We start from the raw sequence: 57,671 nt of genomic DNA, 5'->3' as shown, positions 1-57,671 counted from the left end.
GCAGTCCGGCCGTGAACGCCTGTGAATGCCCCACATCCCCCAGCAGGTCGCCCAGCGTGCGCGGTTGCTCCGCACGGCCCCAGTCGTACCAGACTTCGAGACCGGAGCCCGGCGGCGAGTAGTGCCCGAAGAGTTCGAAGAGCTGGTCACGCCCGCGCGTCTGTGTCGGGTCCCAGAAGGGACGCGCGTTGGGCCGTCCGACGTTCCGGAAGACGTCGAAGAGCCGTCCCAGCACGTCAGGGCGCTCCTCGATGGCGCCGATGACCATCCGTGCCGTGCCGATCGTGAGCCCCGGCGCGCGGCGCGGCTGGAGCGTGACGATCGCCGCACCGATGGCGCGCGCCGGCGACGTCGGCTTGCCGTCCTCGAAGAACCGTGAGGTCGTGAGCGTCCCGACGAGATAGCGGGCGTCCACCGCGCCGATGCGTGTCTGCAGCGGCTGGCGCGTGCGCACGAACGCATGCCCGAACCCCGCAGCGTTGTTGCTCAGCAACAGGGCATTCTGCAATCCCGGGCCCCACCACTCCTGCTCATTGGCCAGGCCCGCCTCCACCTTGTCCCACGACAGCCAGGCAGCGGATGTGCCCAGGTCGGTGGCCGCGACGCTGCCGGGCCCGAAACGGCGCGGCATGTCCATTGATCGCGAGTACCAGTGGTACGGCGATCCGTACGGATTGCGTGGCGCCGGGATGGGCGGGACGATTTCCGGGTCCGTGGGTCGCGCATAGTCGGTGTTCGTTGCCCGCCAGAACGTCGGCGCCACGATCACGCGCAGTCGCTGCCAGGTCAGCGCCACGCCACCGCTCACCTGGACGGTGGTGCCGCGGCCGGCCCACATCGCACCGTCGTTCAGGGTCCAGGGGAAATCGGAGTTGTAGGTCAGCTGCGCATCCGGCAGCACCGCCGCGATGCGCAGGCGCCCGGCACTGTCCAGCACCAGTCGCGTGCGCGTGGTGGCCGACTGCATCAGGCGGCGCACCGGCGCCTGTGAATCGCGCTGGATGGACAGCCGGCGGTCGCGCTGGTCTTCCGGCGACCCGAGCCTGTACAACGAGACGGCCGCCTGGCCGGTGAGCACCGGCGCACACACCAGCTGCGAGGCCACGCACAGCAATCGGGCGTGCGGCACCATCAGGCCGCGAATGGCTGTGCGAATGCGTCGCAAGGGCTCGGTGTGGAGATGAAGTGGCACCGGGTGGTGCCGGCGCGATGGACACGCGGCCGCCCGCACGTCGAACTTCGTGGCTTGCGAAAGCCGACGCAAGCAGCGCATGCGTGCGCACCGCGGGTCGAACGGCCGCGTGCCACCGCCCGGCACGACGGGCTAGATTGCCCGCGATGACGGTCACCCGATTGACGACTGCCGCCATGCGGCTGGCGCTGCTGGCCTGCCCCTGGACCACCGCCGCGGCCCAGTGGCAGGCCGACGCGGGACCGCGGTCGGCAGCGCTCGGTGCACCGGTGGGCGGGTCCATCGAACGCTACCTGCGCGCGGCGGCCGTGGCCGGCCGCATGCACCCACTGCCAACAGCGGCGCGCGGCCTCCTCCCTGCCGAGTTGCGGGCCGCGATGCTCGCGGACTCCACGCCGCATCCCTGGCGGGCGGCACTGCTGCAGGCCACACGAGACCGGCGGGCCGCCGGCGCACAACTCTTCGTCAGCGCGAACTCCTCCATGCCCTGGGGCGCGAACGACGGCGCCATGTGGCAGGGCCGCGGCCTGAATGCCGCGCTCGGCGCCGGCGCCGTGTTCGAGACGCGACACCTGACTGCGCTCGCGGCGCCCGCGCTGGCCTTCAGCCAGAACGCCGGCTTCCCGCTCATGCCGCAGTTCTTTCCCGAGCGGCTGTCCGACCTCGTCGACCCGCAATACACCGAGGTGGTGGACCTGCCGCAGCGCCGCGGTATCCGCCCGGAGACGCGCCTCCTCCCGGGCGAGAGCTCGCTCCGCGTCTCGGCCTTCGGCCTCACGGCCGGCATCAGCTCTGCCAGCGAGGGGTGGGGACCGGGCGAGACCTTTCCCGCGATCCTCGGCGCGAATGCCGGCGGATTCTCGCGGATCTTCGCCGGCACCAACGCGGCCGGCGTGCGGCTGGGACCATTCGGCACCCTGTCCGCACGGTACGTCCTCGGTGTGCTCGAGCAGAGCAACTGGTCGATCGTCACCGCGACGGACACCTTCGCCTCGATCACCGCCTCGGGGCGGCGGCGCATGGCCACGGGGCTGAGTGCCAGCTTCACACCGGCGGCACTCCAGGCGCTCGAGATCGGCGCGACGCGCTTCTATCACCTGCCCTGGCGCGGCAGCGGACGCCAGTGGACGGGATGGGCCAAGCCGTTCTCCGGGCTGTTCAGCGGAGACGAGGTGCTCGGCCCCGCCGCCGCCGACAGCATCTCGAACCAACTCGGCTCGCTCTTCATCCGCGTGCGGGTGCCGAAGGCGCGGCTCGAGACGACCGTCGAGCTGCTGCGTGACGACTACAACTACAGCGGACGCGACCTCGTGCAGGAGCCGGAGAACAATGGCGCCCTGCTGAGCAGCGTGCGCATCGCCACCAGCAGCAGCGCGAGCGCGATCAGCCTCCTGACCATCGAGCTGTTCGATGGCGACATCCGCCCGATCGCACAGCAGCGTCCGCAGGGTGCGCTGTACACGAACGGGTCGCTGCTGCAGGGCCACACGAGTGATGGCCAGCTCCTCGGTGCGCCGATCGGTGCCGGCGTGGTGAGCGGGCAGCGCGTGGCCTGGGAGCGTTTCACGGCAACCGGTTCCCGTCGCATCGCGCTCCAGCGCTGGCGCCCGCGCTCCGTCGTCATCACCGATGTCGAGGGCCTGTACCGCCCACCCCCGGTCATCATCCCGAAGGCGTACGACTGGCTCTACGACCTCTCGGCGGCCACCCTCGACCAGCGCGGCGCCGCCAGCCGGAGCCTCGAGGTCGGGGCGCTGTACGCCGGCGTCTGGCAACTCCGTCGCACGGCGTGGAACGTCTACGCACGCGCCTCGACGACCATCTTCTGATCGCCTCGCCGTCCAACACCGGTCACGGTCCACGCAGTCCCTCCCGGACACCTCACATGGCACACGAACGCATCTATCTCTCCGTTCCGCACATGGGCCCCGAAGAACTCACGTTCGTGCAGGAGGCCTTCGCCTCGAACTGGCTGTCGTCGGTCGGGCCGAACCTCGATGCGTTCGAGCAGGAGATGGCGGCGTACCTCGGCGGCACGCGGCACGCGCTCGCCGTCACCTCCGGCACCGCGGCGCTGCACCTGATCCTGCGCGCGATCGGTGTCGGTGCGGGTGATCGCGTCGCCGTGTCGACGCTCACCTTCGCCGGCTCCGTCTTCCCGATCACCTACCTTGGCGCGCAGCCGGTCTTCATCGACAGTGAGCGCATCTCCGGCAACATCGACGCCAGCCTGGTGGAGGAGTACCTGCGCGCCGCCGCGGTGTCGGGCACCCTCCCGAAGGCGCTCGTCGCGGTGCACCTCTACGGCCAGCACTGTGACATCGACCGGATCGCCGCCGCCTGCACGGCATTCGGCGTGGTGCTGGTGGAGGACGCCGCCGAGTCGCTCGGCGCACGCTATCGGGGGCGCCCGACCGGCACCACGGCGTCGTACGCACTCCTCAGCTTCAACGGCAACAAGATCATCACCACCACCGGTGGTGGCATGATCCTCTGCGACGACCCGGCGCAGGTCGCCCGCATGAAGAAGTGGGCCAACCAGTCCCGCGAACCGGCGATCGAGTACGTGCACGCAGAGCTCGGGTACAACTACCGGATGAGCAACGTCCTCGCCGGCATCGGCCGCGGCCAGCTGCGCGTGCTCGACGATCGCGTCGCGAGCCGGCGCGCGGTGTTCGACCGCTACGTGGCCTCGCTCGGCGATGCGCCGGGCGTGACGTTCCAGCCCGAGGCGGGATGGGGCACACACACGCGCTGGCTCTCGGTCTGCTACCTGGACGCGGCCGCCGGGGCGCGCACCACGCCGGCCGCGCTCGTGACCAGCCTGGCGGCGGAGAACATCGAGGCGCGTCCGGTCTGGCGACCGATGCACACGCAGCCACTGTATGCGGGCGCGGAATGCGTCGGCGGTGCGGTCGCGGAGGACCTGTACCGCACGGGAATCTGCCTGCCGTCGTCCTCGAGTCTCCTGACGGCGCAGCAGGATCGCGTGATCGAGCGGTGCCGGAGCCTGCTCGTCGGCTGAAACCGGCGGAGTGCTGGCAGGCCCGGCCGTCGGCGCGGTATGTTGTCGCAGTCCCGGGTGCGCGGCCACTCCCCCGCCCCCGGCACCCACCACTGTCCTGCCTCGCGTCATGACCTCGATTCCGTTCAACAAGCCATACCTGCACGGGCGCGAGCTCGTCTACATCGCGGAAGCGGTGGCGTCCGGCAAGATCTCCGGCGACGGGGTGTTCACGAAGCGGTGCCATGCCTTCTTCGAGCAGCGCTACGGCCTGCCCAAGGCGCTGCTCACCACCTCGTGCACGGACGCGCTCGAGATGTGTGCGCTGCTGCTCGACATCGCCCCGGGCGACGAGGTGATCGTCCCCTCGTACACCTTCGTGTCCAGCGCCAATGCCTTCGTCCTGCGCGGCGCGACGATCCGCTTCGCGGACAGCCTTCCCGATTCACCCAACGTGGATCCGGAGGCGATCCGGGCGCTGATCACCGACCGCACGCGGGCGATCGTCGTGGTGCACTACGCCGGCATCGCAGTGGACATGGATCCCGTCATGGCGATGGCGTCGGCCCGCGGGATCGCGGTGGTGGAGGATGCGGCGCAGGCCATCGAGTCCACGTACCGCGGACGGCAGCTCGGCACCATCGGTCAGCTCGGTGCCTTTTCCTTCCATGAGACGAAGAACATCATCGCCGGCGAGGGCGGCCTGCTGGCGGTGAACGATCCGGTGCATGGGGCACGCGCCGAGATCATCCGGGAGAAGGGCACCAACCGGTCGGCGTTCTTCCGCGGCGAGATCGACAAGTACGGCTGGGTGGACGTGGGGAGCTCGTTCCTGCCCTCGGACATCATCGCAGCGTACCTCTACGCGCAGCTCGAGAGCATCGAGGCGATCCAGGCGCGCCGCATCGCCATCTGGGAACAGTACGCCGCCGCGTTCCGGCCGCTGTCCGCGCATGGCTTCGTGAGTCCGGTGCTGCCAGCGTGGGCCACCAACAACGGGCACATGTTCTACCTCGTGGCGCCGGACCTCGGGCAGCGGTCCGAGCTCATCCGGCGCCTCAAGGCGGACGGCATCCTGGCCGTGTTCCACTACGTGTCGCTGCACAGCAGTCCGTACTTCCATCGCCTGCATGACGGGCGTCCGCTCCCGAATTGCGACCGGTTCGCGGATGGACTGCTCCGGCTCCCGCTGTATTACGAGCTGACCGACGCCCAGCTGGCCCGGATCATCGACCGGACCGGCACCCACGTGCACGCGATCGCGGCCGCCGGCACGTGACAGCCGGCGGTGACGGGTCGGGAATGATCTTCGTCGCCAACGTGCTCACGATGAACGGGGGCACGACGTTCCTGATGCGCACCAGCCGGGAACTCGCGCGCCGGGGCCTGCGGGCGACGATCCTCCTCCTCTCACCCCGCGTGGACGAGGCGCTGCACCGCGAGCTGGGCTCGGTGGCCACGATCATCGACGTGTCCGCGTTCTCCACGCTGCCGGTGCGCGGACTGCTCAGCGTGTTCGCGCCGATCGACTGGGCGCGACTGCGCCGCGCACTGCCGCCGGCGGGCGTCCCCGTGCATGCCATGGGGATCTTCGGCCTCTGGTTCGCGCACCGGCTCTGCGCCGCCGATCCGGGACGGCGGCTGTCGGTGGGCGTGTACCACCAGAACGAGTTCATGTACCGCGTCGCGCCAGGTCGCTTCACCGATGGCGCCCAGGCGCTCTTCCGCGCGGTGCCGGATGCGAACCTGCTGTTCTTCAACGATGCGACGCGCGATCACTACGCCGCGTTCTTCGGCCGCAGCTATGCGTCCGCCCCCGTCCTCCCGATCGGCATCGACATCCCGCCCGCGCCGGCCAGCTACGACGGACCCGCGGCACCCGTGATCGTGTCGGTGGGCAACCTCGTCGACTTCAAGACCTACAATCGGCACGTCATCGCCGCGCTGCCGGCGCTGCGCGCGGCGTGTCCCGGTATCCGCTACCGCATCGTCGGCCGCGGCCCTGAAGAGCCGGTCCTGCGCCGCCTCGCCACCGACCTCGGTGTCGCTGATGTGGTGGAGTTCGTCGGCCAGCTCCCCTACGGCGCGATCGCCGCGGAAGTGACGGCAGCCACGGTGTTCGTCGGCAGCGGCACCGCGCTCCTCGAGGCCGCGGCCGTCGGCGTGCCGGCACTCATCGGCATCGAGTCACTTGACGTCGCGGAGAGCTACGGCTTCCTCTCCGACATCCCCGACCTGTCGTACAACGAGCACGTCGAGGGAAGAGCGCGCATCGACATGACGGCGGCGCTGCTCGCGGTGCTCCGTGACCGCGAGGTGCGCGCGCGGATCGGCGAGGCCTGCCGGCGGAAGGCCGAGGAGTTCGGCGTCGCGGCCACGGTGACCGGCCTGCTGGCGCAGGTGCCCCGTCTCGAGCCCGTTGCTGCTCCGCGCGACCTGCCGTCACCACTCACGGCGGCAGTCTCCTGCCTGATGCTCGGCGTCCGCGACCGTGTCTCGCCGGCGACGGCGTTCGCCGCGCGACGGAACCAGTCGTTCACGGCCCCCCGGTCGACGTGATGAGCACGCGGGTGCGGGCCCTGCTGCTGATGGCATGCGCCTTCCTGCCCTACCTGCCGGGCGGCCTCCGCACCGAGCACCTGCTGTTCACGGCACTCGCACTCTGGGGGGCCATCGCCTTCGGGCTGGGGCGCTGCAGGCTCCCCGCGATCGTGCTCGCCGCCGCGCTGGCGCTCTTCGTGAGCCTCGTGGCCCTCGCCATGAGCAGCACGGTGTCGCCGGATGCCGGTGCCGATGCAAGCGTCGTGAGCAGCTTCATCAGGCTGATGCTCCCGCCGGTGATCTGCCTCGCGGCGGCGACGGTGTTCGCCCACGAACCCGCGGCCACCGTCGTGGTCTCGCGCGCGATCCTCGGCGTCGCCATCCCTGTCGGCGCCGTCGCCGCACTCAGTGCCGTCACGGACATCGGCGGGCTGCTCGGGCCGTGGGTGCGCTCCGGCGAGACGAGCGTGTGGGCCCAGGCACTCGCCATCGGGCGCTTCACCGGGATCTTCAACCAGCCGCTGGAAGCCGGCACGTTCTACAGCGTCGCGCTCTTCGCCGCGATCTACCTCCGCGCACGGCGCCAGGCCGGCCCCCTGTTCCTCGGGCTCGGCATGCTCTGCGTCCTCGCGGGCGGGATGCTCTCGCTCTCGAAGAACTTCGTGGTGCTCGGCCTCGGGCTCGGAGTGCTGCTCGCGATCGCCCTGCGCGTCATCCGGCTCACCACCGCCATCCTCGTGTCGGTGGCCGGGCTGGCCGCCATCGGCATCGGCGTGTGGCGCTTCAACGAGACCTACGCCACCTCGCTCCTCGACCTGCTCGACAGCGGCGGCGTGGTGCTCGCCCTCACGGCCGGTCGCTTCGGTGGATCGGAGACCGACGTCGGGCAGCTCTTCACCGCGCTGTACACGCAATCCAACTGGGTCGCGGGCTTCGGGCTCGGCGCGCACCTGCCGCTCGACAACGGCTACCTGGAGTACTTCTACCAGGGCGGCGTGCTGGCGATCACCGGCTACGCCTGCTGGCTGCTGTTGCTGCTGCTCGCCGCGGTGCAGGCACCGCGCAGCGCCGAGGGGCGCCTGCTCGCGACACTCACGCTCTTCGTCGCGGTGGCCTCGCTCGGCGGACCGGTGATCACCGCCAACCGCGCCAACGTGGCCCTGCTCTGCCTCATGACGGTTGCCGCCCACAGTGCGGTGCGGCAGGCCGCGCAGGAATCCCCCTCGCGCGGGCGCACCGTCCCGGTCACGACGAGCGCCGCAGCCGGCTGACCTCCTCGGTGAACGCCACGCTGTCGACGGACGACGAGCGCGCGCTGCTGCGGACCGACTCGCGCACGATGGCATACGCGAGCGCGAGGAGTGAGCCCAGCATCAGCCCGACCAGCCCGAAGATCACCGTGAAGCGGGAATCCGGCAACGCGGGGAGCCTGGCGCTCTCCACCACGGTGATCACCGGCGTGTCACGCACCTCACGCAGACGCGACTCCTCATGCGCCTGTGCGAGGGACACGACGAGCTGCTGGCGCGTGGCGACCTCTCGCTCGAGGCGTGACTGCTGGAAGACGAGGTCGGGTGCGCCCTGGTACGACCGGTTCGTCTGCATGAAGCGTTGCAGCTGGTCCTCGCCCTCCCGCAGCGAGATGCGCGCCTCGGCCAGTCGCGCCTCGGCGAACTTCCGCTCCGCACCGGCCTGGCTCTGCCGGGTGCGGAGATTGTAGCGGTTGAGCTCCTCGAGCAGCCGCTGCGCCAGGGAGAGGGACAGCTCCGGCGAGGTGGTCGTGACCTTCACCGACACGATGCCGGTCTTGGCCGACACCCCGACCTCGAGCACCTTCTCGCGCATCCGCTGGCTCGCCCGTTCCTCGCGCAGCGCCGCCGTCTCGCCGCCGACGTCGAGCAGTTCCGGGATGGCCCGGCGACCGGCCGCGCCTGCGCGGCCGGGGAACGAGTCGCGCACGATGGGCACCAGCACGTCGCGCGTCTTCAGCAGCTCGGCGTAGAACTGCGGCGAGAGTGCCGCGCCGGAGAGCCCACCGAGCGACACGCCGAGCGACCCGGCCATGCCGGCCAGTCCGGCCAGGCCGCCGCGCCCCTGGTCAGTGGAGGTCTGCGGGGTGAACGAGGCGCTCACGGAGTAGCGCGGACTCCGCAGCCGGGCGGCGGCGACACCGAGCACGAGGCCGGTGAGGGCGCAGACGAGCAGAACGCGCCGGCTGCGGAGCAGGAAGACCATCAGGCCGGCGAAGGTCAGCTCGCCCGGCGCCGCCGACGCCTCAGCGCTCACGACGCCTTCCCCGCCAGCGCGGCCGCCGGACTCGATGCGGAACTGTCATGGGTGGACGCGGTGGTCAGGAGGGAGAACACACGCTCGAACGCCGTCACGCCGGCATCGAGGCTCAGGTGCGCAGCGTAATACTCGCGACCGGCGCGGCCAAGCGCATCACGACCGGCCGGACCCAGCGCCGCCAGCGCGGCCACCGCATCCACCAGGGCCGCGGCGTCGTCGGGCGGCACCACCATCCCGGCACCGGCGGCGGCGACCATGGCAGCCGCGTCACCGCGCACCGCCATCAGGATCGGACGGCCCGCGGCCAGGTACGCCTGCGTCTTCGATGGGATCGTGATGCGGAAGAGCGGCTCGTCGCGCAGGTGCACCAGCAGCACGTCGGCCGCCGCGAGCAGCGGCGGCATCTCCGCCATGCTGCGCCGCGGCAGGAACCGCACGTTCGGCAACCCGGCGGCTGCGGCCTCGAGTGTCGCCCGGTCCGTCCCGCCGCCGATGAACACGAACAGGGCGGCGGGCACGCGCGTGTGCGCCTCGCGGGCTGCATCGAGCACCACCTGCAGGTGCTGTGACACCCCCATCGTGCCCGCGAAGAGCACCACCAGCCGGTCGCCGAACCCCAGCGCCGCGCGCTCCGCCGCCGCATCCGGCTCGCCGGACGACGTCGCCTCGGGGCTCCAGTTCGGGATCACCGTCACGCGCTCCGACGGCAGGCCGCGCGCGACCAGTTCCGTCCTGAAGCCCGGCGACAGCACCACCACGTGGGCAGCGCTGCGGTACACATAGGCGCAGAACCGCTGCAGGATGCCGAGGAGTGCCGGACGCGACATCATCCCCGATGCCGCCACGGTGTCCGGCCAGAGATCCTGCACGTCGAGCACGAACGGCACCCGCCAGCGACGGCCCAGCACGACGGCCGGAATGCCGATCGTGATCGGTGGGTGGTAGGCGTAGATCACGTCCGGCCGCGGAAGTCCCCGGAATCCGGAGACGGCCGCCGAGAGCGCGAAGCTGACGTAGTTCGCCACCCGCTTGAGCGCGCCGCGATCGTGGCTCGGGTACAGCCACACCCGCCGCACGCGGATCCCGTCGACCATTTGGTCATCCACCGCCCGCAGCCTGAACCCCGGGTAGACCACGCCGTCGGGATAGTTCGGGAAGCCCGTGAGCACCGTCACCTCGTGCCCGCGGGCACGCAGGGCCTGTGCGAACGCCATGCCCTTGATCGCGGGCTCCGGGTCGAACCACTGCGACAGCAGCAGGATGCGCATCAGCGCGACACCGCGGTCAGCCGGCGCCCGGGGTCGCGGCCGGCGGTGCGTCGACCGGGGCCTCGCGCCAGACCACGCGACGCACGTAGTCGGTGTACGACAGGATGATGCGCAGCACCTTGTCGGAGACGTTCGGCATCTGGTAGTCGGCCACCGGGCGCAGCAGGCGCGTGTCGCCGCGCGGCTGGGCTGCGAGCACGCTCAGGGCACGCTCGACATTCTCGAGGTTCAGCCCCGTGAGCATGACACTGCCCTCCTCGATCGCCTCCGGGCGCTCGAAGGCATCGCGCAGGTTCACGGCCGGGAAGTTCAGGATCGACGATTCCTCATTGATCGTGCCGCTGTCGGACAGCACCGCCGCCGCATGCAGCTGCAGGTGCACGTAGTCGTGGAAGCCCAGCGGCTTGAGGAGCTCGACCCGCTCGTGGAGCACGATGCCCGCGGCCTCGATCCGCTTGCGCGTCCGCGGGTGCGTGGAGACGATCACGCGCCGGCCGTGGGTGGCGGCGATCCCGTTGAGGAGGCGCGCGAACTCGGTGAACTGCGCCGGCGCATCCACGTTCTCCTCACGGTGCACGCTGACCACGAAGTACTCTCCCGTGGTGAGCCCGAGCCGGCTGCGGACGTCGGAGGCCTCGATGCGCGGACGGAAGTGCGTGAGCACCTCGAACATCGGGCTGCCGGTCTTGATGATCCGGTCCGGCGGCAGCCCCTCGCGCAGCAGGTACTCGCGCGAGATGTCGCTGTACGGGAGGTTGATGTCGCTGATGTGGTCGACGATCCGCCGGTTGATCTCCTCCGGCACCCGCTGGTCGAAGCACCGGTTGCCCGCCTCCATGTGGAACACGGGCACGCGGCGCCGCTTGGCCGCCAGTGCCGCCAGGCAGCTGTTCGTGTCCCCCAGCACCAGCAGCGCCTCGGGACGGTGCTCCACCAGCGCGCGGTCCGTCCGCGCGATCACCTGCCCGATCGTCTCGGCGGGCGTGTCGCCGGCCGCACCGAGGAACACGTCGGGCGCGCGCAGGTCGAGGTCGCGGAAGAAGATCTCGTTCAGCTCGTAGTCGTAGTTCTGGCCGGTGTGCACCAGCACGTGCTCGGTGTGGCGATCGAGCAGCGGCAGCACCCTCGAGAGCCGGATGATCTCCGGCCGCGTTCCCACCACCGTCATCACTCGCAGCTTACGCACGGAGCACGTCCTCGAATCGGGTATCCGGCCGCGCGGGATCGAAGATCTCGCTGGCCCAGAACAGGCAGACCATGTCCGTCGTGCCGGTGTTCTCGATGGAATGGGTGTATCCCGGCGGAATGTCCACCACGCGGAACCGGTCACCGCGCACCGCGTACGAGAGCACCTCGGCCGAGTCCACCTTGCGGAAGCGGATCACCGCCTCGCCCTCGACCACGAGGAACTTCTCCACCTTGGTGTGGTGCCAGTGGTTCCCGCGCGTGATGCCGGGTTTGGTGCGCGACACGAAGATCTGCCCGAAGCCGTCACCCTTGAGCACCTCGGCCAGCGTGCCGCGCGGATCGGTGAACAGCTTCAGGTCGTAGGCGAAGCCGTCCCCGGGCAGGTACGAGAGGTAGGTCGCATAGAGGGCCTGCACGAAACGCGTCGAGAAGTCGGGCAGCCGCAGCGTCTCCCGGCTGGCCCGGAACGACTCGATCAGCGCCGTCAGGGCCCCGAGTGACACCGGCGTGACCGGTCCCGCCTCGCGACGCTCGACGGTGCCCACCGGCAGCCGCTCGTCGAGTGACGCCAGGACGGCCTGGACGACGTCGTCGACATGGACCAGCGGCACGATCGCCGCCGGGTCGCGCACCGTGTACGGCGCCCCCGTGGCGACGGCATGACAGAACGTCGCCACGGCCGAGTTGTAGTTGGGGCGGCACCACTTGCCGAACACGTTCGACAACCGCAGCACCACGGCGCTCCCCGCACCGCCCGCCGCCCACGCCGCGACCGCCTCCTCGGCGGCCAGCTTGCTCCGCCCGTACGGATTGTCGGCGGCGGCCTGGATCGACGACGACAGCACGATCAGCGGCGCGCGCCCGCCGCGCTGCGCCACCGCGCAGATGCGCTGCGTCAGGCCGGCGTTACCGGTCATGAAATCCGCCGGGTCCTCCGGCCGGTTCACGCCCGCAAGGTGCACGACCACGTCGGCGGCGCACACCGCGGCGTCCAGTGCGTCAGCCGGTGTGCCGCGGTCCACACCGGTCACCGTCACCCCCTCACGTGCCTGCAGCGCCAGCATCACGTGCCGGCCGATGAACCCCTGCGCGCCGGTGACGAGGACCTGCGTCACGAGGGCGTGGCGCTGCGCTGCGCCCGGTATGCCGCCAGCTCGTCCCGCACCAGCCCGAGCGTCAGGAGCAGCGACGCCATCTCGTCCACGTCGAGCCGGCGCGTGTTGTGCGAGTGATAGTCCTCGACCTCGGCCCACGCCGGCTCACCCTCGGTGAAGTACTTCGCATAGTTCAGGTCGCGCGTGTCGGGCGGCACGCGGTAGTACTCGCCATGGTCCACCGCCCGCGCCATCTCCTCGCGCGTCAGCAGCGTCTCGTAGAGCTTCTCGCCGTGCCGAGTGCCGATGCTCCGCAGCGGGCCGTCGGAGCCGAAGATCGAGAGCACCGCCTTCGCCAGCGTCTCGGTGGTCGCCGCCGGCGCCTTCTGCACGAAGAGGTCCCCCGGCTGGGCGTGCGTGAAGGCGTAGAGCACGAGGTCCACCGCATCGTCGATCGACATCATGAACCGCGTCATCCGCGGGTCCGTGATCGTCAGCGGCTCGCCGGCTCGCACCTGCTCGATGAAGAGCGGGATCACCGAACCGCGCGACGCCATCACGTTGCCGTACCGCGTGCCGCAGAGGATCGTCCCGCGGGCCGCCGCCACCTGCGCCTTCGCCATCATCAGCTTCTCCATCAGCCCCTTGGAGAGGCCCATGGCGTTGATGGGATACGCCGCCTTGTCCGTGCTCAGCACCACCACCCGGCTCACGCCGCTGGCCACCGCCGCGTTGAGCAGGTTCTCGGTGCCGATGGCGTTGGTCTGGATCGCCTCCATCGGGTAGAACTCACACGACGGCACCTGCTTCAGCGCCGCCGCGTGGAAGACGATGTCGACCTGCGCCGTCGCATCCCGCAGGCTCTCCGGCGACCGGACATCCCCGATGTAGTACTTGATCCGCGGGTCGCGATACTCGCGCCGCATGTCGTCCTGCTTCTTCTCGTCCCGGCTGAAGATCCGGATCTCGCGCAGGTCGAGGCCCAGGAAGCGGCGCAGGACGGCATTGCCGAACGTCCCGGTTCCACCGGTGATCAGTAGCGTCTTGTCGCGAAAGACGGACGTGTCGAGTGCCAATCGTTCTCCGTGAGCTCCGGTCGCATCCCGTCACCCGGGACAGGAACATCCATGTAAGATACTCCCGCCCCGCCTCCCGCGTCAGCATCACCGCGGCGCAGCGCCCCGCGCGCGCCAGGGCTGCACCACGCCGGCCGTATTATGCTCCAGCGCTTCTTCGTCCCTTCGATCCACCATGGCCGCTGCCCTCACCCTCCGAACCTCCGACAGCACCGCCCTCGAGTTCCGTGAGGCGCCGTGGGACCAGCGCACCCTCGGCTTCCCCTGTCTCGAGATCACCGCGCTCCGCGGCGAGGACCCTGCCGAGCTGGCGGCGCTGCTCGCGGCGTTCGACGCCGAGGCGGCACGCCGGGACGCCGGCTTCGCCTACACCCGCGTGGCGGCCGACGCCCGGGCCCTCCGGCGCGCACTGACGGAAGCGGGCTTCTACCACGCCGAGTGCAGCTTCCGGGTGGCGCATACCCAGGTCCAGAAATCCGGCGAGATGGACCGCTGGATCCGGCGCGGCGCCGTGCTTCGCCCGGCCGGACCGGAGGACCACGAGGCCATGGAGTCGATCCTCGAATCGGCCTTCGAGCACGGGCGGTTTCACGAGGACCTGTACATCTCGCGGGAACTCGCCGGGTTGCGGTACCGCCGCTGGCTCGCCGACCTCGTCGCACAGGGCAGCGAGGTCTACGCCTACTGCGCCGGCGATGACGTGATCGGCCTCCATGTCCAGCAACGGCACGGCGACGTGGCGGACCTGATCCTCACCGGCGTGAAGACCTCGCACGCACTCATGGGCGTGCCTCTCTGGGCCGAGGTGATGCGCCTGGTCCGCACGCAGGAGGTGCGCGAGGCCCGCACGCTCATCTCCGCCGCCAACGTGCCGATCGTGAACCTCTACAGCCGCTTCAATTTCACGTTCCAGGCGCTGCTCAGCGGCTACCACAAGCGCTATTCCCGATGACCCGCCCGCCGCGGCGTTCCGGCGATGTCGTCACGGCGTCACTGGCAGCTGCCATCGCGCACGGCCTCCGCATGGTGGCCAACCTCGTGGTCGTGAAGATGATCGCGCTCTACGTCGGTCCGGGTGGCTTCGGCCTCCTCGGCAACTTCATGAGCCTGATCACCATGACCACGGTCTTCGCCGGCGGCGGCATCGCGACCGGGATCACCAAGTACGTCGCCGAGTTCAGCCACCGGCCCCGTCGCCTCCTGCGCTTCCTCGGCGCGACGGTCGTGTACGGTGGCGTGTTCTCGCTGCTCGTGGCCGCCGCAACACTCCTGTTCGCCGCCGCGATCTCCACGGCACTCTTCTCCACGGCCGAGTACGCCTGGCTGATCCGGTGGCTCGGGCCCGCCCATCTCCTCGCGTTCATCGGCAGCGCCGTGATCGCGGCGGGCAACGGACTCCGGCAGCCGAAGGAATACGCCCGGATCACCATCCTCGGGCACCTGATCGCCCTTCCCGTCGCATGGCTCCTGATCCGCACGCTTGGCATTGCCGGATCGGGGCTGGCGCTGCTCTTCGTGATGAGTTGCACCGGAGTGCCGGCGATCTGGGTGGCGCTCCGCTCGCCGCTCACGCGCCGGATCGTGCCCGGCATCGACCGGACGGACTTCCTCGGCCTGCTCCGCTTCTCCACGATGGCCGTCACCTCAGCCGTGGCTTTTCCAACGGCAGAGATCGCCATTCGCAAACTCCTCACGGCACAGCTCGGCAATGAAGCCACCGGACTCTGGCAGGCAACGAGCCGCCTCTCCGGCGCATACCTCGGCTTCTTCACCGTCTTCCTCGCGACGTACTACATGCCGCGCCTCGCCTCGCTCGCCAGCGGGCGCGACCAGGTCCGCGTCGTGTGGCGCTACGTCGCGGTCATCGCGCCCTCGTTCGCGCTGTTCGCCGTCGGCATCCATCTCGCCCGCCACCTCGTCATCCGCCTGCTCTTCTCGGAGGCGTTCGCCGGCATGGCGCCGCTCATGGGATGGCAGTTGCTCGGCGACACCCTGCGCGTCTCCGCGTATACCATCGGTTTTCTCGGTATCGCACGTGGCTCGGTGTGGCTCTACGTGGGCGCAGAAGTGTTGCAGGCCGGCATGCTCACGCTCTTCGTCACGCGGGCCGTGCACGCCGCGCCGTCGCTGCTCAGCGTGCAGCATGCGTACGTCCTCAGCTATGGCCTCTACCTTGCCGTTGCCGTGGCCGCACTCGTGTGGTTTCACCAGCGCCAGCCGGTCACGGAGACGTCGCGAACCCTGACCGGATGAGCGAACAGCCGAGCTTGCTCGGCAATGTCGCGGCATCCGCCGACACTTCCCGTCGGGCGGGGTCGCATTTCCCGGGACGCGTTGGATCGTCGTAAGATTCGACGGCACAGTGATTTGACTGCCGGAGCGCCCCTGACGTTCACGGGCTTCCTGCGCGATATTTGCCCATTGCTCCTGACGCTGCTTTCCACGATGGACACCAGTGTGACCCGATGCAGCTCTCCCCGGTACCTCGCCGCTAGTGACGCATGCGCCGTCACCGGATGGTGACGGTGTCTTCTTTCCACGGATTTCCATGACGGGTGTAGTCACCCCCCAATCGCTGTCCCGCGTGTCCACGACGCGGACACGGGTGCTTGGGTCCGCCGACCTGATCGTGAGCCTCGCGGCGACCCTGCTGGCGGCGCTCGCACGTTTCGAACGCTGGCCGCTGCCGGCGCCCTACGATGAGCTGCTGCCGAAGTACGCGTTCGCGGTGTGTGTCATCCGCTTCGTGATCTTCTACGCCACCGGGGCCTACTCCCAGGCGTGGCGCTACGCCAGCGTTCGCGAGGCCGTCCTGCTCTTCTACACAGGCGTCTTCACCACCGCGCTCACCGTCATCGGTGGCCGCGCGGTTGCCGCGTTCACCGGCACGCCGGTGCCATGGTCGGTGCTGCTCCTCGATTCCCTGATCTTCATGGGAGGCGCGGTCTGCATCCGGCTCGTGGCGCGGGCACGGCGGCAGCGCGCGTTCGGCCGTGCACGACCGGCGCGCGAGGGCCGGATGACCCTCATCGTGGGTGCCGGCTCTGCGGGCCAGCTGGTGGCGCGCGAGATGATCAAGAGCGACCGGACCGGCATGGTGGCCTTCGGCTTCCTCGACGACGACTACTCGCTGCACGGCAAGCGGATCCTCGGCCTGCCCGTGCTCGGGCACACCAGCGACATGGTGGAGATCGCCAAGGCCGCGAAGCTCGACCTGGTGGTGATCGCCACGCCGTCGGCGCCGGGGTCGTTCATCCGCCGCATCGTCCACCTCGCCCGTGAAGCCGGGGTCGAGGCGCGCACGGTGCCGGGACTCGACGACCTGCTCAGCGGCCGCGTCTCCATCGCCGCCCTGCGACAGGTGCAGATCGGTGACCTGCTCCGCCGGGAGTCGGTCGAGGTGGACCTGCAGGGCCTGCAGTCGATGGCCGCGGGCCGCACCATCCTGATCACGGGTGCCGGTGGCTCGATCGGCAGCGAACTCTGCCGGCAGATCGCCACGCTCGACCCGGGCCACATCATCCTGCTGGGCCACGGCGAGAACTCGATCTTCGAGATCCACGCCGAGCTCCGTGAGCGCTTCCCCGATGTGCGCACGGTGCCGATCATCGCGGACGTGAAGGACGCCGAGCGGATCCACCGCGTCTTCCAGGACTGGCGGCCGTTTGCCGTCTTCCATGCGGCGGCGCACAAGCACGTGCCGCTGATGGAGGACAACGTCATCGAGGCGGTGCTGAACAACGTCGTCGGCACCCGCAACGTGGTGACCAGCGCGCTCGACTCCGGGGTGCAGCACTTCGTGCTGATCTCGACCGACAAGGCGGTGCGCCCGGCCAACATCATGGGTGCCACCAAGCGGGTCGCCGAGATGATCGTCTCCCATGCCGCGCACACGCACCAGGTGCACTTCATGGCGGTGCGCTTCGGCAACGTGCTCGGGAGCCGCGGCAGCGTGGTGCCCACCTTCATGCGCCAGATCCGCAACGGCGGGCCGATCACGCTCACGCACCCGGAGATGCGCCGGTTCTTCATGACGATACCCGAGGCCACGCGGCTGGTGCTGCAAGCCGGCGCGATCGGCACCGGTGGCGAGGTCTTCTGCCTCGACATGGGTGAGCCCGTGCGCATCTACGACCTCGCACTCGACCTGATCCGGCTCTCCGGCCTGACCGAGGGCGAGGACATCGAGATCGTCTTCAACGGGGTGCGCCCGGGCGAGAAGCTCTACGAGGAGCTGTTCTTCTCCGGCGACGAGGTGCTCAAGACCACGCACCCGAAGATCATGAAGGCGCGCTACCAGGCACCCGACCTGCGCGTCTACATGCAGATCGTCCAGCTCATCGAGTCCGCCATGCGCAACGCCAGCGACTCGTACCTGCGCCGCAGCCTCGAGGAGATCGTGCCGGACTTCGACTCCCCGGGTCGTGCGGTCCGCGCAGCGCCGGCGGGAGAGGCGATGGAACGCCCCACGCTGGCCATGGGCGCCGCGCGGGGCTGAGTGCCCGCGCCGGCGTGGCACGATCCCGCGGCCGGTGCGGCCGCGGGATCGACGGCCGCGTCAGACCTTGTAGTAGTCGCGATACCAGCGCACGAAGCGCTCCACGCCGGTCTCGATCGGCGTGGCCGGCGTGAACCCCGTGTCCCGCGTCAGGTCCTGCACGTCGGCGTAGGTCGCGGGCACGTCGCCCATCTGCATCGGCATCATGTTCCGGATGGCCGGCCTCCCCAGCGCCTTCTCGAGCGTCTCGATCAGGTACAGCAGCTCGCAGGGATTGTGGTTGCCGATGTTGTACAGCCGGTAGGGGGCCGCGCTGGTGCCCGGGTCGGGCGCCGCGCCATCCCAGGCCTCGTTCACCGGGGCGGTCCGGTCGTTCGTCCGCACCACGCCCTCGGCAATGTCGTCGATGTACGTGAAGTCACGGCGCATCTGGCCGTGGTTGTACACGTCGATCGGCCGGCCCGACAGGATCGCCTTCGCGAACAGGAACATCGCCATGTCGGGGCGGCCCCACGGGCCGTACACGGTGAAGAAGCGCAGCCCGGTGGTCGGCAGGCGGTACAGGTGGCTGTAGGTGTGCGCCATCAGCTCGTTCGCCTTCTTCGTGGCCGCGTACAGTGACAGCGGATGGTCCACGTTCTGGTGCACGCTGAACGGCATCGCGGTGTTCGCGCCATACACGCTCGACGACGACGCGTACGTCAGGTGCTGCACGCCGTTGTGCCGGCACCCCTCGAGGACGTTCGTGAAGCCGACGATGTTGCTGTCGATGTACGCATGCGGGTTCTCGAGCGAGTACCGCACGCCGGCCTGCGCCGCGAGGTGGATCACCTTGTCGAACCGCCCCTCGCGGAACAGCGCCTCCATCCCGGGCCGGTCCGCCACGTCGAGCCGGCGGAACGTGAAGCCCGGGCGCCCCGTCAGGCGGGCCAGCCGGGCCTCCTTCAACGTCGGGTCGTAGTAGTCGTTCAGGTTGTCGATGCCGGTCACCTCGTCGCCACGCTCGAGCAGCGTGATGGCGACGTGGGAGCCGATGAAGCCGGCAGCGCCGGTGAGCAGGATGCGGGTCATGTCCGTCGTGTGAAGGCAGGGATGGTCGTGCGGCGACGCCGGCCGGCTAGCGCGCTTCGCGCTGGGCCAGGGCCAGGTCGGCGTCGCACATCAGCTGGACGAGGCCACGGAAGGTGACCTTCGGCTCCCAGCCGAGGACGCGCCGCGCCTTCGAGGCGTCACCCAGCAGCAGGTCCACCTCGGCGGGCCGCAGGTGCCGCGGGTTCTGCGTCACCACCGCCCGCCAGTCGAGGTCGAGGTACGCGGCCGCCTCGTCGAGGAACTCCTGCACGCTGTGCGTCTCGCCGGTGGCGATCACGAAGTCATCCGCCACGTCCTGCTGCAACATGAGCCACATCGCCTCCACGTAGTCGCCCGCGAAGCCCCAGTCGCGCTGCGCATCGAGGTTGCCGAGCGCCAGCGTCTGCTGGATGCCGACCTTGATGCGGGTCAGGCCGCGCGTGATCTTGCGCGTCACGAAGTTCTCGCCCCGCCGCGGGCTCTCGTGGTTGAACAGGATGCCGCAGCTCGCCGGGAAGCCGTAGCTCTCGCGATAGTTCACCGTCAGCATGTGCGCGTACACCTTGGCGCAGCCGTATGGCGACCGCGGGTAGAACGGCGTGGCCTCGGTCTGCGGCACCTGCTGCACCAGCCCGTACTGCTCGCTCGAACTCGCCTGGTAGAACTTCGGCTTGATCCCCAGGCTGCGCATCGCCTCCAGCAGCCGAAGCGTCCCGGTCCCGGTGACGTCGGTGGTGTACTCCGGCACGTCGAAGCTCACGCGCACGTGGCTCTGGGCCCCGAGGTTGTACACCTCATCCGGCATCACCGCCGCCAGCACCCGCTGCAGCGACGACGAGTCGCCGAGGTCACCGTAGTGCAGCTGCAGGTGCGAGCCCGACGAGATGTTCGGCAGCTCATACAGCGGGTCGATCCGCTCGGTGTTGAACGTGCTCGCGCGCCGGACGATGCCGTGGACCTCGTATCCCTTGCCGAGCAGGAATTCCGCGAGGTACGAGCCGTCCTGCCCGGTGATGCCTGTGATCAGCGCCTTGCGAGGAGACATGGAGGTCGGGAAGTGTGGGTCATCGGGACGGCACCGCAGCGGGTGCCGCACGCCCGGCCGCAATCTAGCGGACGAGACCGGGGCGAGCCACCGAAGTGCAGGCAGAGCACCACGTTACGCGCCTCTGCGCCGCCCTGCTCACGACCGCACCAGCACCCCGTCGCGCTCCAGCCGGCCGCGCAGCACGGCATCCACCCGCACCCGCACGAGCAGGTCCTCGCCATCTGCGGCCTGCTCCAGCACCTCGCCCTGGCGGTAGAGCGTGGAGAGCAGCCGGCCGTCGGCCACCGGCACCCGCACCCGCACGATCGGGCGCACCGCGCGCACGCCGGCACGCAACCGCTCACGCAGCGGCTCGAGGGCGCCCGGTGCCTCGGCCGACACGAAGATCGAGCCGGGGATCAGGTTCCCCACCCGCGTCCGCACCGCCTCGTCCACCTCGGGAGTGAGCAGGTCCATCTTGTTGAAGACGTGCACCAGCGGCGTGTCGATCGCACCGAGCTCCGTGAGCACCTCGTCCACCACCAGGCGGTGTTCCTCCCAGCTCGGGTGGCTGGCATCGATCACGTGCAGCAGCAGGTCGGCCTCCCGCACCTCGTCGAGCGTCGCCCGGAAGCTCGCCACCAGGTGGTGGGGCAGCTTCCGGATGAACCCGACGGTGTCTGTGAGCAGGCAATGGTACCCCTCACCGAGGTCCACGTCGCGCGTGAGCGGGTCGAGCGTCGCGAACAGGCGATCCTCGACATACACATCCGCCGAGCCGCTCAGCGAGCGCAGGATCGAGCTCTTGCCCGCGTTCGTGTATCCCACCAGCGACACGCGGAACGCCCCCTCGCGGTGCGCACGCACCGTGGCCCGGTGCCGCGTCACGTCCTGCAGCCGCTCGCGCAGCACGCGGATGCGGTGGCCGATCAGGCGACGGTCCGTCTCGAGCTGCGTCTCACCCGGGCCCCGCATGCCGATGCCGCCACGGAACTTCTCCAGGTGCGTCCACATCCGCGTCAGCCGCGGCAGCATGTAGTTGAGCTGCGCCAGCTCCACCTGCATCCGCGCCTCGCTGCTGCGCGCCCGCGTCGCGAAGATGTCGAGGATCAGCTCCGCGCGATCCATGACCCGCGTGCCCACGATACTCTCGATGTTCTTGCCCTGCGTGGGACTGAGCTCGTCGTCGAAGACCACCAGCGTCGCCCCCAGCTCGTTCACGCGCTCGCGCAACTCGTCGAGCTTGCCCGAGCCGAGGTAGGTGCCCACGTGCGGCCGGTCGATCTGCTGCGTGAGCGTGCCGCAGATCTCGGCTCCGGCGGTGTCCGCCAGCCGCGCCAGCTCGGCGAGGTGTTCATCCACCTGGTGCCGAGCCGCCGTGCGCTTGCGCGGGGCACCCACCAGCAACGCGCGCTCGGTCGGCGGCGTCAGGGTGATCGAATCACGCGCGATGGCACACCTCGGTCATGGTCGGAAGGTCCTGGCGGCATCGAATCGTCCCGCCTCGTTGAACTGGCGGCTGAACGTGCCGGCGAATGACTTCAAGCTAACGGCACCCATCAGCCGGTACGGGATCTCACCGCCGCGCAGCAGCCTCGGGCCCACCGTCTGCAGCGCCCGGAACCCCACGCGCACCGGCAGCCGCACCACCATCGAGTCCCGCTCCTTCACCGAGAATCCGCTGTCGATCGCCCCCGAACCGATCTCGACACTGTCCACCAGCAGGCGGTACTGCAGCTGCGACGCGCCAAGCGAGTAGCCGTTCGGGTTGTAGATGTTCAGCAGGACCTCGAGGTCGGCGCCATCCAACCCGATCGATCGCACACCCACCCCGCGGAAGCCCACGTCGGGCTGCGTGAAGATCGCGCGCGCCGCGGTCGCGCAACCGCTCACGGCGGCGGCCAGCACCACGGCCAGGCACACGGCACGACGACGGATCTCGGGCACCTGCATCAGCACTCCTCCGGAATGAATGGACGTTCCCTCACCCTGCCACCGGCCCACCGGCCGCGTCGGCAGGCCCGCCGCCGGTGCCGGTCCGCTCCGCGATGCGCGCCGCCCACCAGTCGAGCCGCTTCGCGATCTCCTTCTCGTAGCCAAGCGGCGATGGCTCGTAGAACGTGGCCCCCGCCACCTCGTCAGGGAGGTGCGAGTGCGCTGGTACACCGCCCGGCTGCGCATGGGCGTACTCGTACGCGGCACCGTAGCCCAGCGACGCGTGCAGCCGGGTCGGCGCGTTGCGCAGCTGCATCGGCACCGGCGCGTTCGGCGTCTCCCGCGCACTCGCCAGCGCCGCATCCAGCGCCACCTTCACGCGGTTCGACTTCGGCGCCGTGGCGAGGTAGATCGTCATCTCGGCGAGCGGGATGAGCCCCTCGGGTGCCCCCAGCATGTGGAAGGCATCGCGCGCCGCCACGGCCATCTGCAACGCCCGCGGGTCGGCCACCCCGATGTCCTCCGCCGCCATCGCCATCGCACGGCGGAAGAGCGTCATCGGGTCCTCGCCGGCGTTGATCATGCGCGCCATCCAGTACAGCGCCCCCTGCACGTCGCTGCCGCGCAGCGACTTGTGGTACGCCGACAGCAGGTCGAAGTGCTGCTCGCCACTCTTGTCGTGCCGTGGCAACCGCTGCTGCAGCGCACGTTCCAGCAGCTCGACGGTGAGCACCCCGCCGTCGTCCAGCGCCGCGGCCGCCGCCTCCAGCGTGCCAAGGGCGCGCCGCGCGTCGCCATCGGCCCAGCGGGCCAGCGCGTCGAGCGTCTCCCCGTCGGCCGCCAGCCTGCGCGCGCCCAGCCCGCGATCGGTGTCACGCAACGCGCGATCGAGCAGCGCGCGCAAGTCCGCGTCCGCCAGCGGCTGCAACACCACCACCCGCGCACGACTCAGCAGCGCGGCATTGATCTCGAAGCTCGGCGCCTCGGTCGTCGCGCCGATGAGCGTGACGGTGCCGTCCTCCACGATCGGCAGCAGCGCGTCCTGCTGTGCGGCGTTCATGCGATGGATCTCGTCCACGAACAGCAGCGTGCGCCCGCCACCAGCCAGCAGCCGCTGCCGCGCCTGCTCCGCAATCACGCGCAGCCGTGGCACGCCGTCACTCACCGCACTGAACGGCTCGAAATTCCAGCCCACCCGCTGGGCCACCAGCCGCGCCAGCGTCGTCTTCCCGGTGCCGGGCGGCCCCCAGAGGATCATCGAGCCGAGCACGCCCTTCTCGATCGCGTCGAACACCGGCGTGCCCGGCGTGAAGAGCTGGCGCTGCCCCACGTACTCGTCGAGCGTGCGCGGGCGCAGCCGATGCGCCAGCGGCGCCGTCGCCACGGTCTCGCTGAAGAGTCCCGGTGGCGGTGCGCTGCTGCTGCCGCGACGCGCCATCACGCGGGCGTCATGGCCAGCTGCTCCACCAGCGTCGCGATGCCCGCGTCGAGCATCGCTGCCGGCGGGAAGGCGCCACGCGCCGGTCGCCAGAGGCGGCCGCGCACCCGGGGCCGCTCGCGCAGTCCCGCACGATCCAGCAGGTAGATCCACCGGTCGGTGCGTGCCCACGCCACCACCTCGAGGTGGGCAGACAGCGACAGCTGCTCACCTCCCGCCTCGAGCGTGATCTCGATGCCGCCGGCCCCGATCATCGGCACCCGCAGCGGATAGAACGCATCGAGGAAGCCGGCTTGCGTCACCGCGTCGGCACGCCAGCTGCGCCCGCCGCGCCAGTCATCGACGGACAGTGCGACCGGGTCGGGGCACTCCGGAACCAGTGCGATGAAGAGTTCGACCATCGCCTCGGCATTGCCGACCGCCCGCACGCCCACCAGGCCGTCGCGGCGGAGCACGGCGTACGCATCCGTCGTGTCGCGGAAGCGTCGCCACACCGAGACCTCCGGTACCGGTTCACGGAAAAACGCCACTCATCCCTCCCCTGCCATGCGGCGTGCGTGCGCCAGCAGGTGTCCGTGCGTGTTCAGTGCAGGATCATCCAGCACCAGGTCCAGCAGCCCGTGCAAGATAGTTCCCATCCGTGGACCGGCCCCGATGCCGGCCTCCTGCAGGTCGGTGCCCGTGACGGCCAGGTCGCTGATCGCGACCGGATCCCGGAATGCGACCCTGAGCATCTGGCGCGCCAGTCGCCGCACGGCCATCGGCGCCGGCGCCGGATCGCCCGCCGCCCTGCCGGCCGCCCAGACCGCCGCCAGCGCGCGCAGCGTGCCCGCCACGCGCATCCGGCCGATCTTCGACACTGTCCGCCGCAGCGCGGCGTCCACACCGTTGCCGCTCGAGGCGTGCGCCGCCAGCGCCGGCCCGAACGACTCCCAGGCCGCAGCGACGGCACCGGCGAACGCGACCGCCTGGTTGGACGCACGCAGCGCCACCAGCGCCCGTTGCGCACCCGTGCCGCCGAGCGCCATGAACGGCACCGCGAGGCGCACCAGGCGGCGCAGCGAGGCGCGTTCCTCACGCGCCGATGTCGCCGGCAGCGGGACCGCATCCACGGCGCGGAAGTACCGCACGTCCACGTCGTGCAGTGCCGGCACCAACGCCCGCAGGGCGCCCGCGGCACGCCAGCGTTCGAAGGCGACCGAGGGACAGCGCACCTGCTCCAGCGTCTTGGTCCACTCCTGCAGCACCCGTTCCACCGACAGGCGACCGAGCGCCGGGGCGCTGGCCACGATCGCCGCCCACGTATCGGCATCGATCGCGAACCCGAAGCGCGAGGCGAAGCGGATGGCGCGCAGCGCGCGCAGGCGATCCTCCGCCATGCGGTCTCCGGGCATGCCCACGGCACGCACGAGCCCCGCCTGCAGGTCGGCGCGCCCGCCGAAGGGATCGCGCAACTCCCCGCGAGCCGGTGACCAGGCGATCGCGTTGATCGTGAAGTCGCGGCGCGCCAGGTCCTCCTCCAGCGAGACGCCGAAGCGCACCACCGCGTGCCGACCATCGGTCTCGACGTCGGCGCGGAACGTCGTCACCTCGTGCAACCGGCCGTCGCTGCCGAACACGCCGATCGTGCCGTGCTCGATGCCCACCGGCACCGTGCGCGGGAAGAGCCGCTTCACGTCGCCGGGCAGCGCGGCCGTGGCCAGGTCCCAGTCGAGGTCCGCTCGCCCCAGCAGGGCATCCCGGACGGCGCCACCCACGCACCACGTCTCGAACCCGGCCCCTTCGAGCCTGGCGGCGATGTCACGCACGGCGGACGGCGGACGGATGAGCGCCTCACCCACGTCGCGACTCCGCTGCGCCGTGGCGCCACACACAGTGGGAGGATGCACGCTCTGCCATGCCGGGAAGATAGCGGCACTGACCTGTTACCTTTCACCCATGACTTTCGCCGAACTCGAGCCGCTGCTGGCCGCCTCCCGCGCGACGCCGGCGTTCCGCACCGATCTGGCGGCCTTCACCGACCGGCGCACCGCCCCCCGCATCACGGCGGGCGGGGGCAGTCCGCGCGTGAAGGTGTTGCGCACCATCGCCCAGCTCCTGCACGCCGAACCGGCGATCGAGGTGGACAGCGTCCACGTCGATGCCATCAGCGGCTGCGCGGACTTCGTCGGGCAGGTGCTCGTTACCGACGTGGCCGGCGGGCAGCATCGTTTCGCCTTCGAGTGGAACTGCGAGTGGAAGGCCCGCGAGCGGGGCTACACCGACTGGTTCGGCCTGCCGGACCAGATCCGGGCCGCGCAGGAGTTCGGCTGGCAGTGCTTCTCGAAATGGACCCGCGCCGGCGAGACCACCACCACCCGCGTCGCGTAGCCGCGCGAGCAGGGTCAGGAGCCGGCGAACACCGCCGCCAGCGCGTCGCCGGACAACCCCGCGCCCAGCGCGAGCATCAGGTCGATCCGGGCCTGCGTCGCACGCTGCGCACCGGCGAAGATCGTCCCGAGTTCGCCCAGTCGCTTCCCGCCGCCGGGGTACCCGTACGTGCGGCCCACGCGCCCGCGCCCGGTGCGGCTGGTGATCACGACAGGCTTGCCGGCATCCCGCCAGCGCCCCACGGCGTCAGCCATCAGGATCGGCAGGTTGCCGCGGCCGAGCGCTGCGATCACGACACCGCGCGCCGTCGGCAGGACGGCGTCCAGCAGGCGACCATCCGCGCCGGCCCACGCCCCCACGATGTCCACCGGCGTTGCCGGCGCGTCCGGCGTGAGCACGGGACGCTGCACCGGCAGCGCGCGCCGGAAGATCACCGCCTCGTCGTCCACCTCGGCCACGGGCCCGAGGCCCGGACTCTCGAAGGCATCGAGCACGTGCGTGTGCGCCTTGGTCACGTCCACCGCGGAATACGCGCGCCCGTTCATCACGAGCAGCACCCCGTACCCCCGCGCCTCGGCGTGCGTGGCCACGCGGACGGCATCGACCAGGTTGGCCGGTCCGTCCCAGCCCAGCTCACTCAGGTTGCGCATCGCCCCGGTGAAGACGATGGGCTTCTCCGTGAGGACCGATCGCGCGACCAGGTAGGCTGTCTCCTCGATCGTGTCCGTCCCGTGCGTCACGACCACGCCATCCACCGCCGGGTCGTCCACGAGCTCGAGCAGCCGCGCACGCAGCGCCCACATCCGCTCCGCATCCATGTGGGGCCCGGGAAAGCGGCCCCACTCCTCGATGCGCAGGTCGGCGAGGTCCTCGATGCCGTGCGCCGCCGCGAGGATGTCACGCGCATCGAGCGCCGGCACCGCGCCGCCGGCGAGGGGATCCACGCGCATCGAGATCGTCCCGCCGGTGAACACCATCGCGATCATGGTGCGACGCCCCGGACGCGCGTCACCCGCACAGCACGCTGCCGCCGTTCACGTTCAGGATCTCCCCCGTGACGTGCCGCGCCAGCGGACTGGCGAGGAAGACGATCGGGCCGGCGATGTCCGCCGGCGAGGCCATCCGACCGATCGGGATCGCCGCCGCCACGCGCTTCGCCTCGGAGCCGAACACCACCGGCGCGATCGCCTCGGTGTCCACCCAACCCGGCGCGACGGCGTTCACCGTCACCTGGCGCGGCGCCAGCTCGATCGCGATCGACTTCACCAGCGAGATCATCGCCCCCTTCGCCGCCGCGTAGTCGGCGTGGAACGCCTCGCCGCGCTGTCCCGCAGTGCTGCTCACGAAGACGATGCGCCCGCCATCCGTCACGCTCCGCGCCGCCGCCCGCGCCACCTGGAACATCGCCTCGTAGTTCTGCGCGGCGGTGTCGTGCCACCGCGCATCCGTCATCGTCGCGATCGGCTCCGGCGCCGTGGGCCAGAAGCCGGCGTTCGCCACCACGATGTCGATCGCGCCGAGCGTGGCGGTGGCCGCAATGCAGAGGGCATCCGCCCCGCCACGCTGCGAGAGGTCGGCCGCCACCGCCGCCGCGCGCACGCCGTACGAGATGCACTCCAGCGCCACCGACTCCGCCTCGGTGCGGCGGGAGCGGTAGCCCACCACCACGTCGGCGCCGGCGCGCGCGAACAGCACGCAGGCCGCGGCGCCGATTCCCCGCCCGCCACCGGTCACCACCACGCGTCGTCCCCGCAGGTCGATCATAGCGTCGCCTCGATCAGGTCGCAGATGGCATGCTCGATGTTCAGGTGCAGCTCCTGCGCCCGGTCCGTGCGCTGGGTCGGGATCACCACCGAGTGATCCGCCGCCGCGAGCAGCGCCCCGCCGTCGCGCGCGCTGAACGCCAGCACGGCCACCCCCTTCGCCCGCGCCGCGGCCGCGGCCAGCAGCACGTTCGGCGAGTTCCCGCTCGTGGAGTGGATCACCAGCAGGTCACCCGCGCGGCAGAGCGCCTCCACCTGCCGCTCGAAGATGTGGTCGAAGCCGAAGTCGTTCCCGGCCGCGGTGATCAGTGAGGTGTCGGTGGTGAGCGCCACGGCCGGATACGCCGCGCGGTTGCGCGTGTACCGCACGACGTACTCCGTCGCGAGGTGCTGCGCGTCGGCGGCACTGCCGCCGTTGCCGCAGAAGAAGAGCGTGCCCCCGCGGGCGACCGTCTCCTGCACCATCTCGGCCGCCCGGTCCAGCTGCGGCCCGATCTCCGCCGCGGTCCGCAGGGCGGTGTCCGACAGCTCGTGCAGCGCACGAGTGATGTGATCGACCCTCGACATCAGCCTCTCAGGCAATGGGTGTGTTGCGCAGCGGTGTCTCGCGACGACGGCCGAGCAGTTCGCGCAACCGCGAGAACATCCCCTTCTCCGGCCGCACCGGCGGCACGGGCACCAAACGCTTGTCGCTCAGCAGCGCCGCCGGGTTCACCTGCGTGAGAAGTCCCATCGCCTCGGTGGCACCGATCTCCGCCAGCCACTGCTGCGCCGCCCACAACGATCGCGCGTCGCCATGGTTGTCACTGGCCAGCACGTCGATCAGCCCCTCGGAGAGCAGGCCACGGGCCAGCACGGAGCGCTCCCCCTCCCCCAGCAGGTAGGCAGTATCGGTCTGGATCACCGCGCCGGATGCCCGCCATTTCCGGACGAGGTCGAGCGTCGCGCCGCCATACCGCTCGGGATGCGCCACCACCGGCAACACGCCGCTCTGCCGCAGGCGCTGCAACTCGAGCTCCGTACCCGAGGGCAGCAGCCCGCGCGGGAACTCCACCAGGATCGCGTTCGAGGCTCCCAGCCGGAGATGCAGGGCCGTCAGGTCCACACCGGGGCGGTCCAGCATGATCTCCCAGCCGCGCTGGATCGTGAGCGTCGGCGGCGCGGCCTCGCACAGCTCGCGGTGGAGGCGACGGTACCGCTCCGTCGGCATCCGCGCGGCCTCGGTCGCGGCCAGGTGCGGAGTCACCACGACACAGGTCACCCCCACGGCCGCGAACCGGTGCAGCACCTCCAGCGACTGCGCCTGCGTGCGCGCGCCATCGTCCACACCTGGCAGCAGGTGCGTGTGGATGTCGATCATCCCCGCACCGCGCCGGCGTCAGCGCGCCCGGGCATCCACCACGGCCGACATGGCTCGCATCGCCGCCCCGGCCCGCTCGTCGAGGCGCGCCGGATCCTCCGCCGCGGCCTCGAACGCGTACGTCACGAGAGCATCGGCCGTGAGCAGGTCCAGTGCGGCGTCCCGCTGGGTGGAGCCGGCACCGAGGATCTCCGCCAGCAGCCGCTGTCCCGCCGCCAGCAGGTCCGGCGCGACCTCGCCGCTGCCGGCCCCCGCACGCTCACGATCCAGGATCGCATCCAGCCGTGCGCGCAGCGCCGCCGGCGGCTGCTCGACGTGCGCCGCGATCCATGCCCCTGCTGGTGTCGGCATCCCCCGTCCCTCCGGTCGTGTCTGGCTCAGCCCTGCACGAGACCCGCAACCACCCCTTCCGTCGCCCCGAGCACGGTCGCGATCGCGGCGGCATCGGGAAGGCCGGCCTGCGCCAGGTGCGGCTTCCCGCCACCCCGCCCGCCACCGAGCGCCGCCAGCGCCTTCACGATCGCGTCGGCGCCCGTGCCACGCGCGCGCACGTCGTCGCTGACCACTGCCACCATCGCTGCCTTGCCATCCTCGAACTGCGTCGCCAGCACGCCGATGCCGCTGCCCAGCTTCTCCCGCAGCGCCTCACCCATGGCCTGCAACGACTTCATGTCCGGCACGCCGACGATCTCGCCGGCCACCAGCGCCACGCCGTGCACGGTGACTGCCTTCGACAGCAGGTCCGCCAGGCCGCCGCCGCCCCCCTTCATGGCCTCCGCGACACGCTTCTCGAGCGTCCGCCGCTCGTCGAGCAGCGCCTGCAGCTTCCGCGGCACGGTCTCGATCTGGTTGGCCTTCAGCAGCTCCGCCGACTCCACCAGCAACGCCTCGCGCGCCCGCAGGTGCGCGAACGCCGCACGCGCGGTCAGCGCCTCGACACGACGCACGCCCGCTGCCACCCCGGTCTCGTGCACCAGCACGAAGAGCCCGATCTCGGCCGTGTTGCGCACATGGGTGCCTCCGCACAGCTCCTTCGAGAACCCGCCGACACCCACCACGCGCACCATGTCCCCGTACTTCTCGTTGAACAGCGCCATGGCGCCATCCGCGATCGCGTCCGCGTGGGCCATCACGCGCGTCACCACCGGCGTGCCCGCCCAGATCTCACGGTTCACGATCGCCTCGATCTCGGCACGCTGCGCCGGCGTCACCGGACCATGGTGCGCGAAGTCGAACCGCAGGCGGTCGGGACTCACCAGCGACCCGGCCTGGTGCACATGGTCACCCAGCACCTGGCGCAGCGCGGCATGCAGCAGGTGGGTAGCGGTGTGGTTCCGTTCCGTGTCACGCCGCGCGCTCGACGGCACGCTGGCGCGCACCTGGCCGAACGCCACCGTCCCGGACGCCGTGCCGATCACCGCCGTCCGGCCATCCACCTTCTTCACATCCTCCACCGCCAGCGTCCAGCCGGTGCCGGTCACGAGTCCGGTGTCCGACACCTGTCCACCCGACTCCGTGTAGAACGGTGCATCCCGGAGGATCACCGCCGCGCGGCCGTCCTCGAGCGCGCGGATCGCCGCGACCCGCGTCGTCGTCTCCAGCACGTCGTAGCCCACGAACTGCGCCGACGCCAGCGACGCCGGCTCCACCTGCCACGCCGCCATGTCCGCCAGCACATCCGCACCGACGCCGATCTTCCGGCTCTTGCGATCCTCCTGGCTCGCGGACCGCTGCACCTGCAGCGCCGCCTCGAAGCCGGCGATGTCCACCAGGTAGCCGCGCTCGCGCGCCATCAGCTCCGTCAGGTCGATCGGGAACCCGTACGTGTCGTACAGCGTGAACACGTCCTGCCCGCTCACCGTGCCGCGGATCGCGGTCGACCCCTGCGTGCTGCCCAGCGGCGCGAGCTCCTCGAAGCGCGACATCCCGGCATCGATCGTGGCCAGGAAACGCACCTCCTCGGCCCGCGTGGTGTCGAGGATGTGCTTCGCCCGCGATCGCAACTCGGGGAAGACATCACCCATGCTGTCGATCACGGCCTGCACGACGTGCACGAGCGTCGGTTCGCGACGCCCGAGCAGCCACGCATGGCGCACACCGCGCCGGAGGATGCGGCGCAGCACGTACCCTCGCCCGTCGTTCGCGGGGAACACCCCGTCGGCCAGCAGGAATGCCGTCGCGCGCGCATGGTCCGCGAGCACGCGGAAACTCGCCGGATCGATGACCTTCCCCTCAGCATCACGGGCCGTGCCCAGCCCGGCGCCCGGACGGTACGGATAGGTGATCCCGACCGCCGCCTCGACCGCCGCGATCAGCGGCGTGAAGACGTCGGTGTGGAAGTTGTTACTCACCCCCTGCATCACCGCCGCGATCCGCTCGAGCCCAGCACCCGTGTCCACGCTCGGTGCCGGCAACGGCAGGTTGGTGCCGTCGGGCTGCTTGTCGAACTGCATGAACACGAGATTCCAGATCTCGACGAAACGCCCCGCTTCTGCCCCCTCCACGAACGCGTCCAACGAGAACTCGGCGAGGTCGGTGCGCGTCCATTCGCCGGTCGCACCGTCAGGGAACGCCCAGTCGGTCGCGGTCGCGGCAAGGTCGACGAAGATTTCCGTGCACGGGCCACACGGGCCGGTGTCGGCCATCTGCCAGAAGTTGTCCTTCGCGCCCAAGCCGTAGATCCGGCTCTCGGGCACGCCCGCCACATCCTTCCAGAGCTGCCGCGCCTCGGCATCCTCGTGGAACACCGTCACGCGAAGGTGCTCCCGCGGGATCCGGAGTTCCTCGGTCACGAACTCCCACGCGAAACGGATGGCATCGCGCTTGAAGTAGTCGCCGAAGGAGAAGTTGCCGAGCATCTCGAAGAACGTGTGGTGCCGGGCGGTATGCCCCACCTGCTCGAGATCGTTGTGCTTGCCCCCCGCCCGCACACACTTCTGCGAGGTGGTGGCACGCCGGCCGAACGTCGTCTCCTCCTGCCCCAGGAAGACGCGCTTGAACTGGACCATGCCGGCGTTGGTGAACATCAGCGTCGGGTCGTCCGCGGGGACGAGCGACGACGAGGGCCGGATGACGTGGTGCTGGCGCTCGAAGTAGGCCAGGAATCGGGAGCGGATCTCAGACGCGAGCATAGACCGCCAAATATATGCGCGACCGAGAGTTACGTCGACGCTCCTGCGGGACTACGTGTGCTCGTCGGCGCCGTCCGCCTCGCCGTCGGCTTCCGTGTCAGCGGCCCCGGCACCGCCCCAGCCAGCCAGCGCCCGCCGGCAGGCCGCGAACACCAGGTCGGGGGAGAAACCCCGGCGCAGCAGGAATCCGCCCAGCCGCCGCTGCGCCGCCTGACGATCCAGGCCACGCAACTGCCGCACCCGCTTCGTCGCCGCCTCGTCACATCGCGCCGCATCGTCGATCCCCTCGCTCTCCACCACCGAGGCCACGGCCGCCTCCACGACATCGGCCGACACCCCGCGCTGGCGAAGGCGGCGCTTCACCGCCCCGCTGCTCCGCGATGCGTTGCGCAACTGCGCCGCCGCCTCGGCAAGGGCGAACTCATCCTCGTTCAGGAGCCCCAGTGCGTCGAGCCTCCCGAGCGCGTCGCCGATCACCGTCGGATCCTGCTCCCGACGCCGCAAGCGCAGCTCCAGGTCACGGCGGCTGCGCCGGGTGGTCGACAGCATTCGGAGCGCCGCATCCTGCGCATGCACCACCCGCGCCTCTCGCGAGAGCGCCGCCCAGCCAACCGAATCCAGGACCATGCCCGTCCGCACGTTGAACGCGCGAACCCCGCTGGCGCCGATAACCAGTGTGACCGTTCCTCCGGCCCCCTGGCAGCGCACACGGACCCGCCCCTTCACCCGGGGATCCTCGGCCACACCCATCACCCGCACCGGCGGTTGCAACACCACCTCGGCCGCCCCCTGACGACGCTGCGCACGGGCCGCCGCGCCGCGCTCGCCGGCCCGCGCACGAGACGAGGGGACGGCGTCGTCCGTCGCAGGGTACCGGGCCCCGCGCCGCTCCGACTCCATCCCCCCGCGTGCTCCCGCGTCAGCGATGCGCATCACACCGCCACGGCACCTGCGGCCCTGCGGCGACGCGCATCACCATCCTGCTACTCCTCGCCGTCAGCGTCCGGCGGAATCACCGGCTGCTCGGTCATCTTCATGCCCAGGACGCCCTTCACCAGCTCCTCGAGCTCGCCCAGCAGCTCCGTGTTGTCCTTCAGGAACATCTTCGCGTTCTCGCGACCCTGGCCGATCCGCTGCCCCTTGTAGCTGTACCACGACCCGCTCTTCTCGATGATGTTGCTCTCGGCCGCGATGTCGAGCACCAGCGATGCGTGGCTGATCCCCTCCGCATACATGATGTCGAACTCCGCCTGCCGGAACGGCGGCGCCACCTTGTTCTTCACCACCTTCACCCGCACGTGCGACCCCACCACGTCCTCCTTGTCCTTCACCGGCCCGATGCGACGGATGTCCAGCCGCAGCGAGGCGTAGAACTTCAGCGCCTTGCCGCCCGTGGTCGTCTCCGGGCTGCCGAACATCACGCCGATCTTCTCGCGCAGCTGGTTGATGAAGATCACCGACGTGTTCGACCGCGCGATCGCGCCCGTCAGCTTCCGCAGCGCCTGGCTCATCAGGCGCGCCTGCAGGCCGACGAAGCTGTCGCCCATGTCACCCTCGATCTCCGCCTTCGGCACCAGCGCCGCCACCGAGTCGATCACGATCACGTCCACCGCCCCGCTTCGCACCAGGATCTCGCAGATCTCCAGCGCCTGCTCGCCCGTGTCCGGCTGGCTGATCAGCAGGTTCTCGACGTCCACCCCGAGCTTCCGCGCATACTCGGTGTCCAGCGCATGCTCGGCATCGATGAACGCGGCCACGCCCCCGAGCTTCTGCGCATTCGCCACCACGTGCAGGCAGAGCGTCGTCTTGCCGCTCGATTCCGGCCCGTAGATCTCCGTCACGCGCCCGCGAGGCACCCCGCCGATCCCGATCGCCGCATCCAGGTTGATCGCCCCCGTCGGGATCGCATCCACCTTCACCCGCGTGTCCATCCCGAGACGCATGATGGAGCCCTTGCCGCAGTTCTTCTCGATCTGCGCCACGGCCAGCGCCAGCGCCTTCTTCTTGTTGTCGTCAGCAATCGCCATCGATGCCATCTCGGTTCTCCTGCATGGAAGGTCGCGGCGCCACCGGGCCCGGAACCGCTAATCTAGTGAATCCGGGCAAACGCCCCGGCGCCCGAAGAGAATACGAAACCGAACAAACGCCGTCAAGCCCCCGGATCCGATCCGGCCGACCGACGCCTCGCGCGCCACGCCGCTGGTGCCCCGCCGGCCGGCCTCACTGCGCCGCCTGGAACGCCGGGAAGGCGGCCGTCACGTGACACACCCCGACCCGTTCCCGGCTCGCCACCACCCCCACCACGTCGAACCGGAACACCGCCGGCGCCGGCGCCACCAGCGTCCCGCGCTGGTCGATCCACGCCTGCGCCGATCGGGTCAGCTCGCGCTGCTTCCGCCAGTTGACCGCCTCCACCGGCCCCCCCGACCACGTGCTGCGACGCGTCTTCACCTCCACGAACGCCACCACGTTCCCGCGGATCGCCACCAGGTCCAGGTCCCGCCGACCCGACCGCCACCGCCGGTCCACCACCTGCCAGCCATCGCGGACCAGCCACCGCTCCGCGATGCGCTCTCCGAGGGCGCCAAGCGCCTGTGCCTTGGTCTGTGTCATGGCGCGAAGATGCGGGTGCACGCGACCCTCGCGCACACCCGCATCACGCACCAATCATCGTTCTGCTGCGTCAGCTCACCCGCAGATCTCGTCCAGGTCCTGGAAGCCCTTCAGCACGTCGCGCGGCTTGCTCCCGTCCGGCGGTCCGAGGATGCCCGCGAAGTGCAGCTGGTCGATGATGCGTGCGGCACGGCCGTAGCCGATCTTGAGCCGGCGCTGCAGCAGCGACGTGCTCCCGCCCTGGTGCTGGATGCAGAGCTCCGCGGCCTCCCGGAACAGCTTGTCGCGGTCCACGGTGTCCGGATCCTCGTCCGCCCCGCCGGCATCCGCCGCCTCCCGTGCGCGGATCTGCTCCAGGATGTCCGGCTCCGCCACCGCAGCCACCACCACCTCGCCCGCCGCCTCGCGCTCGGCATCGGCGCGTGCCCGCTGCGCGTCGTACCAGTGCATCAGGCGCTCCGTCTCCTCACTGGAGAGGTATGCCCCCTGCAGGCGCCCCGGCTCCGACTTGCCGGGCGGCAGGAACAGCATGTCGCCGTTGCCCAGCAGCGACTCCGCCCCCGAGCCGTCGAGGATCGTGCGGCTGTCGATCTGGCTCGCCACGCGGAACGCGATCCGGCTCGGGAAGTTCGCCTTGATCAGGCCCGTGATCACGTTCACGCTCGGCCGCTGCGTCGCCAGGATCAGGTGGATCCCGATCGCTCGCGCCTTCTGCGCCAGCATCGCGATCGGCGTCTCCACCTCCCCCTGCACCGTCATCATCAGGTCGGCCATCTCGTCGATGATCACCACGATGTACGGCAGGATCCCGCCGTCATAGGTGTTCACCTCGAACGCCACCTCCGGGTTGCGCGGCTTCTGCAGGCGCGCGCCCTCGGTGACGCGCCGGTTGAAGTCCTGCACGTTGCGACAGCCGTTGGCGGCCAGCAGCGCGTACCGGTCCTGCATCTCCAGCACCGCCCACTTCAGCACCGCCGCCGCGTCGCGGTTGTCGGTGATCACCTTGTGCCGCAGGTGCGGCAGCGTGTTGTACACCGAGAGCTCGACCATCTTCGGGTCCACCATCAGGAACCGCAGCGTGGCGGGGGTGTGGCGGTAGATCAGCGAGGTGATGATCGTGTTCACGCACACCGACTTGCCCGAGCCCGTCGCCCCCGCGATCAGCAGGTGTGGCATCTTCGCCAGGTCCGCGATCACCGGCCGGCCCTCGAGGTCCTTGCCCAGCGCCACCGGCAGCGCCGCGCGCGCCGAGCTGTACTCCGGGTGCTCGACGATCTCGCGGAACGCCACCATCTCCGGGTTCGGGTTCGGCACCTCGATGCCCACGGCGCCCTTCCCCGGGATCGGTGCGACGATGCGGATGCTGTTGGCGCGCATCGCCAGCGCCAGGTCGTTCGACAGCGACGCGAACTGCCGTACCTTCACCCCCGCCGCCGGCTCCACCTCGAATTGCGTCACCGTCGGGCCCGTGGTGCGACCCACCAGCTGCCCCTCCACGCGGAACGTCTTCAGCGCCGCCATCAGGCGCACGCCGCTCGCATCCAGCTCGCGCCGGTTGGCGTCCACGTTCCGCGGCGGCGGTTCGGTGAGCAGGGACGTCGGCGGCAGCAACGTGCTCGCATCGTCGTCATCCGGCACGGCGGTCGCCTCGATCGCCGCGGTCACGCGCTGCTCGCGCGATGCCGGCGCCGCGCGAGCCTTCGCGGCGGGCGCGGCGGGCATGACGACAGCCTCCGGCTCCTCGGCCGCCTCGTCATCCCGCTCCCAGACCTCCGAGCCATCCGCCTCGTCGAGCGCATCGTCGTCGCCCGACGCGACAGGCGCCCGTGTGCGCGACCGCGACGCGGGTGCCCCCGGATCACGCGCCAGCGATGGGCCGGCAAAGCTCTCGATGGCCGGCATCTCCTCCGGCGGCGGGGCCATGGCGAGCGCCGCCAGCGACGGGTCGCCACGGGTCGGCGTGAGCGCGGCCGCAACCTTCGGGGCGCGATCGAAGAGCGCGAGGATCGGGTTCCACGCCAGCGTCCCGATCGTCAGCCCCGAGAGTGCCGCCAGCACCGCGAGCCACGCGCCCACATACCCCACGAACTTCGTGAGGTAGAACGCGACCATCCCGCCCCAGACACCGGCGACGAGGCTCGTCTCGCGGCCCACGCGGAGGCCGAGCGCGAAGCCGATCGGAGCCAGCAGCAGCACGCCACCCATGAACCAGAGCCAGCTGCGGTCCTCGCCCCGGTCGAGCCGGCCGAGCAGCCGGAGCCCGTGCACCGCTGGCAGCACCGGCAGGACGACCACGCCGCTCCAGCCGAGGATCGTCACCAGCGGGGCCACGATGGCCGCGCCGATGGCGCCGAACGCGCCACGCACCTCGAGCAGGCCGCCGTCGGTGCTGATCGCGTACGTCATCAGCAGGCCGGCCAGGAACACACCGAGCAGCAGCAGCCCGACGCCGCTCATCTCGCGCTTCACCACCACCTCACGCCCCCCGGGCCGTCGCCGCGCCCGGTGCCGCCCGACGCACGGCGCGCTCACGGTACTCCGCCAGCACGGGGTAGAGGTCGACCGACGCGCAGACGTGCAGGTCGTCGTCGAAGCCGGCCGCCAGCAGTGCCGCTCCATGCGACGCCGCGCCGAACAGGCCCACGATGTCGTCGCCGTAGTGCGCCGCCAGCAGCTCGGCGAGCACGGCCCCGTCGTTCCCGGCGGTCGCCGGGTGCAGTTCGCGCAGGCGGCGCACGTACCGCCCCGCGCAGCCGGCGTCCTCGAGTGCCATCTCGCCCTCACTCGCCGCACACACGATCGCGACCGGCTGCCCCGCCGCCAGCGCCGCCGCAAGGCGCTCGACCGTCACCGAGAAGTTCACGAAGCTCGCCGCGTAGACCGCCTTCGCGTCCTCGACCGCCAGCAGCGCACGCGTGCCATTCGTCGTGGTCAGGAGCACGGTCCGGTCCTTCACCGCCGCGCTCGTGAACTCGAGCGGACTGTTGCCAAGGTGGAAGCCGGGGATCACGACCATGTTGCGCTCGCCCGCCAGCGTCACCTCGCCGCGCTCGAACTGCCTCGCCGCACGCACCGCGTCCTCCGTCTCCACGAACGGCGCCACGGTGCGCGCCCCGGCATGCAGGGCGGCGGCGATGGTGGTGGTGGCACGCAGCACGTCGATCACCGCCACCACGCGCCCGTCCAGCGCCGCCGGGGTCAGTTCCGACGGGGCCAGGTAGACATCAACACGCACCACTCACTCCTTCGCGAAGAGGTCGGTCTCGCGCTCGAGGAACTTCGTGTCGAAGTCGCCGGACTGGAACGTGGCGTTCTGCATGACCTTGGCGAGGAACGGGATCGTCGTCGTCGGTCCCTCGATGATGAAGCTCTCCAGCGCCACCTGCATCCGCTTCACCGCCTCGGCACGCGTCGGCGCCTGCACGATCAGCTTGGCCAGCAGCGAGTCGTAGTACGGCGGCACGGTGTAGCCGGCGTAGACATGGCTGTCGATGCGCACGCCCGGGCCACCGGGCGGGTGGAAGGTGTTGATCCGCCCCGGCGACGGCTGGAAGTTGCGCATCGGGTCCTCCGCGTTCACGCGGCACTCGATCACGTGCCCGCGCAGGGCCGGCAGTTCCGTCACGCGCAGCGGCAACCCGGCGGCCACGCGGATCTGCTCCTGCACCAGGTCCACGCCCGTCAGCATCTCCGTCACCGGGTGCTCGACCTGGATGCGCGTGTTCATCTCCATGAAGTAGTACGACCCGTCCGTGTCGAGCAGCATCTCGATCGTGCCCGCACCGACGTAGTCGATCGCCTTCGCCCCGCGCACCGCGTCCGCGCCCATGCGCAGGCGCAGGTCCGGCGACATCGCCGGCGACGGTGCCTCCTCGATCAGCTTCTGGTGGCGCCGCTGCACGGAGCAGTCGCGCTCCCCGAGGTGCACGCAGTTGCCGTGCGTGTCGCCGAGGATCTGGAACTCGATGTGCCGCGGCTTCAGGAGGTACTTCTCGACGTAGACGTCGCCGTTGCCGAACGCCGACAGCGCCTCGCTGCGCGCGAGGTTGAAGCTGCGCGCGAAGTCGTCGGCATCCTTGGCCACGCGCATGCCCTTGCCGCCGCCGCCGGCCGACGCCTTGATGATGACCGGGAAGCCGATCGACTCCGCGAAGGCGAGCGCCTCGTCGACGTCCTCCACCGGGCCGGGCGTGCCCGGCACGATCGGGACCCCGCACTCCGACATCGCCTTGCGCGCCGATGCCTTGTCACCCATCACCCGGATCTGGTGTGCCGTCGGGCCGATGAACGTGATCCCCGACGCGGTGCAGGTCTCGCTGAACTCCGCGTTCTCGGCGAGGAAGCCGTACCCCGGATGGATGGCGTCGGCCCCCGTGATCTCCGCCGCCGCGATGATCCGCGGGATCTTCAGGTAGCTCTCACGCCCCGCGGCCGGGCCGATGCAGACGTCGTCGTCCGCGAAGCGCACGTGCAGCGAGTCGCGATCCGCCTCCGAGTACACCGCCACCGTCTGGATCCCCAGCTCACGGCAGGCACGGATCACCCGCAGCGCGATCTCCCCACGATTGGCGATCAGGACTTTCTTGAACATGACGCCTCAGGCCTGGGCATTGCGGAAGGCATCCCACGACGTGTCGCTCGCCGAGCCGACGCCCTGGATCTGCAGCGCGAACTCGCTCGGGTTGGTCGCGTAGAACAGCGCCTGGTCGTAGCTGATCACGCCGCGCGTGTACCACGACAGCAGGCTCTGGTCGAACGTCTGCATGCCGTACTGCACGGTCCCGTCCTTGATCAGCTCGATGATGTCGAGTGACGCCGCGGGGTCGCGGATCTTGTCGCGCACTGCCGCCGTGTTGACCAGCACCTCGCAGGCGGGCACGCGGCCCTTCCCGTCCTTCCGCGGCACCAGGCGCAGCGAGATGATCCCCGCCAGCGCATTGGCCAGGTTGAAGCGCACCTCCGCCTGCTGGTGCGGCGGGTAGAAGCTCAGGATGCGCGCGATGGTCGAGGACGCATCGGTGGTGTGGAGCGTCGAGAACACGAGGTGCCCGGTGTCCGCCGCCTTGAGCGCCGTGTCGAGCGTGTCGAGGTCGCGGATCTCGCCGATCAGGATCACGTCGGGGTCCTGGCGCAGCACGCGGCGGAGCGCGGAGCTGAAGCTCAGCGTGTCCGTCCCCACCTCGCGCTGGCTCACGTGGCTCCGCATGTCGCGGTGCAGGAACTCGACAGGGTCCTCGATCGTGATGATGTTCGCCGAGCGATGCTGGTTCACGTGGTGGATCATCGCGGCCAGCGCGGTGCTCTTCCCCGACCCGGTGATGCCGGTGACGAGCACCAGCCCGCGCGGCCGGAGCGCCAGCTCCTCGACCACCGACGGCAGGTGCAGCTCCGTCGCGGTGCGCGTCTGGTACGGGATGCCGCGGAGCGCGAACGACACCGTGCCGCGCTGCTGGTACGCATTCACGCGGAACCGGCCGATGCCCGAGACGCCGATCGCGAAGTCGGCCTCGCGCGTCTGCTGGAACTCCTTGAGGTAGCGCTGCGGCATGATCTGCTCCGCCAGTGCCGAGAGATCCTCGGCCTTCAGCGAGGGATGATCGAGGCCGACGAGGTCACCCGCGAGCCGGATCGTCGGCGGCCGCCCGACCTTCAGGTGCAGGTCGGAGCCGTCCCGCTCGATCAGCGCCGCGAGCCAGCTGCGCAGCTGCGCCGAGAGCTGCTTCCCGTGCCCGCTGATCGGCTTGTCACCGACCGTCGGGTTCCCGCCAGCCGCCGTCGGGTCAGCCATTGGGGTCGACGCGGAAGAGGACCTGTCCATACTCGACCGCCGAGGAGTCCTGCACCATGACGTCGACGACGGTGCCGGACACATCGCACTCGATCTCGTTCATGATCTTCATCGCCTCGATGATGCAGAGGATCTGCCCCTTGGTGACTCGGGTGCCGACCGAGGCGTAGGGATTCGCCCCCGGTTCCGGCTTCGCGTAGAAGGTGCCGACCATCGGCGACTTCACCTCGAGCAGTGACGAGGCGGCCTTGGTGGCCTCGCCGGCGCCCGGCGCGGGCGCGGCCGGTGCCGCTGCGGCCGGCGCAGCGGCCATCGGCGGCGCCGACACCATGTGCGTGCCAAGCACCGCGCCTCCGCGCTGTGCGGGGCTCTTCGAGACACGGAGCTTCATCCCCTTGTCGGAGGTGATCTCCAGGGAGTCGACGGTCGATTCGTCGAGCATCTCGAGGACTTTCTTGAGGTAGCGCAGGTCGATCATGTGTGGGCTCTGACGGCGGAAGACGCGAGGGGCACGGTCAGGTGAGTTCCAGCAGCTCGCGGGGGAATTCGGTCAATCGACGGGGGCCGGTCGCGGAGAGGAGCACATCATCCTCGATGCGCACGCCGCCCCACCCTGCACGATACACACCCGGCTCGACTGTCACCACCGCATCGAGCGGGAGGATCGCGTCGGCCGACGTGGCCAGGCGCGGGCCTTCATGCACTTCGAGGCCGATGCCGTGCCCGAGCGAGTGCCCGAACGCGTCTGCCAGCCCCACCGACTTCAGGTAATCACGAGCAATCGCATCGGCTTCACGACCGCGCATCCCGGCCCGCACCTCGGTGCATGCCTTCTCCTGCGACACGCGGACCGCATCATACAGGGTCCTCTGCTCCGGAGAAGCTACCCCGATCACGACCGTGCGCGTGATGTCCGAGCAGTACCCGGCGTGGATCGCACCGAAGTCGATCAGCAGGAAATCACCGAGCTCGACCGTTCGCTCCGAACTGCGGGCATGCGGCAACGCCGATCGCGGGCCCGAGGCCACGATCGTCGCGAAGGGATAGCCCTCGCTGCCGGTGTCGCGCAGCGCCTTCTCCAGGATCCCCGCAATCGCCGTCTCACTCTGGCCCGCCCGGATCTGCGGCAGCGTCGCCGCCAGTGCCGCGGTCGCCATCCCTGCCGCGGCCTCGATCAATGCGACCTCCGCGGCATCCTTGCGCTCGCGCAGCGCCTCGATCAGGTCGCGCGACGGACGCCACTGCCATCGCGCCCCGTCACCGAGCAGCCGCTCGAAGTCACGATGCAGCAGGTGCGCGCTCTCGAACCCCACCACCTCGAGCCCCGGGAGCGTCGAGAGCACGGCCCACAGGTCGGTCCACAGGCTGCTGCTCGCGATCACCACGCGCGCGAGGCCGTCCACCTCATCCACCACCTGCGTCTGGTAGCGGAAGTCGGTGACGAGCGTGACCGACCCGCGCGCCGTCACGAACACGAGGGCGTTGCTGCCCGAGAACCCCGTCAGGTAGCGCACGTTCGCGAGGCTCGACACCAGCAGGCCATCCAGGTGGTGCTCCGCCATCGAGTCCACCAGCCTGCTGACCCTGGCGGCGTGGTCGGGTCGCGTCACGACGGCGACAGGTGCGCCAGCAGCGCCTGCAGCGCCAGCTCGTAGCTCCGCGCGCCGAAGCCGCACACCACGCCCAGCGCCGCCGGCGCGAGCATTGAATGCCGCCGCTCCGGCTCGCGCGCATAGATGTTCGACAGGTGCACCTCCACGAAGGGCACGCGCACGGCCGTGAGTGCATCGCGCAGCGCGAGCGAGGTGTGCGTGAAGGCGCCGGCGTTCACCAGCGCGCCCTGCACGCGACCACCACGCCAGCCGTGGATGGTGTCGATCAGCTCCCCTTCGCCGTTCGCCTGGAACGTCTCCACGGCCGCGCCGTGGGCCCGGGCCAGCGCCGACAGGCGGGCGTCGATCTCCGACAACGTCGTGGTGCCGTACACCGCCGGTTCGCGTTCACCAAGCAGGTTCAGGTTCGGCCCGTGCAGCACCGCGATCCGGCACCCGGCAGGCGAGTCGCTCACGACAGCCCTTCGAGCCAGCGATGGAACTCGGACGGCGCGTCCCGCGGCGGCGACGGCGGCGGCTCGGCAACCAGCGGTTCGGGGGGAGCCGGCGGAACCGGAGTGACCGGCATCACGGGCTCCGGAGCCGGGAGCACGGCGTCCGCCGGCATCTCCGGGGTCACCTGCATCCACGCCGGCAGGCCCGAGACCGGCGTGGTGTCGCGCGGCACTGTGGGCGGCGGCGCCGATGGTGCAACCGGCGAGAGAGGCGGCTCGGCAGCCTGCCGCTCGAACGCCGCCCACGGCTGGGTGGCGGCCGGCGGCGGCGGCGGGATCACCGGCACCCCGCCGAAGGTCGGCGACAGCGACGGCGAGGGCGGCGGCACGACGGGCGCCGCCGACGACGACGCAACAGGTGCCGCCATGGGGCCGTCGTCGAGCCGCGCGCGCGGCGGCGAGCCGCTGCCCGAGAAGAACCGGTCGAACGAGAGCAGCGGGGCCGGTGACGCCCCGTGCGACTCCTCGCCCGGCATCGCGGTCGGCAGGTCGAGCACGTCCGGGACCGGCAACGCGGGCAGCTCCTTCGGCAGCCGTCCCACCATCTGGCCGGCCAGCGCCACCAGGAGCGCACTCGCATTCTCGTCCGCAGGCGGGATCACGGTCCCGGGGCCGAACACCGAAGCGAGTGAGACCGGTGCCGTTGCCGCCGCGAACGCGGCATCGAACGACTCCGCCTCGGAGGGCACGCCGAAGCCGTCCATAGACACACCGTAGAACCCCTCGTCCACCGACACGGTCTCGGTGACCACGGCATCGCCGTCGATGTCCGCGAACCAATCGTCGTCCGTCGCCGGCGGCGTACTGCCCCACGTCTGGGTGACGCCCTCCGCGCCCTCCGTCCGGACGGCAGGCGGCGAGACGTCATACATCAACTCGAGGATCGAGACTGGTTCCGCCTCGGCGCGTTCCTCAGGTGCCGGCTCGTCGAAATCCAGCGCATGGTCGGCATCCGCTTCGAGCGCAGCGGCCGCCGGGTCGTGCGCCACCATGGCCTCCAGCTCGCTGATGCGCGCCGCGAAGCCCGCGTTGCGCGGGTCCCGGTACGCCAGTTCGCGGTACACGTCGAGCGCCTGCGGGAGGAAGCCCTGCTGCACGTAGAGCTGGGCCATCGTCTCCGTGACGAACTCCGGCGCGGTGGGAGTCGCGTCGGCGACCACCATCTCGTCGAACTGCACCCCGTCGCTCAGATCGCCGAGGGACTCGGGCTCTGGCGCCGGCGTGGGGCTGATCGCGGGCTGCCCGGCGGCCGGCGTCTCGCGCTCGCGTGCCGTCCGCCATGAGGCGAAGCTGGCCAGTGCGCCGAATGCGGGCCGCGACAGGAGGTCGTCGGCCGGGGCGGTCGTGTCCTCTTCCACCGGCGTCGAGACCGGGGGCATCGCCGCGGGCGGCGTGCCGATGCCGTTCGAGAAGTCGGCCTCGTCCACCGGCGGCAGCACGTCGGTGACGTGCGGCGCCAGCGGGACGGTGGCGGGTCCCGTGAGTTCGTCCAGGTCGTCGAAGCGGAAGCCCATCCCCTGGGGCGTCGCCAGCACGTCGCTGTCGACCGTCCCGGTCGCGTCGGCGGCGACCGCGGCGTCCGTATCCTCGAGGAAGGTGAGCGCCGGGGGCGGCGGGCCGTCGGCGACGGCCCCCGGCAGTTCCTCCGACTCGCCGAAGATCGCCTTCAACCCGGGTGGGGTTGGATCGGCCAGGGCCTCGGCGGCGTCGGCCAGCTCGAAGGTCGAGGGCGGGCGCAGCGTGGCGGTGAGCATGCCGGCCGATGGCGGCGGGCCGCCGAGCGGGGCTCCGGGCATGACCGCGATCGGGCCGGGAGGCGTCGGCACCGCCCCCCCCATGCTGCGCAGCAGGCGCTCGATCTCGGCGTTCTCCGGGTCCGCGTCCAGCACACGGGCATACCACTGGCGGGCTTCCGCCGGCTCACCGCGCAGCCGGGCGATGTCGCCTAGGTGGCGCAGCGCGATGGCGTTCTCGTCGTCGAGGGCGACCGAGGTCAGGAAGACCTCACGGGCCGCATCGATGTCGCCCTTCTCGAAGTAGGCGCGCCCGAGCACGATGTGGCCGCTCATGTGGCCCGGCTGGGCGGGCAGGTGCTCCCGGCAGAGTGCGATGGCCCGGTCGAGATCGTTGGACTGCCGGTACTCGTTGGCCAGCGGCACGAAGAAGCGCCGCGGGTTCTGCATGTACTTGGCTGTCAGTTCTTCCAGCCGGGAACCAGGCGCCATCGCGTCCTCGGAGAATTTCAGACCGTGCGTCGGCTCAGCCCGGAACGACGGACCGTGAAAGATAGCCAACGTCGCCGACGAGCGTCAAATCGCAATCGTCACCCGAAGTCTCGGTATCACTTGAAGTTGTGCCCCATCCAGCCCTACCTTTCGCGGCTATTCCCGCCCGCGGTCCAGGTCGTTCCCTCGAGGAGTTCCGCTCAGTGCTGCAGACGTTCCGCTCGTACGGCAAGTACATCTTCTGGGGCCTCGCCTTCACGTTCATCGGCGGCTTCGTCTTCTACGAGTCCTCCGGCCTCTTCGGCCGCGACTCGGGGCCGACCCTTGGCACCACCGTCGTGAAGGTCGACGGGCAGGATGTGCCGTACGGTTCCTACCAGCGCGCCCTCGATGCCGCCGTCCAGGCGGAGGAGCAGCAGCGCGGCCGCTCCCTCACCCTCGACGAGCGGGCGGAGGTCGAGAAGAAGACCTACGACGAGATCGTCACCGAGATCCTGCTCGAGCACGAGTACGAGAAGCGCGGCATCTCCGTCACCGCCGAGGAGATCGTCGAGTACGCGAAGTTCTCCCCGCCGCCACAGTACGCGCAGCTCCCGGAACTGCAGACGAACGGCCAGTTCGACTTCGAGAAGTACCAGCGCTTCCTCCGCAGCCCGCAGGCCCGCCAGCAGGGCCTCCTCGCCCAGCTCGAGGGCTACTACCGCAGCACCATCCCGAAGCAGAAGCTGTTCGAGCAGGTGGCGGCCGGCGCCTTCGTCAGCGATGCCCGCCTCTGGCAGATCTTCCGCGACTCGCACGACACGGCGCAGGTGTCCTACATCGCGATGAAGCCGAACGCCGTGAACGCCGGTGAGATCACGGATGCGCAGGCGCGCACCTGGTACGAGGCGCACACCGCCGACTTCAAGCGGCCGGCGCGCGCGGCCGTCTCGGTGCTGGCGCTGCCCCTCGTCGTCTCGGCCTCCGACAGCGCCGCCACCCGCGACTCGATCGTCAAGCTGCGGGCGCAGATCATGGCGGCCGCCGACCCGAAGGCCACCTTCGCCGACCTCGCCACGCGGGTCTCGAACGACACCACGTCGGCCGTCCGTGGCGGTGACCTGGGCCGGAGCACCGCCGAGCAGTACGTGCTGCCCTTCACCGCCGCGGCCCGCGCCCTCGCGGTCGGCGAGGTCTCGCAGCCGGTGAAGACCGACTTCGGCTGGCACCTCATCCGGCTCGATGCGAAGACGGGGGACTCGCTCAACCTGCGGCACATCCTCCTCAGCGTGACGATCAACGACGCGGCCTCGGCGCGGGTCTCCAAGCGCGCCGACTCGCTGTCGAACCTGGCCGGCAACGCCGAGTCGCCGGCGAAGTTCGACGCGGCCGCAAAGGCCCTCGGCCTGCCCGTGATGCGGGCCACCGCGGTCGAGGGCGAGCCCCTCACCATCGGCGGTCGCTACGTGCCGAACGTCAGCGCATGGGCGTTCAGTGGCGCGCGGGCGGGTGAGAGCAGCGACATGTGGGACGATGCGTCGGGTTACTACGTCGCGCGCCTCGACACGGTGCACGCCGAGGGAGTCGCGAGCTTCGACGAAGTGAAGGACGAGATCAAGGAGCGCCTCGCGCGCGAGAAGGTCATGGACGAGTTCATGACGCTCGGCCGCGCCATCACCGAGTCCGCTGCCTCCATCGGCTTCGAGGGCGCCGTCCAGCGCCGTGCGCTGGCGCTCTCGAAGTCGGCGCCCTTCGCCCGCACGATGCAGACCGAGGGCCTGGGCGGCTTCAACGAGGCGATCGGCGCCGCGTTCGCGCTGCCGATCGGCGCGGTCAGCCAGCCGATCCGCACCACCGACGGCGTGTTCGTGCTCCGCACCGACCGCCGCGTGGCCGCCGACAGCGCCGAGTTCGTGAAGCAGAAGGAGCAGCAGCGCTCGCAGGTCCTGCGCGGCATGCGCGAGCAGATGGTGCGCGACTACCTCGAGGGGCTGCGCAAGGGTGCCTCGATCGTCGACAGCCGCAAGAAGCTGAACGCCGCCGCCCGCCGCCAGAGCACCTGAACCGGCACACCACGGCAGGCACGAACGGAAGCGGGGCACCGGTCGATCCCGGTGCCCCGCTTCCGTGTTCTTCGTGCTGGTGCCGGGAGGGCGCCCCGCCCCGGTCCTACATGAGGCGCTTCGGCTCCGCCGTCGGGTCGTCCACCCGCGGCGGCGGCTCGGCGGCACGCACCTCGGCACGATACTGCGTGTCGGATTCACGGATCGTCTTGTCGACGTCGTTGATGTTCTTCTTGAACTGGTTGATGCCCTTGCCCAGCGACCCGGCGATCTCGGGGATCCGCTTCGCGCCGAAGAGCAACAGCACGATGACCAGGCCAATCAGCATCTCACCCATGCCCAGACCGAACGGCATATGACTACTCCTAGAAAAGGGACCGTGCGATGAGGTATGCGATCAGTACACCGAGCAGGCTCAGAAGGGACACGTCGAGTGCGATCGGCCCCAGGGCAAACTTGAGGATGACGAGGTCAATCTGCAACGGACCCAGGCTGGGCGTCACGCCGGTGGTGAGGAATTCCTTGACGCTCCCCGCCGGGAGGAAACGCCTGGAGAACTGGGTCAGGAACCCGCCGACGATGAACCCCGAGGCGAGCACCATGCCATGAAACGCCGGGCGGTGCCGCGACGAGCCCCCCCGGGACGACCCACCGCGAGAGGCCATCACCAGCGCCGGTCGAGGACGTAGCCGACCAGTTCCAGCAGCGCGGATCGGGCTGCGGTGTCCGGCAGGGCGAGCGCGATCTCCTCCGCCTCCTGGGCGAAGATCTCCCCCTGGCGGCGCGCATATTCGATTCCGTCAGCCTCGACCACGAGCGAGATCACGCGGCTGATCGCCGCGGCCGAGGGCTCGTCCGTCTCGAAGAACCGCTCGACCTCCCGCCGCGCCGAGGCGGGCATGCGGCGCAGCGCCGCGATCAACGGCAGCGTGACCTTCCGCTCGCGCAGGTCGGCGCCGGACGGCTTGCCCGTGATCTCCTGCCCTTCGATGTAGTCGAGCAGGTCGTCCGCGACCTGGAAGGCCATGCCGAGCCGATCGCCGAAGCGGGCCAGTGCGGCGCGGTGCGACGGGGCGCCGCAGATCGCGCCGACCTCGCATGACGCGCTCATCAGTGACGCCGTCTTGGCGTGGTTGAGCTGGAAGTACTCCTCCTCGCTGAACTGCAGGGCGTCGACGGCGGAGAGCTGCCACAGCTCACCCATCGTCATCGTCTTGGCGGCATCGGCGATCACGGCCAGCGACTCCATGTCGCGGGTGCTGACGAGGTGCCGGACGGCCTGGGAGTACAGATAGTCGCCCATGATGACCGACACCTGGTGACTGAAGACCGCGTTCACCGTCGGCATGCCGCGGCGCAGCACGCTGTGGTCGACGCTGTCGTCGTGCACCAGGGTGGCGAGGTGAATCAGCTCCACGACGGCGGCGTGATCGATCGCCAGCGTGCTGCGCGTCTCCTCGACGGCGTTCGCCAGCAGCACCAGCGCCGGACGCAGGAGCTTGCCCTGCATGCCCTGGAGATGGCGGTTCACTTCACCAATCAGTGGGTTGTCGTCGGCGACGATCGTCCACATGCGCGACGACACGAGATCGAGCTCCGCACGGACCGGGTACTGGATTCCGGCCAGCGGGTTGTCGAGCCCGGCCCTCGCGGGAACCGGTAGGCTCATCTAGGCGGGCTGCTGCAGGGTCTGGATACGGGACGCGACGTCACGGAAGCGGATGTCGACGGCATACACTCTCTGATAATAGCGCAGACCGTCCTCCCGTGCCCCAAGTGCCTCGCTCGCCAGCCCCAGCAGGTACAGCACGCCCCGCAGCCTGTCGTCGTTCTGCTTCGCCGACGGCTCCTCCAGCGCCCGCAGGAGCAGGGTGCGCGCCACCCCGGGCTCCCGCTTGTCGAGGAAGCACCCGCCCAGCGCCTCGATCGACTCCACCCGCTTCTCCCGGCTCCGGGAGGCGATCTGGAACTCGGCGATCGCGTCATCCAGCAGCCCCATCTCGCGGAACGCGATCCCGAGGTCGAAGTGGCTCTCGACGTCCTCCATCGGGATGGTCTTCTCGATCCCGTCCCGGAACTCCTGCAGGATGTGCTCGAAGTCGCCGTCGTGGTCGCCGGTCTGCTGCGGCTCCCCGATCGTCATGCGCGAAGTCTCCGGCTCGTCATCCCGGAGGATGTCGGCCAGGTTCACATACGTCGGCGTCGGGCGCTTCGGGCGCGGCGGGGGTTCGGGAATGGCGGCCACCGGCGGCGGCGTCGGCTCCGGATCCGGCAACAGGCTCGCGACCAGCGCTTCCGTGTCCACCGGTGCGGCGGTCTCGTAGGTGCCGGGCAGGTTGTGGGCGTTGGAGACGGTCTCGACCGTACCGAACGAAGGTATCTCGTCGAGCAGGTCGTGGCCATCATCCGGTGCCGACCGGCTGACCGCTGGCGGTGCCGGAGCGTCCGGCACGATGGCCGGCAGGTCGAACGGCGTGAGGCTGGCGACGAGCGGCAGTTCGTCGTGCTGCGTCGCGGGGGCGATCTCGAGGAAATCGACGCTGCCGGACGGTTCGGGGGCGTCGCCGAAGACGTCGTCGAACATCGACTCGGGCGCCACCTCCGTCCCGCGCGGCGGGCTCGGCGGCTCCTGCGACTCCTCGGGCGGTACGTCTTCCGGGCCACCGAAACTCGTGGACTCGAATCCATCGAGGGTCGAGCCCGGCTGCACCGATGCGAGATCGAGAGGCGACGGCACGGACGTCAGTTCCAGCCCCTCGAGCGCCACCGGCGGCGCGGAACTCGACCGGTCCTCGCTCAGCATGGGCTGGATCTCGAGCGCCCCGAAATCATCGTCGCTGTCGATGAACACCAGCGACGGATCCGTCCGCTTGCGGGCGATCTCCTGATCGGACTCCGGCATCCAGTGCTCGTCCATCTCACGAGCGACCTGTGCCACGCCCTCCGCCTCGTCGTGGCGACCGGCCAGCACGTGCAGGCGGTGCAGCACCGTCAGGTGCGGCAGCGCATCCGGCTTCCGTCCGGCCCGGAGCAACTGTTCCACGACCACCGAACGGACGTGCACGTCATCCGGCGACAACTCGGCGAACTCGCTCAGCGCCTTGAGCGCTTCACCATGCTGGCCGAGCTTCTCCAGCGCCTCGGCCACCGACAGGTAGTGCCGCTGCGCGTCCACCACCATGCCCTTCTCCGCCGAGAAGCGCGCCAGGCGGCGCAGCGTCGGGACATGGCCGGGCCGCTGCCGCAGGATCTTGTTGCAGAGCGCGATCGCGTTGTTCAGGAAGCCGCTGAGCGCGTACTCGTCGGCGCTCTTCTCGAAGAGCGCGATGGCCTCGTCGACCTGGCCGACCCGGAGATGCAGGTCGCCGACGCGGTTGCGCAGGGCGACGTCGACGTCGTCCGTTCCACCGTGTTCGGCGAGCAATTGCTGGTACAGCGCGAGCGCCTTCTCGGGCTGCTTCTTCAGCTCGAGTGCGGCGGCCTGCTGTTTGAGCACTGCCGGGGATGAGGCCATGCTAATGACGACGGGATGACAGGGGGGTGGACCTGCTCCATGCAATACGAGTAACCTAGGCCTAAGTCACGGCTGCCTCAAGCGTTAACTGCAGTCCCGGAGCCGGATCGGCGTGGTCACGGGGGGCCGCCGGTCCCGGCGTGGGCGCCGGCGTGCCCCATGCTCACGCCATGACATCCCGGATCCGGTCGATCCGGAGGGGGGCCTGCGCCTCCCCGCGGCAGGCGTAATAGCACCGGTTGCAGTCGATCGGCTGGTAGCGGCGCCAGTCCTTCCAGTGGAAGTCGACGGGGAAATCCGGACAGCGTCGGATTCCGCCTGTCGGGTCCACGTGAATCGTGCTGATCCCGCTCTCGCAGGGTTCGGTCATGGCGCCACTCGTGTAGCGCGGGAGGTTCTCGAGGTAGTGATCGGAGTTCGTGATCACCCCGCGACGCCGGCGCTTGTAGGCGAGGAGGTCCGCCGTGAGCGCCTCGATCTCCGCCTGCTGGCCGGCCTCCAGGAGGTGCTCCCGGTTGCCGTTCTTGAAGTCGGTGTAGACGCTGAAGTTCACGCCACAGCCCAGCTCGGCCGCGCGGGCGACCATCGGCCGGATCTGGTCGATGTTGTCCTGCTTGATGACGGTGTTGAACCGGATGTTGTCGAGCCCCATGGTGCGCATCCCCTCCACCGCCTCGAAGATCTTCCGGGAGAGCCCCGGAATCCCGCGGGCCAGGTCGTGGCGCTCGTCGAGGTAGTCCAGCGAGATGCTGAGCTGGTTGATGCCGGCCGCCTTCAGCGACCGCCCCCGCTCGGCGGTCAGCAGGCCGCCGTGGGTGATCAGCGTCATGTACTTCCAGGAGATCGCGCGGTCGACGCCCGAGATCAGGTCCTCGAGATCGCGTCGCAGGAGGGGTTCGCCCCCCGTGAAGCAGACCAGCATCGGGTTGAAGAACTTCGCCGCGTCGGCGTAGCTCCGCAGTTCGCGCTCCTTCTCCGCGGCGTCGGTCTTCCAGTAGTCACAGAAACCGCAGCGGGCGTTGCAGCGGAGGGTGACCTCGAAGTGCACCAGCACCGGCATGCGCCGCACCCGCAGCGAGACGTACTTCCGGAAGAAGCCGGGAACGTGCCATGGCTTGAATCGGGCCGAGAGCATCAGCGCGTCGTGCCGGCCAGGCGTCGGGTGCTCTGCTGGTTGAAGTCGAACTTCAGGTCGGGCTGGGCCTTCAGGGCGATGAAGAACGAGAAGGCGAAGTTGCCGTTCGGTGACTGGGTGAAGTTGAAGATCGCCCGCCAGTCATGCAGTTCGCGCTGCAGGGAGACCGTCTGGGCGGCGAACTGTGACCGCACGGCGTCATAGGTGGTCGAGTACTGCATGGCCCACTTCGGCGTGACGTTGAAGCTGGTCTGGACCTGGAGCGACCGGAGCGGCGGGCTGATGATGATGGGGGACCCGAGGCCGGTGTAGATGGAGCTGTTGTCGACGCCGGGGTAGACGCCGTTGCGGTTGATGCAGTCCTGGACCACGAACGGGTTCACGTTGCCCTGGAGGAGCGCCGCGCAGCGCTCCTCGACGGGCGGGAGGGCGATGACGTTCGTCCCCACCGGTGGCCGCTGGCGCGTGGACGAATAGGAGAGGTTGACCGACCACCCCTGCCCGCTCGGGATCGCGCCGTAGCTCGGGCGGATCTGGTTGCCGTTCAGCCCCCGGTTGATCCCCTGCATCGAGTTCGAGTCGTTCCGCGCGATCATCGAGTCGGCGGCGGTCATGTTGCTCCGCGCCGGCCGGAACTCCCCCCCGCCGAGGAGGCGGTTGAGCCACTGGATGACACCGGTGGTGCGGTCGAGCCGCAGCGACGCACGGACCTCCTCGCGATAGGGTTTGAACACCGCCGTGTCGGAGATCGGGTTGCCCTGGAAGAGCGAGAAGCGGGTGCTGAAGTCGAAGCCGGGCAGGAAGTCGGACCGCAGGCCCAGGCCCCAGTTGGAGCTGGTGAGGCCCGAGAACCTCGAGACCTTCTCCGGCGTCAGCGAGCGCTTCCGGATGTCCTGGTACTGGAGGAAGTTGTACGAGATGGCGTCGGTCTGGATGCTCAGCGCACGCACCTTCCGGCCCGCATCGCGGGCGCTGTCGGCCGGTGCCCTGAGCTTCACCTCCACGTTCTGCGAGAGGCTCAGCGTGAGCACGTTCTGCGGGAGGGCGCCGTTGTAGCCCTTGCTGTAGCGGTTGATGGCCCGGAGGTACTCGTTGCTGACGGTGCCGCGCGGTGCGATGGACCACGAGAGCGCCGGCTGGATGGAGTGGCGGATGCGTGTCACCGGACCGAGACCCGGGAAGAAGCCGAAGAGCGTGGGGGAGATGCCCAGGTTGAAGCTCGGGCGCTTGCTCTGCGCGACGAACCGTCCGCCGGACAGCGACGAGCGCACCCAGAACGGGCCCGGGTCCACGTTCGCGAACTGGATGCTGGGCGCCACGTTCCACTTGCCGCGGCTGAACGAGGGGAGGTTGAAGCTCGTCCGCCAGTCGAGGTTCGTCTCGGTGTAGCCGTTGAAGTACCGCACCGCCTGGGTCGTGTCGAAGACACCGCCGCCGCGATCGACGATCTGCTCGATGGTCTTCGGTGTCGTGCCCGTGTTGGCGACGTCACTGACCTCGAACGAGTTCTGCAGGCTGAATCCGAAGACCTGGAGCGGCGTGTCGAACGCGAGGGTGCTGCGGCGGTTGTTGAGCGGCAGCGCCAGGCTGTCGACGCGGCCGGTGGCATCCACCTGGTAGCGGTAGGTCGCCTGCCCGTTGCCCTGCTGGTTCGAGATCCGCGAATCCTCGGCGCGGAAGTTCGGCGTCCAGGTCAGCCAGTCACCAACCGCGATGGGGGCCGTCGTGATGCTCAGGCTCGGCAGCGTCTGGTCCACTTGCGGGCGGCCGGTGTACTGCGTGCGGCTGGCGCCAAGCGACACCGAGAACGGGCCGACGGCGGTCGCGTAGTTCGCGCGCGAGGCGAAGGTCGCCTGCGTGGCCGCCGGGTTGAAGGCGGTCGTCCGCTGCACCGCCGTGTTGGAGACGTAGTTGATCGAGCTGTTGAACGTCGTCTTCCGCGAGAACCGCTGCTGGTGGCTGAGCTGGACGTTCAGGTTCGTGCTGCCGTTGCTCAGCGTCTGGTACGAGGTGCCGACGCTGCCGTTCAGGAAGCGGCGGAGCCAGTTGTAGCGCCACTGGATGTTGTAGCGGGTGAAGCCGAAGTCGGACGGGTTGCGGGGGTCGATGTTGGCGCCGCTGCGCCAGTCCACCCAGGCCTGCACGTCCTGGTAGTCGTCGAGGTTGAAGTACCAGCCGACGTTCTCCACGGTGCGCCGGTAGAGCGGCCCGTTGCGCACGATCTCCGTGAAGCCGAGCCGGGGGCTGAGCATCCCGCTGCGGCGGCCGGAGCGCACGTCCTGGAAGTAGAACGGCAGCCAGAACACGGGCACGTCGTAGACGTAGAGCACCCCCGGCCGGCCGACGGCGATCTTGCCCTTCACCAGCTTCAGCTCCCGCGAGCTGAAGTGGTAGTGCGGCAGCGAGTCGTCGCAGGTGGTGATCGTGCCGCCACGCCCGAAGAACGCGGCCTCGACGCCGAGGCTGTCGTTCGCGAAGCCGGCACTCTGCGCATCCACGAAGTACTTCTGGCCGCTCTCGATGGTCGTGCGCACGTAGCCGACGGTGCCGCGGCGCTCGGTGGTGTTGTAGTACATGGTCCCGCGCGAGACGACGTCATCCCCGCCCCGGGCCGGGTCGCGGAGCACGTTCTCAACGCCACGGGCCCGCACGACCTTGCTGGAGTCGTCGTACACGATGGTGTCGCTGACCATGATCGTCCGGTCACGCCCGATCGCGGCACGCGCGCTGTCGTCACGGATCAGCGTGAGCAGCTTCCGCTGGGCATCGAACGTGATGGACCGCCCCTGGAACCGGGTCACGGTGTAGCCGGTCTTCGCCAGCAGGGAATCGATCACCGCATCCGTCTCGGCCCACTTCACGAGCTCCTTCGGCAGGGAATCGCGGGCGGCCGAGTCACGTGCCGTGCGGGCGCTGTCCCGGCCGGCGCGACGCAGTGTGTCGGACGCGGCGCCGGCGCGCGGCAGCGTGTCACGCCGCACCGGCGGGGGGCCCTGCTGTGCCCGCAGCGGTGCCGCAATCGCCGTGAGGAGGAAGGCCAGTGAGGCGACCCGCCGCACTACGCCAGCACCTCGACATCCTGCCCCGCGTCCGAGGCGAGGCGACGCCGCTCGCGGCGGCGGAAGACCAGGGCGCTGGCGATGATGCTGACCTCGTAGAGGGCGTAGAGCGGCACGGCGAGCATCACCGTGGTCGTGATCAGGTCGCCCGGGGTGATGATCGCCGCCCCCGCGAACGAGGCCACCAGCGCGTGGCGCCGGAACTGCCGGAGCTGTGCCGGCGTGATGATCCCGAGCGCCGTCAGCCCGACGAGAAGGATCGGCAGCTCGAAGACCGCCCCCATGCTCAGCGCGAGCGAGGTGGCGAAGTCGAAGTAGTCACGCGCGGTGATCATCGGCGTGAGCGACGCCGTCTGGAAGTCCATCAGGAACTTGAGCGCGAACGGCAGCACGAAGAAGTACGCCAGCGCGGCCCCCATCATGAAGAGGCAGGTGGCCGCGAAGAGCAGCGGGATGACGACCTTCTTCTCGTGCTTGTACAGGGCCGGCGAGAGGAAGGCCCAGAGCTGGTAGAGCATGACCGGCGCGGCGAGCGCGAAGCCGAGCCCGAACGACACCTGCATCACGATCGAGAACGAGTCGCCGGGATGCGTGAAGATCAGCGTGCGCCCGTCGAGGTACGGCAGGATCGGGCGCTCGAGGATGTTGATGAAGTCGAACTTGATCACGAGCACGAACCCGATGGCGACGCAGAGCGTGACGGCCACCACGATCTTGAGGAGCCGCTGTCGCAGCTCCTCCAGGTGGTCCAGGAACGGCATGTCACTCATCGGGCCCGCCGGCGGTCAGGGCGCCGGCGCGCGCAGGCGCTCGCGGGCGAGGTCCGCCTCGTCACTCCGCGGATAGGTGCGGACGAGCAGGTCGAGCACCTCGCGGGCCTTGTCAGGCTTGTTCTGGGTGCGCAGCAGGGCGGCGCGCTTGAACATGGCGGTCGGTGCCTTCTCGGACCGCGGAAAGCGCGTGTAGACGCTCAGGTAGGCGGCCTCGGCGTCGATCGGCTTCGTGTCGCGCTCGAGGGTCTCGGCGATGTAGTACTGCGCGTCGCCCGCCCGCTCGTGCTGCGGATACTGCACGAGGAAGTCGCTGAATCCCGCCCGGGCGGCGCCGGTGCTCCCGCGCCGCAGCTGGTCGAGGGCCATGGTGTAGAGCTGGTTCGGACCGGGCGCCGCGGTCGCAGGCGCCGTGGCGGGCGCGCTGGCCGGCAGGGTCGCCCCTGCCCCGGTCGACGCGCCGGCGGAGCCCGTCGGCGCCGGCGCGGCAGTCTCCGGGGGGCGCACTGGCGGCGTCACGCCGCCGGTGGGCGGCGTGACCGGCGCCGGCGGCTGGGACTGCATGATGGAATTGCGCTGCTCGAGTTCCGCCCGGAGCTCGGTGATGCGCGACTGGCTCTGGCCGGTGAGTGCCCGGATCTCGATCAGGCCATCACGCACCTTGAAGAGGTCGCCCAGCACGTTGCCCTGGAACGCGGCCAGCTCGCCCTTCAGGCCACGGATGGAGTCGTTCAGGATGACCATGGTGCGGATCACGCTGTCGAACTGCGTCCGGCGCAACGAGTCGCGGAAGGCGTACTCCGAGCGCGCGGCCTTCAGGTCGGCCTGCAGCAGCAGCACATCCTGCTTCGTGGCGACGCAGGCCGACAGCACCAGTGCGCCCAGCACGGCAACGGGCAGGCGGCGCGCGATCATCGCGGCGGCACCCGCAGCGACTCGCCGCCGGCCAGGATCTCGAACTCCGCGCGCCGGTTCTGTGCGAACGCGCCGTCATCCTCACCGGCGGCGGCGGGGCGCTCCTCGCCGAACGACACGATGTCGATGCGGTCAGCGGCGATGCCACGGTCGGACAGGTACTTCCGCGTGGAGGCCGCGCGGCGCAGGCCGAGCGCCAGGTTGTACTCGTCGCTCCCGCGCGAGTCCGTGTGCCCGGAGATGCGGATGCGCAGGCCCATGTTCGTGCGCAGGATCGGGAGCTTGGCGTCGAGCGTCGCGCGCGCCGGCTCGGTGATCTCCGAGGCGTCGTACTCGAACAGCACCGCCGCCTCGAGCAACGCGCGCAGGTTCGCCGACTCGGCACTGGAGGCGGCGCGGGCGATGCTGTCGGTGCGCGCGCGCGCGAGCGAATCACGGACGAACTGCTCCCGGGCACGGCGTGCGGCGCCGTCGTCGATCGCGGGCGCCGTGGTGCCCGTCACCGGGACCGGCGCCACGGGGACCGGCTTCTTGCGGCACGCGCCGAGCGCGAGGGAGGTGAGCACGAGCGCTGCGCCAAGGTGGCGACCATTCATCACAGACTCCGGAGACATTGAGGGGACTCGAACCACAGGTTCATCGGATCAGCCGCGGGGACCACGCCGCCAGGCGCGCGCCACCGCCAGCGGTCAGCTGTCGTGCCCGGCCCGTCTCGGTGTCCAGCACCCACAGCTGGCGCACGCCGCTCCGTGTCGAGCTCACCACCACATGCCGCGCATCCGCCGCCCACGCCGGATCCTCGTTCGAGGCATCGGCGGTGAGCTGCTTCACCGTGCGGTCACGCAGCGAGATCATCATCACCTGGAATCGTCCGCCGATCTGGGACTGGAACACGATCGCCCGGCCGTCAGGTGACCAGTCGGGACTGGAGCGATACCCCTGCGACGAGGAGAGCGCCGCCAGCAGGTCCGCGTTGGTGCCGTCATCGTCGGCAATATACACATCGGGCCGGCCCGACCGGCCCGATGTGAACGCGATGCGCCGGCCATCGGGACTGTAGGATGGCGACGTGTTGTCCGAGCCACGGCCGATCGAGATCCGCCGCGGCACGCCCCCACCGGCTCCCACGAGATAGATCTCGGTGCCGAAGTCGTCACCGTGCGCGTAGGCGATCGCCGTGCCCGCCGGCGTGAACGTCGGCGAGATGTTGAGCCCACTCGGCGGCACCACGCGTCGCGAGGCCCCGCGCAGGTCGGTC

Annotated in this window: 50 protein-coding genes (2 of these 50 cut by a window edge); 10 read left to right on the top strand and 40 right to left on the bottom strand. The window is 70.1% G+C overall.

The window, feature by feature from the left end:
- Positions 1-1,105: the 5' portion of a hypothetical protein gene (locus IT355_09985; GenBank protein ID MCC7053588.1), read on the bottom strand. It extends 506 nt beyond the left edge of the window; the window shows 1,105 of its 1,611 coding nt (coding positions 1-1,105); the start codon lies at positions 1,103-1,105; its stop codon lies off the left edge, out of view.
- 233 nt (positions 1,106-1,338) lie between these two features.
- On the opposite strand from IT355_09985, the gene IT355_09980 reads away from it, so the two are divergent.
- From IT355_09980 to IT355_09960, 5 genes are all read left to right on the top strand, one after another.
- Positions 1,339-3,021: a hypothetical protein gene (locus IT355_09980; protein MCC7053587.1), complete on the top strand. Its 1,683-nt coding sequence runs from the start codon at positions 1,339-1,341 to the stop codon at positions 3,019-3,021.
- A 56-nt stretch (positions 3,022-3,077) separates the two neighbouring features.
- Positions 3,078-4,217: a DegT/DnrJ/EryC1/StrS family aminotransferase gene (locus IT355_09975; protein MCC7053586.1), complete on the top strand. Its 1,140-nt coding sequence runs from the start codon at positions 3,078-3,080 to the stop codon at positions 4,215-4,217.
- A 109-nt stretch (positions 4,218-4,326) separates the two neighbouring features.
- Positions 4,327-5,475 (top strand): dTDP-4-amino-4,6-dideoxygalactose transaminase, encoded by a 1,149-nt coding sequence (gene rffA / locus IT355_09970; protein MCC7053585.1) that lies wholly within the window; start codon positions 4,327-4,329, stop codon positions 5,473-5,475.
- A gap of 23 nt (positions 5,476-5,498) precedes the next feature.
- The gene (locus IT355_09965) at positions 5,499-6,755 is read left to right on the top strand and encodes a glycosyltransferase family 4 protein (protein MCC7053584.1); all 1,257 of its coding nucleotides are present in this window, start codon (positions 5,499-5,501) and stop codon (positions 6,753-6,755) included.
- On the top strand, positions 6,755-8,008 hold the full coding sequence (locus IT355_09960; protein MCC7053583.1) for a hypothetical protein: 1,254 nt from the start codon (positions 6,755-6,757) through the stop codon (positions 8,006-8,008). Before IT355_09965 ends, IT355_09960 begins: the two co-directional genes overlap by 1 nt.
- On the opposite strand, the gene IT355_09955 is transcribed toward IT355_09960, so the two are convergent.
- From IT355_09955 to IT355_09935, 5 genes are read right to left on the bottom strand one after another with little or no spacing between them, the layout of a single operon-like run.
- Positions 7,983-9,023, bottom strand: a complete 1,041-nt coding sequence (locus IT355_09955) for a hypothetical protein (protein ID MCC7053582.1) — start codon at positions 9,021-9,023, stop codon at positions 7,983-7,985. The two genes, IT355_09960 and IT355_09955, sit on opposite strands and share 26 nt — an antisense overlap.
- Positions 9,020-10,294, bottom strand: a complete 1,275-nt coding sequence (locus tag IT355_09950; protein ID MCC7053581.1) for a glycosyltransferase family 4 protein — start codon at positions 10,292-10,294, stop codon at positions 9,020-9,022. Before IT355_09950 ends, IT355_09955 begins: the two co-directional genes overlap by 4 nt.
- Positions 10,295-10,310: 16 nt before the next feature.
- Positions 10,311-11,480 carry a UDP-N-acetylglucosamine 2-epimerase (non-hydrolyzing) gene (gene wecB / locus IT355_09945; protein ID MCC7053580.1) on the bottom strand — a complete coding sequence of 390 codons (1,170 nt, stop codon included), beginning with the start codon at positions 11,478-11,480 and terminating at the stop codon, positions 10,311-10,313.
- On the bottom strand, positions 11,473-12,597 hold the full coding sequence (locus IT355_09940) for an NAD-dependent epimerase/dehydratase family protein (protein ID MCC7053579.1): 1,125 nt from the start codon (positions 12,595-12,597) through the stop codon (positions 11,473-11,475). The genes wecB and IT355_09940 overlap by 8 nt, the downstream gene beginning before the upstream one ends.
- Positions 12,594-13,652, bottom strand: a complete 1,059-nt coding sequence (locus IT355_09935; protein MCC7053578.1) for a polysaccharide biosynthesis protein — start codon at positions 13,650-13,652, stop codon at positions 12,594-12,596. The genes IT355_09940 and IT355_09935 overlap by 4 nt, the downstream gene beginning before the upstream one ends.
- 175 nt (positions 13,653-13,827) lie before the next feature.
- Between IT355_09935 and IT355_09930 the strand changes: the two genes are divergently transcribed.
- From IT355_09930 to IT355_09920, 3 genes are all read left to right on the top strand, one after another.
- The gene (locus IT355_09930; protein MCC7053577.1) at positions 13,828-14,604 is read left to right on the top strand and encodes a hypothetical protein; all 777 of its coding nucleotides are present in this window, start codon (positions 13,828-13,830) and stop codon (positions 14,602-14,604) included.
- Entirely contained in the window at positions 14,601-15,905 is a 1,305-nt protein-coding gene (locus IT355_09925; GenBank protein ID MCC7053576.1) for an O-antigen translocase, read from the top strand. The genes IT355_09930 and IT355_09925 overlap by 4 nt, the downstream gene beginning before the upstream one ends.
- A gap of 331 nt (positions 15,906-16,236) precedes the next feature.
- Positions 16,237-18,150, top strand: coding sequence for a polysaccharide biosynthesis protein (locus tag IT355_09920; GenBank protein MCC7053575.1), 1,914 nt, complete (start codon positions 16,237-16,239; stop codon positions 18,148-18,150).
- 60 nt (positions 18,151-18,210) lie between these two features.
- Here the strand turns inward: IT355_09920 and IT355_09915 are convergent, their stop codons facing one another.
- The 7 genes from IT355_09915 to IT355_09885 all read right to left on the bottom strand — a co-directional run bounded on the left by IT355_09915 (position 18,211) and on the right by IT355_09885 (position 25,462).
- A complete protein-coding gene (locus IT355_09915) occupies positions 18,211-19,221 on the bottom strand; it encodes an NAD-dependent epimerase (GenBank protein MCC7053574.1) in 1,011 nt (336 codons plus the stop codon).
- A gap of 46 nt (positions 19,222-19,267) precedes the next feature.
- Positions 19,268-20,266, bottom strand: coding sequence for a GDP-mannose 4,6-dehydratase (gene gmd, locus IT355_09910; GenBank protein ID MCC7053573.1), 999 nt, complete (start codon positions 20,264-20,266; stop codon positions 19,268-19,270).
- A 138-nt stretch (positions 20,267-20,404) separates the two neighbouring features.
- Positions 20,405-21,649: a GTPase HflX gene (gene hflX, locus IT355_09905; GenBank protein MCC7053572.1), complete on the bottom strand. Its 1,245-nt coding sequence runs from the start codon at positions 21,647-21,649 to the stop codon at positions 20,405-20,407.
- 63 nt (positions 21,650-21,712) lie between these two features.
- Positions 21,713-22,201: an LEA type 2 family protein gene (locus IT355_09900; protein ID MCC7053571.1), complete on the bottom strand. Its 489-nt coding sequence runs from the start codon at positions 22,199-22,201 to the stop codon at positions 21,713-21,715.
- A gap of 31 nt (positions 22,202-22,232) precedes the next feature.
- Positions 22,233-23,621, bottom strand: a complete 1,389-nt coding sequence (locus IT355_09895) for a replication-associated recombination protein A (protein MCC7053570.1) — start codon at positions 23,619-23,621, stop codon at positions 22,233-22,235.
- Positions 23,621-24,115 (bottom strand): hypothetical protein, encoded by a 495-nt coding sequence (locus tag IT355_09890; protein ID MCC7053569.1) that lies wholly within the window; start codon positions 24,113-24,115, stop codon positions 23,621-23,623. The genes IT355_09895 and IT355_09890 overlap by 1 nt, the downstream gene beginning before the upstream one ends.
- A 36-nt stretch (positions 24,116-24,151) precedes the next feature.
- Positions 24,152-25,462: a CCA tRNA nucleotidyltransferase gene (locus IT355_09885; GenBank protein ID MCC7053568.1), complete on the bottom strand. Its 1,311-nt coding sequence runs from the start codon at positions 25,460-25,462 to the stop codon at positions 24,152-24,154.
- Positions 25,463-25,559: 97 nt separating this feature from the next.
- On the opposite strand from IT355_09885, the gene IT355_09880 reads away from it, so the two are divergent.
- Complete coding sequence (locus IT355_09880) at positions 25,560-25,991, top strand: hypothetical protein (GenBank protein MCC7053567.1); 432 nt, start codon at positions 25,560-25,562, stop codon at positions 25,989-25,991.
- Between the two features lie 14 nt (positions 25,992-26,005).
- Here IT355_09880 and IT355_09875 read toward each other — a convergent pair whose 3' ends face one another.
- The 17 genes from IT355_09875 to IT355_09795 form a co-directional block, all read right to left on the bottom strand.
- Positions 26,006-26,977, bottom strand: a complete 972-nt coding sequence (locus tag IT355_09875; protein ID MCC7053566.1) for an asparaginase — start codon at positions 26,975-26,977, stop codon at positions 26,006-26,008.
- Positions 26,978-26,999: 22 nt separating this feature from the next.
- Positions 27,000-27,755 carry an SDR family oxidoreductase gene (locus IT355_09870; protein MCC7053565.1) on the bottom strand — a complete coding sequence of 252 codons (756 nt, stop codon included), beginning with the start codon at positions 27,753-27,755 and terminating at the stop codon, positions 27,000-27,002.
- Positions 27,752-28,321, bottom strand: coding sequence for an SIS domain-containing protein (locus IT355_09865; GenBank protein MCC7053564.1), 570 nt, complete (start codon positions 28,319-28,321; stop codon positions 27,752-27,754). The genes IT355_09870 and IT355_09865 overlap by 4 nt, the downstream gene beginning before the upstream one ends.
- A gap of 7 nt (positions 28,322-28,328) precedes the next feature.
- Positions 28,329-29,114 carry a hypothetical protein gene (locus IT355_09860; protein MCC7053563.1) on the bottom strand — a complete coding sequence of 262 codons (786 nt, stop codon included), beginning with the start codon at positions 29,112-29,114 and terminating at the stop codon, positions 28,329-28,331.
- An 18-nt stretch (positions 29,115-29,132) separates the two neighbouring features.
- Positions 29,133-29,465 (bottom strand): hypothetical protein, encoded by a 333-nt coding sequence (locus IT355_09855; protein ID MCC7053562.1) that lies wholly within the window; start codon positions 29,463-29,465, stop codon positions 29,133-29,135.
- 26 nt (positions 29,466-29,491) lie between these two features.
- Entirely contained in the window at positions 29,492-32,245 is a 2,754-nt protein-coding gene (gene alaS, locus IT355_09850; protein MCC7053561.1) for an alanine--tRNA ligase, read from the bottom strand.
- 51 nt (positions 32,246-32,296) lie between these two features.
- Positions 32,297-33,178 (bottom strand): RecX family transcriptional regulator, encoded by an 882-nt coding sequence (locus IT355_09845; protein MCC7053560.1) that lies wholly within the window; start codon positions 33,176-33,178, stop codon positions 32,297-32,299.
- Between the two features lie 50 nt (positions 33,179-33,228).
- Positions 33,229-34,272, bottom strand: coding sequence for a recombinase RecA (recA, locus tag IT355_09840; protein MCC7053559.1), 1,044 nt, complete (start codon positions 34,270-34,272; stop codon positions 33,229-33,231).
- 193 nt (positions 34,273-34,465) lie between these two features.
- On the bottom strand, positions 34,466-34,858 hold the full coding sequence (locus tag IT355_09835; protein MCC7053558.1) for a YraN family protein: 393 nt from the start codon (positions 34,856-34,858) through the stop codon (positions 34,466-34,468).
- A gap of 75 nt (positions 34,859-34,933) precedes the next feature.
- On the bottom strand, positions 34,934-37,327 hold the full coding sequence (locus IT355_09830; protein MCC7053557.1) for a DNA translocase FtsK: 2,394 nt from the start codon (positions 37,325-37,327) through the stop codon (positions 34,934-34,936).
- A 7-nt stretch (positions 37,328-37,334) separates the two neighbouring features.
- Complete coding sequence (locus IT355_09825; GenBank protein ID MCC7053556.1) at positions 37,335-38,093, bottom strand: 2-phosphosulfolactate phosphatase; 759 nt, start codon at positions 38,091-38,093, stop codon at positions 37,335-37,337.
- 3 nt (positions 38,094-38,096) lie between these two features.
- Positions 38,097-39,449 carry an acetyl-CoA carboxylase biotin carboxylase subunit gene (accC, locus tag IT355_09820; protein ID MCC7053555.1) on the bottom strand — a complete coding sequence of 451 codons (1,353 nt, stop codon included), beginning with the start codon at positions 39,447-39,449 and terminating at the stop codon, positions 38,097-38,099.
- 6 nt (positions 39,450-39,455) lie between these two features.
- Positions 39,456-40,646 carry a PilT/PilU family type 4a pilus ATPase gene (locus IT355_09815; GenBank protein MCC7053554.1) on the bottom strand — a complete coding sequence of 397 codons (1,191 nt, stop codon included), beginning with the start codon at positions 40,644-40,646 and terminating at the stop codon, positions 39,456-39,458.
- Positions 40,639-41,124: an acetyl-CoA carboxylase biotin carboxyl carrier protein gene (gene accB, locus IT355_09810; GenBank protein ID MCC7053553.1), complete on the bottom strand. Its 486-nt coding sequence runs from the start codon at positions 41,122-41,124 to the stop codon at positions 40,639-40,641. Before accB ends, IT355_09815 begins: the two co-directional genes overlap by 8 nt.
- 37 nt (positions 41,125-41,161) lie before the next feature.
- Positions 41,162-42,256, bottom strand: a complete 1,095-nt coding sequence (locus IT355_09805) for an aminopeptidase P family protein (GenBank protein MCC7053552.1) — start codon at positions 42,254-42,256, stop codon at positions 41,162-41,164.
- Positions 42,253-42,687 carry a type II 3-dehydroquinate dehydratase gene (aroQ, locus tag IT355_09800; protein MCC7053551.1) on the bottom strand — a complete coding sequence of 145 codons (435 nt, stop codon included), beginning with the start codon at positions 42,685-42,687 and terminating at the stop codon, positions 42,253-42,255. Before aroQ ends, IT355_09805 begins: the two co-directional genes overlap by 4 nt.
- A gap of 23 nt (positions 42,688-42,710) precedes the next feature.
- Complete coding sequence (locus IT355_09795; protein MCC7053550.1) at positions 42,711-44,978, bottom strand: tetratricopeptide repeat protein; 2,268 nt, start codon at positions 44,976-44,978, stop codon at positions 42,711-42,713.
- Positions 44,979-45,181: 203 nt separating this feature from the next.
- On the opposite strand from IT355_09795, the gene IT355_09790 reads away from it, so the two are divergent.
- A complete protein-coding gene (locus IT355_09790; protein MCC7053549.1) occupies positions 45,182-47,020 on the top strand; it encodes a peptidyl-prolyl cis-trans isomerase in 1,839 nt (612 codons plus the stop codon).
- A gap of 106 nt (positions 47,021-47,126) precedes the next feature.
- On the opposite strand, the gene IT355_09785 is transcribed toward IT355_09790, so the two are convergent.
- The 10 genes from IT355_09785 to IT355_09740 form a co-directional block, all read right to left on the bottom strand.
- Complete coding sequence (locus IT355_09785; protein MCC7053548.1) at positions 47,127-47,375, bottom strand: twin-arginine translocase TatA/TatE family subunit; 249 nt, start codon at positions 47,373-47,375, stop codon at positions 47,127-47,129.
- 10 nt (positions 47,376-47,385) lie between these two features.
- On the bottom strand, positions 47,386-47,622 hold the full coding sequence (locus tag IT355_09780) for a DUF4321 domain-containing protein (protein MCC7053547.1): 237 nt from the start codon (positions 47,620-47,622) through the stop codon (positions 47,386-47,388).
- Between the two features lie 62 nt (positions 47,623-47,684).
- Complete coding sequence (locus IT355_09775; GenBank protein MCC7053546.1) at positions 47,685-48,689, bottom strand: polyprenyl synthetase family protein; 1,005 nt, start codon at positions 48,687-48,689, stop codon at positions 47,685-47,687.
- The gene (locus tag IT355_09770) at positions 48,690-50,534 is read right to left on the bottom strand and encodes a tetratricopeptide repeat protein (protein ID MCC7053545.1); all 1,845 of its coding nucleotides are present in this window, start codon (positions 50,532-50,534) and stop codon (positions 48,690-48,692) included.
- Between the two features lie 163 nt (positions 50,535-50,697).
- Positions 50,698-51,669 (bottom strand): radical SAM protein, encoded by a 972-nt coding sequence (locus tag IT355_09765; GenBank protein ID MCC7053544.1) that lies wholly within the window; start codon positions 51,667-51,669, stop codon positions 50,698-50,700.
- Positions 51,669-54,728 (bottom strand): hypothetical protein, encoded by a 3,060-nt coding sequence (locus IT355_09760; GenBank protein MCC7053543.1) that lies wholly within the window; start codon positions 54,726-54,728, stop codon positions 51,669-51,671. The genes IT355_09765 and IT355_09760 overlap by 1 nt, the downstream gene beginning before the upstream one ends.
- On the bottom strand, positions 54,728-55,498 hold the full coding sequence (tatC, locus tag IT355_09755; GenBank protein MCC7053542.1) for a twin-arginine translocase subunit TatC: 771 nt from the start codon (positions 55,496-55,498) through the stop codon (positions 54,728-54,730). The genes IT355_09760 and tatC overlap by 1 nt, the downstream gene beginning before the upstream one ends.
- A 15-nt stretch (positions 55,499-55,513) precedes the next feature.
- On the bottom strand, positions 55,514-56,413 hold the full coding sequence (gene ybgF, locus IT355_09750) for a tol-pal system protein YbgF (protein MCC7053541.1): 900 nt from the start codon (positions 56,411-56,413) through the stop codon (positions 55,514-55,516).
- On the bottom strand, positions 56,410-57,009 hold the full coding sequence (locus tag IT355_09745) for an OmpA family protein (protein ID MCC7053540.1): 600 nt from the start codon (positions 57,007-57,009) through the stop codon (positions 56,410-56,412). Before IT355_09745 ends, ybgF begins: the two co-directional genes overlap by 4 nt.
- A gap of 40 nt (positions 57,010-57,049) precedes the next feature.
- Positions 57,050-57,671, bottom strand: partial view of a PD40 domain-containing protein gene (locus IT355_09740; protein MCC7053539.1) — the 3' portion only. Its footprint extends 650 nt past the window's final position; only the last 622 of its 1,272 coding nucleotides appear in the window; its start codon lies off the right edge, out of view — the gene reads right to left on this strand; the stop codon is at positions 57,050-57,052.

Source organism: Gemmatimonadaceae bacterium (genome assembly GCA_020851035.1).
Lineage (GTDB): Bacteria > Gemmatimonadota > Gemmatimonadetes > Gemmatimonadales > Gemmatimonadaceae > JACMLX01.
This window is presented reverse-complemented; position numbering and strand designations above follow the sequence as displayed.

Coding starts and splice junctions, on each gene's coding strand:
- IT355_09980 (MCC7053587.1), top strand. CDS start 1,339: ATGACGGTCACCCGATTGACGACTGCCGCCATGCGGCTGGCGCTGCTG.
- IT355_09975 (MCC7053586.1), top strand. CDS start 3,078: ATGGCACACGAACGCATCTATCTCTCCGTTCCGCACATGGGCCCCGAA.
- rffA (MCC7053585.1), top strand. CDS start 4,327: ATGACCTCGATTCCGTTCAACAAGCCATACCTGCACGGGCGCGAGCTC.
- IT355_09965 (MCC7053584.1), top strand. CDS start 5,499: ATGATCTTCGTCGCCAACGTGCTCACGATGAACGGGGGCACGACGTTC.
- IT355_09960 (MCC7053583.1), top strand. CDS start 6,755: ATGAGCACGCGGGTGCGGGCCCTGCTGCTGATGGCATGCGCCTTCCTG.
- IT355_09950 (MCC7053581.1), bottom strand. CDS start 10,294: ATGCGCATCCTGCTGCTGTCGCAGTGGTTCGACCCGGAGCCCGCGATC.
- IT355_09930 (MCC7053577.1), top strand. CDS start 13,828: ATGGCCGCTGCCCTCACCCTCCGAACCTCCGACAGCACCGCCCTCGAG.
- IT355_09925 (MCC7053576.1), top strand. CDS start 14,601: ATGACCCGCCCGCCGCGGCGTTCCGGCGATGTCGTCACGGCGTCACTG.
- IT355_09915 (MCC7053574.1), bottom strand. CDS start 19,221: ATGACCCGCATCCTGCTCACCGGCGCTGCCGGCTTCATCGGCTCCCAC.
- gmd (MCC7053573.1), bottom strand. CDS start 20,266: ATGTCTCCTCGCAAGGCGCTGATCACAGGCATCACCGGGCAGGACGGC.
- IT355_09900 (MCC7053571.1), bottom strand. CDS start 22,201: ATGCAGGTGCCCGAGATCCGTCGTCGTGCCGTGTGCCTGGCCGTGGTG.
- IT355_09895 (MCC7053570.1), bottom strand. CDS start 23,621: ATGGCGCGTCGCGGCAGCAGCAGCGCACCGCCACCGGGACTCTTCAGC.
- IT355_09880 (MCC7053567.1), top strand. CDS start 25,560: ATGACTTTCGCCGAACTCGAGCCGCTGCTGGCCGCCTCCCGCGCGACG.
- IT355_09875 (MCC7053566.1), bottom strand. CDS start 26,977: ATGATCGCGATGGTGTTCACCGGCGGGACGATCTCGATGCGCGTGGAT.
- IT355_09870 (MCC7053565.1), bottom strand. CDS start 27,755: ATGATCGACCTGCGGGGACGACGCGTGGTGGTGACCGGTGGCGGGCGG.
- IT355_09865 (MCC7053564.1), bottom strand. CDS start 28,321: ATGTCGAGGGTCGATCACATCACTCGTGCGCTGCACGAGCTGTCGGAC.
- IT355_09860 (MCC7053563.1), bottom strand. CDS start 29,114: ATGATCGACATCCACACGCACCTGCTGCCAGGTGTGGACGATGGCGCG.
- IT355_09855 (MCC7053562.1), bottom strand. CDS start 29,465: ATGCCGACACCAGCAGGGGCATGGATCGCGGCGCACGTCGAGCAGCCG.
- alaS (MCC7053561.1), bottom strand. CDS start 32,245: ATGCTCGCGTCTGAGATCCGCTCCCGATTCCTGGCCTACTTCGAGCGC.
- IT355_09845 (MCC7053560.1), bottom strand. CDS start 33,178: ATGCGCATCGCTGACGCGGGAGCACGCGGGGGGATGGAGTCGGAGCGG.
- recA (MCC7053559.1), bottom strand. CDS start 34,272: ATGGCGATTGCTGACGACAACAAGAAGAAGGCGCTGGCGCTGGCCGTG.
- IT355_09835 (MCC7053558.1), bottom strand. CDS start 34,858: ATGACACAGACCAAGGCACAGGCGCTTGGCGCCCTCGGAGAGCGCATC.
- accC (MCC7053555.1), bottom strand. CDS start 39,449: ATGTTCAAGAAAGTCCTGATCGCCAATCGTGGGGAGATCGCGCTGCGG.
- IT355_09815 (MCC7053554.1), bottom strand. CDS start 40,646: ATGGCTGACCCGACGGCGGCTGGCGGGAACCCGACGGTCGGTGACAAG.
- accB (MCC7053553.1), bottom strand. CDS start 41,124: ATGATCGACCTGCGCTACCTCAAGAAAGTCCTCGAGATGCTCGACGAA.
- IT355_09795 (MCC7053550.1), bottom strand. CDS start 44,978: ATGGCGCCTGGTTCCCGGCTGGAAGAACTGACAGCCAAGTACATGCAG.
- IT355_09785 (MCC7053548.1), bottom strand. CDS start 47,375: ATGCCGTTCGGTCTGGGCATGGGTGAGATGCTGATTGGCCTGGTCATC.
- IT355_09780 (MCC7053547.1), bottom strand. CDS start 47,622: ATGGTGCTCGCCTCGGGGTTCATCGTCGGCGGGTTCCTGACCCAGTTC.
- IT355_09775 (MCC7053546.1), bottom strand. CDS start 48,689: ATGAGCCTACCGGTTCCCGCGAGGGCCGGGCTCGACAACCCGCTGGCC.
- IT355_09770 (MCC7053545.1), bottom strand. CDS start 50,534: ATGGCCTCATCCCCGGCAGTGCTCAAACAGCAGGCCGCCGCACTCGAG.
- IT355_09765 (MCC7053544.1), bottom strand. CDS start 51,669: ATGCTCTCGGCCCGATTCAAGCCATGGCACGTTCCCGGCTTCTTCCGG.
- tatC (MCC7053542.1), bottom strand. CDS start 55,498: ATGAGTGACATGCCGTTCCTGGACCACCTGGAGGAGCTGCGACAGCGG.
- ybgF (MCC7053541.1), bottom strand. CDS start 56,413: ATGATCGCGCGCCGCCTGCCCGTTGCCGTGCTGGGCGCACTGGTGCTG.
- IT355_09745 (MCC7053540.1), bottom strand. CDS start 57,009: ATGAATGGTCGCCACCTTGGCGCAGCGCTCGTGCTCACCTCCCTCGCG.